This is a genomic window from uncultured Polaribacter sp. (assembly GCF_947501385.1).
Lineage (GTDB): Bacteria > Bacteroidota > Bacteroidia > Flavobacteriales > Flavobacteriaceae > Polaribacter.
This window is the reverse complement of the sequence record NZ_CANMVP010000024.1, coordinates 1-57,671: the sequence shown is the minus strand read 5'-3', so window position 1 is coordinate 57,671 and position 57,671 is coordinate 1. Positions and strand designations below refer to the sequence as shown.

At 33.6% G+C, this 57,671-nt stretch carries 44 protein-coding genes and 1 tRNA gene (1 of these 45 running past the window's edge); 15 read left to right on the top strand and 30 right to left on the bottom strand.

Annotated features, from left to right (window positions below; translation table 11 throughout):
- The 4 genes from tsf to rplM all read right to left on the bottom strand — a co-directional run.
- Positions 1-496 carry the 5' portion of a translation elongation factor Ts gene (gene tsf / locus Q0998_RS15095; RefSeq protein WP_299671254.1) on the bottom strand. Its footprint begins 470 nt before the window's first position, so only the first 496 of its 966 coding nucleotides appear in the window; it begins with the start codon at positions 494-496; its stop codon lies off the left edge, out of view.
- A gap of 50 nt (positions 497-546) precedes the next feature.
- Positions 547-1,434, bottom strand: coding sequence for a 30S ribosomal protein S2 (gene rpsB, locus Q0998_RS15090; RefSeq protein WP_299671251.1), 888 nt, complete (start codon positions 1,432-1,434; stop codon positions 547-549).
- Between the two features lie 185 nt (positions 1,435-1,619).
- Positions 1,620-2,006 carry a 30S ribosomal protein S9 gene (gene rpsI / locus Q0998_RS15085; RefSeq protein ID WP_299671248.1) on the bottom strand — a complete coding sequence of 129 codons (387 nt, stop codon included), beginning with the start codon at positions 2,004-2,006 and terminating at the stop codon, positions 1,620-1,622.
- Positions 2,006-2,461, bottom strand: a complete 456-nt coding sequence (gene rplM, locus Q0998_RS15080; RefSeq protein WP_299671245.1) for a 50S ribosomal protein L13 — start codon at positions 2,459-2,461, stop codon at positions 2,006-2,008. The genes rpsI and rplM overlap by 1 nt, the downstream gene beginning before the upstream one ends.
- 405 nt (positions 2,462-2,866) lie before the next feature.
- On the opposite strand from rplM, the gene Q0998_RS15075 reads away from it, so the two are divergent.
- Positions 2,867-5,506, top strand: a complete 2,640-nt coding sequence (locus Q0998_RS15075; RefSeq protein ID WP_299671243.1) for a DUF5916 domain-containing protein — start codon at positions 2,867-2,869, stop codon at positions 5,504-5,506.
- Between the two features lie 100 nt (positions 5,507-5,606).
- On the opposite strand, the gene Q0998_RS15070 is transcribed toward Q0998_RS15075, so the two are convergent.
- The 7 genes from Q0998_RS15070 to Q0998_RS15040 all read right to left on the bottom strand — a co-directional run bounded on the left by Q0998_RS15070 (position 5,607) and on the right by Q0998_RS15040 (position 15,629).
- Entirely contained in the window at positions 5,607-6,785 is a 1,179-nt protein-coding gene (locus tag Q0998_RS15070; protein ID WP_299671240.1) for a proline dehydrogenase family protein, read from the bottom strand.
- Complete coding sequence (locus Q0998_RS15065; RefSeq protein WP_299671238.1) at positions 6,778-8,064, bottom strand: cytosine permease; 1,287 nt, start codon at positions 8,062-8,064, stop codon at positions 6,778-6,780. The genes Q0998_RS15070 and Q0998_RS15065 overlap by 8 nt, the downstream gene beginning before the upstream one ends.
- A 20-nt stretch (positions 8,065-8,084) precedes the next feature.
- Positions 8,085-8,396: a hypothetical protein gene (locus Q0998_RS15060; RefSeq protein ID WP_299671235.1), complete on the bottom strand. Its 312-nt coding sequence runs from the start codon at positions 8,394-8,396 to the stop codon at positions 8,085-8,087.
- 12 nt (positions 8,397-8,408) lie between these two features.
- On the bottom strand, positions 8,409-10,088 hold the full coding sequence (locus tag Q0998_RS15055) for a hydantoinase B/oxoprolinase family protein (RefSeq protein WP_299671233.1): 1,680 nt from the start codon (positions 10,086-10,088) through the stop codon (positions 8,409-8,411).
- A 2-nt stretch (positions 10,089-10,090) separates the two neighbouring features.
- Positions 10,091-12,151, bottom strand: coding sequence for a hydantoinase/oxoprolinase family protein (locus Q0998_RS15050; RefSeq protein WP_299671230.1), 2,061 nt, complete (start codon positions 12,149-12,151; stop codon positions 10,091-10,093).
- Between the two features lie 13 nt (positions 12,152-12,164).
- Entirely contained in the window at positions 12,165-13,169 is a 1,005-nt protein-coding gene (locus Q0998_RS15045) for a zinc-dependent alcohol dehydrogenase family protein (RefSeq protein ID WP_299671228.1), read from the bottom strand.
- An 87-nt stretch (positions 13,170-13,256) separates the two neighbouring features.
- A complete protein-coding gene (locus Q0998_RS15040) occupies positions 13,257-15,629 on the bottom strand; it encodes a TonB-dependent receptor (protein ID WP_299671226.1) in 2,373 nt (790 codons plus the stop codon).
- 175 nt (positions 15,630-15,804) lie between these two features.
- Here Q0998_RS15040 and Q0998_RS15035 point away from each other — a divergent pair, with 175 nt between their 5' ends.
- Both Q0998_RS15035 and Q0998_RS15030 read left to right on the top strand, forming a co-directional pair.
- On the top strand, positions 15,805-17,106 hold the full coding sequence (locus Q0998_RS15035) for a hypothetical protein (RefSeq protein ID WP_299671224.1): 1,302 nt from the start codon (positions 15,805-15,807) through the stop codon (positions 17,104-17,106).
- 341 nt (positions 17,107-17,447) lie between these two features.
- A complete protein-coding gene (locus tag Q0998_RS15030; protein WP_299671222.1) occupies positions 17,448-17,972 on the top strand; it encodes a hypothetical protein in 525 nt (174 codons plus the stop codon).
- A 54-nt stretch (positions 17,973-18,026) separates the two neighbouring features.
- Here Q0998_RS15030 and Q0998_RS15025 read toward each other — a convergent pair whose 3' ends face one another.
- A complete protein-coding gene (locus tag Q0998_RS15025; protein WP_299671219.1) occupies positions 18,027-18,986 on the bottom strand; it encodes an L-threonylcarbamoyladenylate synthase in 960 nt (319 codons plus the stop codon).
- Between the two features lie 49 nt (positions 18,987-19,035).
- Complete coding sequence (locus Q0998_RS15020; RefSeq protein WP_299671216.1) at positions 19,036-20,664, bottom strand: FAD-dependent oxidoreductase; 1,629 nt, start codon at positions 20,662-20,664, stop codon at positions 19,036-19,038.
- Between the two features lie 197 nt (positions 20,665-20,861).
- On the opposite strand from Q0998_RS15020, the gene Q0998_RS15015 reads away from it, so the two are divergent.
- Complete coding sequence (locus tag Q0998_RS15015) at positions 20,862-21,395, top strand: hypothetical protein (RefSeq protein ID WP_299671214.1); 534 nt, start codon at positions 20,862-20,864, stop codon at positions 21,393-21,395.
- Positions 21,396-21,953: 558 nt separating this feature from the next.
- On the opposite strand, the gene Q0998_RS15010 is transcribed toward Q0998_RS15015, so the two are convergent.
- The 4 genes from Q0998_RS15010 to polA form a co-directional block, all read right to left on the bottom strand.
- Positions 21,954-22,760, bottom strand: coding sequence for an N-acetylmuramoyl-L-alanine amidase (locus Q0998_RS15010; RefSeq protein WP_299671211.1), 807 nt, complete (start codon positions 22,758-22,760; stop codon positions 21,954-21,956).
- A 108-nt stretch (positions 22,761-22,868) separates the two neighbouring features.
- Positions 22,869-23,015: a hypothetical protein gene (locus Q0998_RS15005; RefSeq protein WP_299671209.1), complete on the bottom strand. Its 147-nt coding sequence runs from the start codon at positions 23,013-23,015 to the stop codon at positions 22,869-22,871.
- Positions 23,016-23,041: 26 nt separating this feature from the next.
- Complete coding sequence (locus tag Q0998_RS15000; RefSeq protein ID WP_299671206.1) at positions 23,042-23,257, bottom strand: hypothetical protein; 216 nt, start codon at positions 23,255-23,257, stop codon at positions 23,042-23,044.
- 9 nt (positions 23,258-23,266) lie between these two features.
- Positions 23,267-26,104: a DNA polymerase I gene (gene polA, locus Q0998_RS14995; RefSeq protein ID WP_299671204.1), complete on the bottom strand. Its 2,838-nt coding sequence runs from the start codon at positions 26,102-26,104 to the stop codon at positions 23,267-23,269.
- Positions 26,105-26,436: 332 nt separating this feature from the next.
- Between polA and Q0998_RS14990 the strand changes: the two genes are divergently transcribed.
- Complete coding sequence (locus Q0998_RS14990) at positions 26,437-27,366, top strand: isoaspartyl peptidase/L-asparaginase family protein (protein ID WP_299671201.1); 930 nt, start codon at positions 26,437-26,439, stop codon at positions 27,364-27,366.
- A gap of 139 nt (positions 27,367-27,505) precedes the next feature.
- On the opposite strand, the gene Q0998_RS14985 is transcribed toward Q0998_RS14990, so the two are convergent.
- Positions 27,506-28,366, bottom strand: coding sequence for a cyanophycinase (locus Q0998_RS14985; protein ID WP_299671199.1), 861 nt, complete (start codon positions 28,364-28,366; stop codon positions 27,506-27,508).
- 185 nt (positions 28,367-28,551) lie between these two features.
- On the opposite strand from Q0998_RS14985, the gene cphA reads away from it, so the two are divergent.
- From cphA to Q0998_RS14970, 3 genes are all read left to right on the top strand, one after another.
- Positions 28,552-31,179 carry a cyanophycin synthetase gene (cphA, locus tag Q0998_RS14980; RefSeq protein ID WP_299671196.1) on the top strand — a complete coding sequence of 876 codons (2,628 nt, stop codon included), beginning with the start codon at positions 28,552-28,554 and terminating at the stop codon, positions 31,177-31,179.
- Positions 31,180-31,308: 129 nt separating this feature from the next.
- On the top strand, positions 31,309-32,532 hold the full coding sequence (locus tag Q0998_RS14975) for a metallophosphoesterase (RefSeq protein WP_299671194.1): 1,224 nt from the start codon (positions 31,309-31,311) through the stop codon (positions 32,530-32,532).
- 84 nt (positions 32,533-32,616) lie between these two features.
- A complete protein-coding gene (locus Q0998_RS14970; RefSeq protein ID WP_299671191.1) occupies positions 32,617-32,910 on the top strand; it encodes a thioredoxin family protein in 294 nt (97 codons plus the stop codon).
- A 320-nt stretch (positions 32,911-33,230) separates the two neighbouring features.
- Here the strand turns inward: Q0998_RS14970 and Q0998_RS14965 are convergent, their stop codons facing one another.
- Positions 33,231-33,875 carry a polysaccharide deacetylase family protein gene (locus Q0998_RS14965; protein WP_299671189.1) on the bottom strand — a complete coding sequence of 215 codons (645 nt, stop codon included), beginning with the start codon at positions 33,873-33,875 and terminating at the stop codon, positions 33,231-33,233.
- Positions 33,876-33,881: 6 nt separating this feature from the next.
- A complete protein-coding gene (locus Q0998_RS14960) occupies positions 33,882-37,013 on the bottom strand; it encodes a DUF2723 domain-containing protein (protein ID WP_299671187.1) in 3,132 nt (1,043 codons plus the stop codon).
- Between the two features lie 171 nt (positions 37,014-37,184).
- Between Q0998_RS14960 and Q0998_RS14955 the strand changes: the two genes are divergently transcribed.
- A tRNA-Gln gene (locus Q0998_RS14955) sits at positions 37,185-37,256 on the top strand.
- Positions 37,257-37,364: 108 nt separating this feature from the next.
- Here the strand turns inward: Q0998_RS14955 and Q0998_RS14950 are convergent.
- The 10 genes from Q0998_RS14950 to Q0998_RS14905 all read right to left on the bottom strand — a co-directional run bounded on the left by Q0998_RS14950 (position 37,365) and on the right by Q0998_RS14905 (position 50,210).
- Positions 37,365-37,775 (bottom strand): heavy-metal-associated domain-containing protein, encoded by a 411-nt coding sequence (locus Q0998_RS14950; protein WP_299671185.1) that lies wholly within the window; start codon positions 37,773-37,775, stop codon positions 37,365-37,367.
- A gap of 161 nt (positions 37,776-37,936) precedes the next feature.
- Positions 37,937-39,709: an efflux RND transporter periplasmic adaptor subunit gene (locus Q0998_RS14945; RefSeq protein ID WP_299671182.1), complete on the bottom strand. Its 1,773-nt coding sequence runs from the start codon at positions 39,707-39,709 to the stop codon at positions 37,937-37,939.
- Between the two features lie 179 nt (positions 39,710-39,888).
- On the bottom strand, positions 39,889-40,374 hold the full coding sequence (locus Q0998_RS14940) for a DUF305 domain-containing protein (protein ID WP_299671180.1): 486 nt from the start codon (positions 40,372-40,374) through the stop codon (positions 39,889-39,891).
- A 39-nt stretch (positions 40,375-40,413) separates the two neighbouring features.
- Positions 40,414-41,001, bottom strand: coding sequence for a DUF2911 domain-containing protein (locus tag Q0998_RS14935; RefSeq protein ID WP_299671177.1), 588 nt, complete (start codon positions 40,999-41,001; stop codon positions 40,414-40,416).
- Between the two features lie 13 nt (positions 41,002-41,014).
- On the bottom strand, positions 41,015-43,540 hold the full coding sequence (locus tag Q0998_RS14930) for a heavy metal translocating P-type ATPase (protein WP_299671175.1): 2,526 nt from the start codon (positions 43,538-43,540) through the stop codon (positions 41,015-41,017).
- A gap of 75 nt (positions 43,541-43,615) precedes the next feature.
- The gene (locus Q0998_RS14925) at positions 43,616-44,173 is read right to left on the bottom strand and encodes an AraC family transcriptional regulator (protein ID WP_299671172.1); all 558 of its coding nucleotides are present in this window, start codon (positions 44,171-44,173) and stop codon (positions 43,616-43,618) included.
- A gap of 2 nt (positions 44,174-44,175) precedes the next feature.
- Entirely contained in the window at positions 44,176-45,483 is a 1,308-nt protein-coding gene (locus Q0998_RS14920) for a TolC family protein (protein WP_299671169.1), read from the bottom strand.
- Complete coding sequence (locus Q0998_RS14915) at positions 45,476-45,841, bottom strand: four helix bundle protein (RefSeq protein ID WP_299671167.1); 366 nt, start codon at positions 45,839-45,841, stop codon at positions 45,476-45,478. The genes Q0998_RS14920 and Q0998_RS14915 overlap by 8 nt, the downstream gene beginning before the upstream one ends.
- Positions 45,842-45,887: 46 nt before the next feature.
- Positions 45,888-49,724: an efflux RND transporter permease subunit gene (locus tag Q0998_RS14910; RefSeq protein ID WP_299671165.1), complete on the bottom strand. Its 3,837-nt coding sequence runs from the start codon at positions 49,722-49,724 to the stop codon at positions 45,888-45,890.
- Positions 49,725-49,832: 108 nt separating this feature from the next.
- On the bottom strand, positions 49,833-50,210 hold the full coding sequence (locus Q0998_RS14905) for a hypothetical protein (RefSeq protein WP_299671163.1): 378 nt from the start codon (positions 50,208-50,210) through the stop codon (positions 49,833-49,835).
- A gap of 223 nt (positions 50,211-50,433) precedes the next feature.
- Here Q0998_RS14905 and Q0998_RS14900 point away from each other — a divergent pair, with 223 nt between their 5' ends.
- The 6 genes from Q0998_RS14900 to pdeM all read left to right on the top strand — a co-directional run bounded on the left by Q0998_RS14900 (position 50,434) and on the right by pdeM (position 57,478).
- Entirely contained in the window at positions 50,434-50,955 is a 522-nt protein-coding gene (locus Q0998_RS14900; RefSeq protein ID WP_299671160.1) for a DUF421 domain-containing protein, read from the top strand.
- A 118-nt stretch (positions 50,956-51,073) separates the two neighbouring features.
- Complete coding sequence (locus tag Q0998_RS14895; RefSeq protein WP_299671159.1) at positions 51,074-51,472, top strand: VOC family protein; 399 nt, start codon at positions 51,074-51,076, stop codon at positions 51,470-51,472.
- An 83-nt stretch (positions 51,473-51,555) separates the two neighbouring features.
- Positions 51,556-52,575 carry a ligase-associated DNA damage response exonuclease gene (locus Q0998_RS14890; protein WP_299671157.1) on the top strand — a complete coding sequence of 340 codons (1,020 nt, stop codon included), beginning with the start codon at positions 51,556-51,558 and terminating at the stop codon, positions 52,573-52,575.
- A gap of 2 nt (positions 52,576-52,577) precedes the next feature.
- Positions 52,578-54,164: an ATP-dependent DNA ligase gene (locus tag Q0998_RS14885; protein ID WP_299671155.1), complete on the top strand. Its 1,587-nt coding sequence runs from the start codon at positions 52,578-52,580 to the stop codon at positions 54,162-54,164.
- A 165-nt stretch (positions 54,165-54,329) separates the two neighbouring features.
- Positions 54,330-56,819, top strand: a complete 2,490-nt coding sequence (locus Q0998_RS14880) for a ligase-associated DNA damage response DEXH box helicase (RefSeq protein WP_299671153.1) — start codon at positions 54,330-54,332, stop codon at positions 56,817-56,819.
- Positions 56,816-57,478 carry a ligase-associated DNA damage response endonuclease PdeM gene (gene pdeM, locus Q0998_RS14875; protein WP_299671151.1) on the top strand — a complete coding sequence of 221 codons (663 nt, stop codon included), beginning with the start codon at positions 56,816-56,818 and terminating at the stop codon, positions 57,476-57,478. Before Q0998_RS14880 ends, pdeM begins: the two co-directional genes overlap by 4 nt.
- Positions 57,479-57,671 lie beyond the last annotated feature (193 nt).

The following is a 57,671-nucleotide window of genomic DNA, read 5'->3' as shown; positions in this document are numbered from 1 at the left end:
CAGATAATCCTACTAAAGCAGCAATTTTACCTATGTGAGTATATGCACCAACATACGCAGCTTCCACTTTTTCAAAAGCTGTAATTTCTAACTTTTCACCAATTACACCCGTTTGTTCAACGAGTTTATCAGCAACAGTCATTCCTCCAAAATCTGCCGCTAAGAAAGCTTCTTTACTGTCAAAATTTAAAGCGATGTCTGCAAATTGTCCTCCTAAAGCTACGAAAGATTCATTTTTACCAACAAAATCTGTTTCACAAGCTAAAACAATAGCAACACCTGCAGTTTTATCTGCATTAATTTTTGTGACTGCAACACCTTCTGTAGATTCTCTATCAGCTCTTTTTGCAGCAATTTTTTGACCTTTTTTACGTAAAACATCAATTGCTTGTTCGAAGTTACCTTCTGCTTCTACTAATGCCTTTTTACAGTCCATCATACCAGCACCAGTTGCTTCTCTTAATTTTTTAACATCAGCAGCACTTACTTTTACCATGTCACCTACTATTTTTGTTAGAAACAATTGTTTCTAAATGATTATTAAAATTATTTTTTTTCTTCAGCTTTTTCTTCTGCTTTAGCCTCTGCCGGTGTTGTAGTTCCTTCAGTAGTATTTACTACAGCTTCTTCTAAATTAGGAGTTTCAGCTTTCACTGCTTCCTTTTTAGGAGTTTCTTCTTTTGCAGGAGCTGCCTCTTGTTTAGCTACTTTTTCTTCTTTTGTTTTTTCCTTGTCTGCTTTGTCAGATTTTCTATCAGACAAACCTTCTGCAATTGCATCGGTTACAAAAGACAATACCTTGTCTATAGACTTAGAAGCATCGTCATTTGCTGGAATGATGAAATCTACCTGTCTTGGGTCTGAATTCGTATCTACCATTGCAAAAATTGGAATATTTAATTTTTGAGCTTCTGCTACAGCAATGTGTTCTTTTTTAATATCTACAATAAATAACGCACCAGGTAAACGAGTCATGTCTGAAATAGAACCTAAATTCTTTTCTAATTTTTCTCGTTGTCTATTGATTTGTAATTTTTCTCTTTTAGATAAGGCATCAAAAGAACCATCTGTCTTCATTCTATCTATCTGAGCCATTTTCTTAACAGCTTTTCTAATAGTAACAAAGTTGGTTAACATACCTCCAGGCCATCTTTCTGTAATGTAAGGCATGCTTACCGCTTTCGCTTTTTCAGAAACAATGTCTTTTGCTTGTTTTTTTGTAGCAACAAATAAAATTTTACGTCCAGAGTTCGCAATCTTTTTTAAAGCTTCTGAAGTTTCTTCTATTTTTGCAGCCGTTTTATACAAATCGATGATGTGTACACCATTACGTTCTGTATAAATATATGGAGCCATGTTAGGGTTCCATTTTCTAGTAAGGTGTCCGAAATGTACACCGTTATCTAATAATTCTTGAATATTTATATTTGCCATTTTTCTAAATGTGTTTACGTTCTGTTTTGAAATCAATATATAAGTAGTCTTTATAAGAGTCTTATATATTTAGATGCTAAACTGTTTCCTATTAATTTTGTGTAATAATAACAGTTCTCGATGTGAAATTTGTATAAACCTTTCGACTCCGCTCAAGGAGACATGGAAAGAAGAAACAAAATATATTAACGTTTCGAGAATTGGAATTTTTTACGTGCTTTTTTCTGACCGAATTTCTTACGTTCTACCATTCTTGGATCACGCGTTAATAATCCTTCTGGTTTCAACACTAATCTGTGCTCTTCGTTAATAGATACCAATGCTCTGGTAATTGCTAAACGAATTGCTTCTGCTTGTCCTGTTACACCACCACCATAAACATTTACCTTAATGTCATAAGACTCTAAGTTTTCTGTTAACATTAATGGTTGCTGAACTTTATACTGTAAAGTACCTGTTGTAAAATAACTTTTATAGTCTTTTTTGTTTACTGTAATGTCCCCTTTTCCATCAGTAAGATAAATACGAGCAACAGCAGTTTTTCTTCTACCTATTTTGTGAACTGTATCCATTATATTAAATCGTTAAGGTTAATAGCTTTAGGCGTTTGCCCATCTTGTTTGTGCTCAGTACCTGCATATACATACAAGTTTCTGTACAAAGCCGCTCCTAAAGTGTTTTTAGGTAACATTCCTTTTACTGCTTTTTCGATTAATCTTGTAGGATCTTTCTCAAACATTTCTGTTGCAGTTAACGATCTTTGTCCTCCTGGATACCCTGTGTGACGAATGTAAGATTTGTCTCTCCATTTGTTTCCAGATAAAACAATTTTTTCTGCGTTGATAACAACCACGTTGTCTCCACAATCTACGTGCGGAGTAAAGTTTGGTTTATACTTACCTCTAATTAGCTTTGCTATAATAGAAGATAGACGACCCAACGTTTGCCCGTCCGCATCAACCAAAACCCACTCCTTGTTTACGGTAGCGCTGTTTGCTGATACTGTTTTGTAACTTAATGTGTTCATAATTACACGATTAGTTTTTGTTATACCAATTATACTTTGAAAATGGCTGTAAAATAAAATGATGATTTTTTTCTTTATATGATGAAGAAAAATCAATCATAGCATTTGCTATGGTTTTTTTTATTCTGAAATAGAAAGGAATAAAAGAACGTTTTATTACAGTTATTTTGAAGTTTAAGTGGTATTGATTAATAATTTATATTTTCCTTAAAAAAGGAGTGCAAATGTAATGCTATTTATTTGATTGACAAATAGTGTTTTAGATTTATTTTTTTGAAATTATCAGAATGCTTTTTTGAATGAATAATTAACATAAAGTTAAGAAAAGAGAAAAGTACTTTTGTTGTAATGCTACAGCGCATTTTTAGACGCTGTTTTCAAAAAAAATAAACGACCCAAAATTCAATGAGATTTATACTTTCAATACTAGTTTTTAGTACTTTTTTTTCATTTCATATTACTGCTCAAGAAGCACAATTAAATAAAGTTTTAAAGCGAATTTACACCACAAAAAAATTAGTAAAAACACCTGTAATTGATGGCTTAATTTCTGAAGATGCCTGGGATGTTGTTCCATGGTCCTCAGATTTTACTGAAAAAACACCAGATGAAGGAACACCACCAACGCACCAAACAAAATTTAAGGTAATGTATGATGCGAAGTTCTTATATGTTGCAATTAGAGCATTAGATAAGGATCCCGGCTTAATTCAACAAAGATTAAGTAGAAGAGACGGTTTTGCTGGTGATCGCGTAAATGTAATCATAGATAGTTATCACGATAAAAGAACTGCTTTTGTGTTTACTACCACAGCTGCTGGTGTTAAAGGCGAAGAGATAGCAACCCAAAATGGAAATAACTGGGATGAAAGTTGGAACCCAATTTGGTATACAAATGCCAATGTAGATGAGAAAGGTTGGACCGCAGAAATGAAAATACCCTTTAGTCAATTGCGCTTTGGTGATGATAATGAGCAAATTTGGGGTTTTAATATCAATAGAACTATTTTTAGATTGCAAGAACGTTCTTTATGGCAAAGAATTCCCAATGATCAAGCAGGTTTTATTAGTGAAGCAGGAGAACTACACGGTTTGGTAAATTTAAAATCACAAAAACAATTAGAAATTCAGCCTTTTACAGTATTGCAATATGATAGTTATCCAGCAGAAACTGGAAACCCATATAGAGATGGAAGCGATTTTAAAATCAATGGAGGTCTGGATGCAAAAATTGGGATTACTAATGATTTAACTTTAGACTTAACGATCAATCCAGATTTCGGACAAGTAGAAGCAGATCCTGGAGCGATTGCATTAGACGGTTTTCAAATATTTTTTCAAGAACAACGTCCGTTTTTTGTAGAAAATAAAAATATTTTCGATTTTGAATTTGCCAATGGAAGTGATAATCTTTTTTATAGCAGAAGAATTGGTAGAAACCCGCATAGAAATGCAAATTTAGCAACTGGTGAATTTGCAGAGGTACCACAAAACTCAACTATTTTAGGTGCTGCAAAATTCTCTGGAAAAACCAAAAACGGTTGGTCTATTGGGCTTTTAGAAAGTGTTACTGCCAACGAATTCGCAGAAATAAAACAAACCGATGAAGATACTAGAGAAGAAATTGTAGAACCTTTAACCAATTATTTTGTGGTGAGAGCTCAAAAAGATTTTAATGAAAGAAATTCTTATTTAGGCGGAATTTTTACAGCTACCAATAGAAATTTAGATGGTAATTTTACTGAATTACACAAAGCAGCATATACAGGAGGAATCGATTTTAGACACACTTGGCGCAAAAGAGAATTCTATGTAGAAGGAAATGCAATTATGAGTCGTGTTTCTGGAAGTGAAGAGGCTATAGAAAATACGCAGCGTTCTATCACAAGATTGTTTCAAAGAACAGACGCAAGTCATGTAGCAGTTAACCAAACAAGAACTTCTTTAACAGGAACAGGTGGTAGAATAGAAGCAGGTAAACAAGGTGGTGGAAATTGGCGTTACAACGGTGGTTTTGTCTGGCGTTCTCCAGAATTAGAATTGAATGATGTTGGATTTTTACGTCAAACAGATGAAATGATTCAGTTTGTAGAAGGAAGATATTTATGGCAAGTTCCTAAAGGAATTTATAGAGATATAAGAATAAACTTAGAACAATCTAGTAGATATGATTTTGGTGGAAACTTAAATAGAGTGCGCTACGAATTGGAAGGAAATGTAAACTGGAAAAATAATTGGTGGACAGAAGTAGGAATGGGAGCAAGTAGCCAAATTCATAGAAATGCTTTTTTAAGAGGTGGTCCTCGTTGGCGAGCAGCAGATGATCGCTATATGTATGGGTTTTTCGGTTCAGACAGAAGTAAGAAATTTAGTTTTACATTAGGTTATGTTGCTGTTCGAAGCGATGAAGAAGTTTTTACTAGAAACAGATATGTTTTTAGAATGAATTACCAACCTTTCGATTCTTTTAGCATGTCTTTAGATAATGAATTAGAAAAAACCGAAGATAAAACACAGTATGTAACAACCACAGATTTTGGAAACTTAAAAAGATACATCTTAGGAAATATTAAAAACGATACTTGGTCTACAACGCTAAGGCTAAATTATAGTTTGAACCCTAATTTTTCTGTTCAGTTTTACGGACAACCCTTTATTTCTAGAGGAAGATATTCTGATTTTAATTTTGTAAACAATCCTACCGCAAGTTCAATCAACGATCGTGTAAATGTATATAATGAAAATCAGATTTCCTTTGGTGTAAATGCGAATGGTGATGAAGCTTTTTTAATTGATGAAAATTTAAATAGCAACACAGACTATACTTTCGAAAAACCCGATTTTTCTTTTGTACAATTGCAAACCAATTTAGTGGTAAGATGGGAATATATTCCAGGTTCTGAATTGTTTTTTGTTTGGGCAAGAGGTTCTTCAGGAATACAAAGTTCAGAAAATTCTTTAAGAGAAAGCATCAATAATCAGGTTTTTGATATTCCTGCCCAAGACACTTTTTTAATCAAAGCAACGTATCGATTTGTGCGATAACTTGCAAAAAGTCTTTTCGAAGTTTTTACTTTAGAATCTTCTCTAAATTTGTCATTGCTTTTTAACCTTTCTGTAAAAACTATTTAAAATAAGATTTGAGTTAGTGTACGTTTTTTGATTTTCTTCTTGCTCTTTCGTTTTTAATAATGGATAATTCTCTTGATGTTTGTCCAGCGACAGACGTGTTTTCTTCCGCGCGTCTAATTAAATAAGGCATCACATCTTTTACGGGACCAAACGGAAGATATTTTGCAACATTGTAGCCTAATTCAGATAAATTATAACTAATATTATCACTCATGCCATACAATTGTCCGAACCAAATTCTTTTATCATTTTCAGAAATTCCTTTGGTTTTCATGATGTCCATCAGTAAATAAGAGCTTTCTTCGTTATGTGTTCCTGCGAAGAGTTCTATGTCTTCTAAATTATCTAATATATAATTTAAAACTTCATTGTATAAGTTATCAGTTGTCTTTTTGTCTTTGCAAATTGGGTCTTTGTAATTGTTTTTTAAAGCCCTTTCTCGCTCTTTTTCCATATAAGCTCCTCTAACTAGTTTCATGCCAATTTTAAATCCTTTGGCTTTTGCTCTTTGATGTAAATTTTTTAAATAATCTAATCTGTCCCAACGATATGCTTGTAGTGTATTAAAAATAATAACGTCTTTTGTGTTGTATTTTTCCATCATGTCTTCAATAAGTGCATCTGCAGCAACTTGCATCCAGCTTTCTTCGGCATCAATTAAAACGGGAATATTATACGTATTTGCTGTTTTGCAAACCTTTTCAAAACGTTCTTTTATAGCTTCCCATTCAACTTTTTCGCCCTCACTTAAAGGATCTTTTTTGGTGATTTTTTGATAAATTTTAAATCGTCCAAAACCTGTGGGTTTAAATACAACAAACGGAATGGCTTCATCTTTTTTAGCAAACTCTAGAATTGTTACTATTTTTTGAAGTGTCTCATCAAATTGTTTTTCTTCTTCTTTGCCTTCCACCGAATAATCCAAAACTGTATGCACATTTTTAGTGTGCATTTTTTTAATGATGCCCTGGCAATCTTCTTCATCGATGCCTCCACAGAAATGATCGAAAACGGTAGCTCTAATTAACTTTTTTACGGGTAATTTTGCTTTTAAAGCAAAATTTGTAACTGCTGCTCCAATTTTAACTAATGGCGCTTTCTTTATCATTTCGAATAAAAATAAGGCTCTGTTTAATTCTGAATCAGATTTCAGCGCCAGCGCAATTTCGGTATTATCAAATATTTTATTCACTTAATTTTGTTTTCTTTAAGTTAGTTAAAAGTGCATATAAAGCTCCAGAAATAAGCAACGATTGTACAGCAGGAAAACCTATCTTTATTTCGTATTGTGTAACATAGCCAACCAAAAGACCTACCAAAATGCTTATGGTTGCTAACCAATTCCAAGATTGATTTGTAGTCACTTCCCTTTTATCAACAAAAAAGAAATGTGCCATGATAACGCCTGCGATTACAGGAACGATTAATGCTATTGAATATAAGAAATTTACAAACTGATCCATGATGCCTAATAAGGATAAAATGATTCCAACGATAGCAAAAACGAGTGTCATTATTTTACGACTTTTATCATCATTTAGATTAAACATATTACATAAAACCAAGCCTCCAGTGTAATTACTAACCAATTGACTGGTCCAAGTAGCCACCCAAAGCACTACAAAACCCCAAGCAGGAAAGCCGAGTTCTTGCATCACTTGCACAATATCTGAATTTCCTGTTCCCATAGACATTACTGCTCCGACTAAAAAAAGTGGAAAACCAACGATGATAATTCCCAACGGAATTAAAATATTATCTCTCCAAGTGGGTTTTGCAAATCGGGTGTAATCTGGCGCAATTAACCATTGTGCCACGTTAATGCTAATTACTAAATTAATTGCTTCGATAAAAGACATGGAACCTTCTGGATTCCAGCTTGCTATTTTTTCCCAACCCATATTATTTATGGATAAATAAAGTGCTACCGTAACTAATAATAAACCTGCGGGAATTGCCACATAATCTACCCATTTAATAGAAGCGTAGCCTATGATGGACGGAATAGCAAATAGCAATCCAATACCAGCTGTACTTACAATGTATAAGAATACATCCTCTCTTTTATTGATGCCGACTAATGCGCTAAACGCATCTGCGGCAACAGAGGTTTGTATGGCCCACCAACCTAAAGTTAACGCTAAAATGACGATTCCAACGATAATTCGTGATTGCTCTTTTCCAAAACTCAGCGCTGCTAAACCAGACGATGTTAAACCTGTTTTAGCGCCAATATATCCTTGAACAGCGTTTCCTATCCATTGGAAAAAAACCAATGCAACCATTAAAATGCCAACAATCTCTAACAAGCTAAAATTACCAATTAGAATTCCGCCAATTAGTAATACAGGAATACAGAATTCTAATCCTCCAAAAATGAAAGCTGGAATATGCCAAGCTTGTCTTTCGTTTAACGGAATAGATTTTGAAGCTGAATCTACCGTTTTATTTGTGTTAGTAGTTTGTTCCATTTTGATTGGTTTTTTATGATTTAATCAGTTTTCTTGAACAAGAAGAAAAGAATTTTACTGTCTTCTAATGTTTCTGTTTTTCGGATTTCGTCTTTATTTAAATAGATTAAATCGCCTTGATTCATTATTTTTTCGTTCCCATTATTAGTTAAAACTCTTAATTTACCTAAAACTAAATAAGTGATTTCATGCGAGTCGAGCGTTTTAAACGGGAGTACTTGTCCTTTTTTTAAAACTACCGAACCACAATCTACAGCAACACCTTCTTCTTGTTTTTGAATGAGGTATTTTAAATACTCTTTTTCGGGATACGTTAATGGGAGTACTTCCATAGTTTTTTTGAATTAAGCTTCAATCATTGCAGGATAATGCTCCAACGCTTGCTCTTTGGTAATAAAACCGTTTTTTATGTCATTTTGAATTTTCGCTAACGGTCTGTCTTTAGGATTTCCATAACCACCGCCAGTTGCTGTTACCAATTTTACTTTGTCGCCTTTATTTAGTTTTACATTGGTTACAATGTTATATTCTTCTTCTGTACCATCGGTTCTTATCACGGTAAAATAATTGTAACTCCCTTCTTTACCTTCTTTTAATCCCCAAGTTGGAATGGAATATCCTAAAAATGCTCCTGTTAAAAAGGCTTCCTCAGAGAGAATTTTAAAAGTTAAATATTGTCCGTTTCCACCTTGAAACTCGCCATAACCACCACCTTCATTATGAAAAGCATATTCTTCTACAAGTACACCATATTTGCGTTCTCTGGTTTCTGCTGGAATGTTATAGGATTCGCCATGTGCATACGAGAATTGTCCGCGATTTCCATCATGATAGGCACATGCGCCCCAACCACCGGAAAGTGGTTCTGCTTGTACATAAAACTCTTTTGTAACAGGATGAACTCCAGAAATATAGGTTACACAAACTGATCTAAAATGACCTGCTGGTAATTTTTCTGGCACAATAGGACCTAATGTTTTTAACAATAAATCTATGGCTGCTAAAAACACTTCATAATATACAGAAGTAGGTGCAGGCGAGCTTGCGCTGACCAATGTATTGTCTGGACAAATTAATTTCACATGTTTAAAAGAACCATTATTTGCTGGTAATGTTGGTGTTGTTATCGATTTAAATGCAGCTCTTACAGCGGTTTCTAAACCAGTTCTCGACAAATTTAAAGGGCCTTTTAATTGCTCGTGAGAACCTGTAAAGTCACAAATCATATTTTCGTTAGAAATGATAATTTTTAATTTTAAAGGGAAAGGACCGTTACCAAAACCATCGTTTTCTATCCAGCCTGTATTTTCATATACACCATTCGGAATTTTTTGCAACTCTTTTAAGCTAATACGTTCGCCGTATTCCATGAATTCTTCTGCCGCTTCTTTGTAAGCATCTAAACCATATTTTTCAATCAGTTTTATAATTCTTTCTGCACCAACATCATTTGCAGCTATTCCTGAAAATAAATCGCCTAAAGTACTTTTTGGTAAACGAACGTTGGCTTCAATCATTTGAATAATGGCATTATTTAGTTTGCCTTCATCCTTAATTTTTATAAAAGGAAAATGCATCCCTTCTTGATAAATTTCTGTTGAAACGGTAGATACAGAGCCAGGGTTTGTTCCTCCAATATCTGTCCAATGTGCTTTATTTACTGTAAAAGCAACACGTTCTCCTTTATAAAAAATAGGTGTAATAATCGCAATATCAGATAAATGTGTTCCACCACCTACATAAGGCGTGTTTGCAATAATAACGTCTCCTTCTTTTATAGGATTGTCATCATTAAAACGCTCTAATGTTTCTTCTACTACAAGGCTCATTGCTGCTAAAAACGTAATTACTCCGTTTCCTTGTGCCAACAATCGTCCTTCTCCGTCTGTAATTCCTACAGCGTAGTCCAACGCCTCATAGATTATAGGACTCATGCTGGTACGTTGAATCGTTTCAAACATAGCTTCACCAATGGATATTAATGAATCCTGAATAATATCTGATGTAAATTTATTTAAACTCATGGCTACTTTATTTTATTGATAATAATGTTTGCATAGTCATCAATTTTAAATTGATGCTTTGGGGGCACAACGGTTGATGTGGATTGTTCTACAATAATTGCAGGACCTTCAATCGTCATGCCTGGGTCTAATTTATCTCTATCATAAAACTTACTATCATGAATACCAGACTCATCAAAATCCACTTTTTCAGTGGCAATTAATGCATCTTCTATAGTACTGCCTTTTGACTCAACTTTTCCTATAACGGGCTTATTTACAATAACCTCTGCTACCAAATGATAGTTAACAATTTCAATTTTGGTCTCTTTTAGATTAAATGCGTATCTCTTTTTATGCAGTTGATGAAAATTAGTTTCAATCTCATCCATTTTTAAATGGTTTAAATCAGGCAGCATCAGCTTCACAGAGTGTTCCTGACCATCATAACGGAGATCTAAAAAGTATTCAAATTGAATGTCTTCTTTTTGATACAAATCTATTTCATAGGCTTTTATGGCTTCATTTCTCATGTCATGAAAGACGTCTTTTAAGGTTGAAAAATTAGCAACATTTAAACGCATAACATCTGTACGGATGTAATCTCGCCTTAAATCTGACATTAACATTCCGAAAGCTGAAAATACGCCTGCATTTAAGGGCACAATGATTTCTGGCATTTGCAATTCTTCACCTAAATATGCACCGTGCATTGGACCACCGCCACCAATAACGACTAAAGAAAAATCTCTTGGGTCATAGCCTTTGTTTACGGATACACTTTTTAAAGCGTTTACCATATTCGAATTGGCAACACGAATTACGCCGCGTGCCATTTCTTCCATTGTCATATCCAATTCGTCACAAAGTGGTTTTGCTGCATTTTTTAGACTATTTAAATCTGGTTTTAATTCGCCCCCCAAAAAGTAATCTTTATGAATACGGTTGCAGACTACATTAGCATCTGTTGTGGTAAAACTCGTGCCACCTTTTCCATAGGATGAAGGACCAGGATTTGCAGCTGCACTTTTTGGACCCACACGCATTTTGCCACCATCGTCTAACCAAGCAATACTGCCGCCACCGTTACCAATTTCTACAATATCTATTACGGGTGTAAGTATAGGGAAGCCAGCTTGGGTTTTTGTTTTTTCAATATTATAAGTGGTTATAATTTTTGGGATTCCGTTTTCAATCAGAGAACATTTTGCTGTTGTACCTCCAATGTCAAGTACCAATAAATTTTCTTTCCCAATAGTTCTTCCCAGTACCACCCCTCCAAGCATACCGCTTGCTGGACCCGATTCAATTAAGGTAATTGGATTTGCCTTTACATCTCCAACGGTGGTAATACCACCGTTGGACTGCATTATGTAAAGATTATTTTTATACCCTAATTTTTGTAGGTGATGCGTTAAATTATTTAAATACTTGGTTGCGATTGGTTTTACATAAGCTGATAAAACTGTAGAACTTGTACGTTCATATTCTCGCCATTCTCTAGTAACTTCATGCGAAGTTATGACTTCGAATTGAGGATATTTAGTACGAATGTAGGTTGCCAATTGTTTCTCGTGAACTGGATTTTTATAACCGTGTAAAAAGCAAATAGCAATTGCTTCGACACCTTCTTTTATAAATTTGCCGATATGTTTATCTACTGATGATTCGTCTAACGGTGTGATGATTTCGCCAAGATAATTGATGCGTTCCTTTACCTCTTGTCTTAAATAACGGGCAACAAACGGTTCTTCTTTTTTAAAGTTGAAATTGTACAAATCTGGGCGTGTACCTCTAGCAATCTCTAGAACATCCCGAAATCCTTCGGTTGTGATCAACGCCGTTTTAGAACCCTTCCGTTCTGTGATGGCATTGATGACCACTGTTGTACCGTGAGCAAAAAAATCAATGGTAGTTAAATCTAAATCTATTTTTTCTATAGCGTTTAAGATTCCTTTTTCAAATTCGCCCGGTGTTGTGCTGGATTTAGATACTTCAACCTTTCTAACTTCTTTAGTTACGCTATCGTAATCAAAGAAAACAAGGTCTGTAAAAGTTCCTCCTATATCTGTTGCTACTCTCATGTATTTTAATAATTTATTTATTATTTACCCGAACTACAATTTTTCCTACTTGCTGATTGGAAAGCATATATTCATAGGCTTTTTTGTAATCTTTAAAATCAAAAACTTTACTCACGATTGGTTTTAGCGCTCCTTTTTCAATGCGTTCTAAAACATACCCCTTGCATTCGTTTAGTTTGTCGATGTTTTCTACATGGGTGAATTGAGAATAGGCATCCATTATGGCTTTTTTCCTAATTAATGGCACAAGTGGAAATAGTGTTGGGTTTGGGTCTAATAATCCGTAAATGATTACAACGGCTCCTGTTGATAAGGCTTCTAAATATTCATCACAAAAAGCGCCTGCTACAGGATCGTACACAAAACTTACGCCTTTGCCTTTAGTGATTTCCATCAATCTTTTTTTGACGTTTTCTTCTTTTGTTACGATTAGATGATGTATCCCAAGTTGTTCGAGTTCCTCTTTTTTGACGCTTGTCCTAGTAGAACCTATAACGGTAGCTCCTGCATCTCTTGCTAGTTCAAAACAACCATACCCAGCTGAACTAGAAATGGCTGGAATAAAAACGTAATCTCCTTTTTTTACGCTGCCAATATGAAATAAGGCAAAATAAGCTGTAGAATATTGCATCCAAATAGAGCAAGCTTCTTCTGTGGTTAAATTTTCTGGCGCCTTAGTCAAGTAGTCTTGAGGTACGACCGCATATTCTCCCTGCACCCCATATTTTGAAGTATTAAATGGTATTGAAGTTACCCTATCACCAACTTTAAAATCGGTTACTTTGTCGCCAATTTTTACAACTTCACCTGTCGCTTCTGACCCAATACGTGAAGGGAAATCTGGCAACGTCGTATGGAAACCTTGGTAATGCAGTACATCGGCTCTGTTAAGTGCGAAGGCATCAACCTTGAATAAGACTTCATCATTGATTGGGTCTTCTAGGGTTATGTTTTCTATGTTTAATACGTCTAACTCTCCACATTTGTGGAATCTTATTATGTTACAATTGACTTTCATTTTTTTCAGATTTAGAAATGAGTTAACTACCCTTCCTACCTAAATTCAGGTAGGAGGAAAAATTAAAATCAAATTATTTTATTGTTTTTAAAAGGTATAAGAAAGGTCAATACCTACTGTGGTCGGTGTATTTGGAAATCTTAAATTGCTAAAACCAAATTCTGCCGTTGGAAAAAACTCTGTATTGAATTTGGTGTCAAAAATATTATTGGACCATACCGTTACCCCGAATTTATTTAGCTTTAAATTGACTCTTGCATTTACTAAAGTATATGGATCTTGTTGGTATTCTTCCAACGGATCCCAATATTGTGTCCCTCTGCTATCTACATTAACATGGAAACCCAATGTTGATTTTTCTGCCAATTCAAAATTAGCATTGGCACCAATTTGAAACGTGCTTTCTATAGTAAAAGGAGACGTATTTCCGCTCACGTCTACTTCTTCATGTGTTTCGTAATCGAAGGCTGCCGCATTGGTTAATCTGTTGTATTTTCCTTTTTTTATCTCACCATCATTGAATCCTAAACTTGCAAAGAAATCAAGATTATTGGTGGCTCTGAATTTTAGTTCCGTTTCAAATCCTGAAATTCTAGATTCCTCAAAATTGTAAATTCCTAATACGGCTGGCGTTACCGGAATAAAGGTGTATTGTTGCTGATTTTCAAAATCAATAATGTAAAAAGCATTATTGAAAATAATTCTATTGTTTAAGAAACTTGTCTTTAAGCCAATTTCATAGTTATTTGTGAATTCTGGCTCATAAGTCTTACCAAATTTTACAGTTTCGTCAGAATTAAAACCTCCACTTCTATACCCACGTCCATAGTTAGCATACCCTAAAACTGTTTTAGAAAATTCATACGCCAATGAGAATTTTGGTTGCCATACGGTTATGTCGTTTTCTATTGAAGTATTAGAAATACGAGACTCATTGGTGAGTTTATCATAATCGACACGAACCCCAGCAGATACCGTAAACTTATCTGCTAATTTATAATCCACAAAACCAAAACCGGCTAAGGTCTGTATGGTATTATCATCATCATTCCCTACCAACGGATCAGTGCTGTAATTTGCATTTTCCGCAGATGCATCTACAAAGCCGCCTTCATAATACGTTCTATTGAGAAAAGTAGAGGTATTCAAGTAGCGGTTGCTATTTTGATATAATGTTCCTACCGTGTAATTTAATTTAGTGTCTTCACTAGAATTTGAAGTCAATCTAAACTCTTGACTAAAGGTGTCTGAATCTGATTGTTGCGATACTTTACTAAACGCATATTGTGAATAATCATTTTCACCTATATAATAACGTCTTGTGGCATTAAAGGAGGTAACAGATTGAAATTTTGCTTTTTCCAATGCTCCTTCTAGCTTAAAGCTACTCAACGAATTTGATAATTCCGAATCTCCTAATATATCGCCAAAGGGCTCGCTGGAATAATCATCGTCCGCAAGCACAGGAATTGAAGGGTCAAAAATATCCGTTTTGGTTACGTAATAATTACCACCTGCTTCCACTTTAAAATTATCTTGTACAAAAGTGGCAGACCAACGTGGGTTAAATCTATATTTTAATTTAGCTCTAATATTATACTCATTTGAAAAATCTACTTTCTGATTTAAAAAGGTGTTGTTAATTAAACCATCAAACTTGTTATATCTAGCATTAACACTATAGTATAATTTACTTTTAACAAAAGCTCCAGAAGAAGATATTCCAGCTCCAAATAATCCGCCATTACCAGCATTAAGCATTACTTTCGTTTTGTTTTTATTAGTTGGGTCTTTGGTAACAATATTTATAGCACCTGCAATAGCATTTTTACCGTACAGTGTTCCTTGTGGTCCTTTTACAAATTCTAATAATTCAATATCGTACAAAGACATGTTCATGGCACTGGCATCTGGCAAGGTCATCCCATCGATAACAACGGCCACAGGTGATTCTGCATTTCTAATTTGAGAAATACCACGCACCGTTAAAAAATTTATGCCAGGCTGTTGTGCTTCGGTAAAGGTAACATTTGATATTTGTGAGGTAAAGGATTGAATATTGTCTATACCACTTGCCTCAATTGTAGCTGCATTTACTGCAACTGTAGTTTCTGGTAAACTTTGAATGGCTTGTGCTCTAACACGCGCCTTACTCGATACAGACGAAAAACCTTTAATGGTTACAACATCTAATTGATTTGCTTCGGGCTTTAAAACGATCGTTAAATTATCACTCGTTATTTTAACTGTTTTAGTTTGATAACCTAAATAAGAAACGATAATCTCTGTAGCATCGTTAGCTACCTTAATAATAAAATCACCATTAAAATCAGAAGTAACACCATTAGCCGCATTGCCTTTTTCTACAATACTTGCTCCAGGTAAAGAGTTTCCTGTTTCATCGAAAATTTTACCGCCAATATCTTTTGAATTTTGTCCAAATGCAAGTAAAGTTGTCATGCAAAATAAGGTTAAAATTAGATTTTTCATGTGTATGTATTTTAAATTAGTTAGGCAATTTTACAAATACATACTCATTAATTCCACTATTCCTGTTATTTTAATGTTATTTGTTTATAATAGGAATTTAACTGGAATAAATGTATTTTTGGGAACATACAGATAATTTATAATTATGAATAGTAGAGGAATTCAGGTATCTAATGGTTTAATCCTTGGGCTTCACAAGGAGCTTTTGACTATTTTCTCTAACCATTATTCCATAGAAATAAAAACGCTGACTATATTCCAGTTATATGGATTTGGAGATTATAATGACGAGCATCCAAGTTTAAAAGGATTTATAACGGAGATAACAGGTCAGTGGATAAATGGAAAGTATTTATACAATAAAATAAGAGAAGTAGATAGAGGCAATAGTAAATACACCAAATTAAGGAGAGATTATTTATCGCTTTTACTACTTGCCGCAGGATATAACTCGTATAGTGAATATTTAAATAATTCTACTTTTATTAGCGCAGAAGTAAAAGAAGATGAGAAAGGAAGTAATTTTGAAAATACATCCAGTGATATAGATGTATTGTATTACGTAGGATATTATGTAGAGGATAGACAATATTATATAAAATCGAAGTTTACTATTTATAAAATGAAAACAGCTTCATGGGAAATTTTATATTGGGAAAGAAATTTAGAACCCACATTTTATACGTATTTCGGAAAATGTGTACCCACAGGCGAAAGTGCTTTATCATTTTATTTCAGTAAGGAAAATTCAAGTTTAAATAAAGAATGTTTTGTAAATCTATTTTATGGTAATAATATGCAGTCAAAACCAGTTCTATTGGGGGCTTATTGTGGTTTTAACAGAAGTAATAGCCCAGTAATTGGTAAACTGATTTTTGAGCAAGTACAAGACAAAGAAGAGCAGGATTTAAAGGTGAAATCGAAAGATATAAATCCAATATTTCATCATTACTTATATTCTCAGCGTATGGAGGTAGAAAATATTTTACCGCATAAAGATTCAGATTTATCTGTTTCTGTTAATCGTTTAGAAATTGTTAACTTTTTAGTGGGAGAATATTTTGGCTTTTATCTTAGTGAAAACAACTATCTGATTCCTATATACTTTAAAATACATAACAATCTTGGCGAATTAGAATTAAAAATCAACAACAACAGTTTTAAAGGAATAGGAAGACTTAATAAAACAGAAAACTATTTAATATCTGAGTTTTCAGAAAAAAACAGCTCTTTTTCACAATTTTCCATTAGAGTTAAACCGCTAGAAAAAGATTTATTTATAAGTTATATTCTTGTCTACTCTGGAGCGGATGTTTTAAATGGAAGAGTTTTATTATGGAAAAATAATGAGACGCTTAAATCTATATTAAAGAAAAACACAGGGTTTTATTTAAATTTTAATGATGTTGATTCATTTGTAGAAGAAAAAATAAAACTGCATCTTTAGTCTTGTATTAAATTATCATTTTTTTAGATAACTCCCCAAATAATTTTCGCATTTTCAAGTGTTTGTAACAGACTAACTGTTTTGCAATGTCATCTAAATATGCTCTTAAAGGAAAAATCATGAATAAAATCAGACTGATTTTTTAATCTAAAAAATTTCTCATTGGCGCTGCCTCCTTTAGATTTTTTTGTAAAATACTACCTTAAAAAGAAAAAAAGACAAAGAATTTATTTAAAACTTTTAAAATAGATGATTTTGTTAAGAGTTAATAATAAACCTATCTGAGTCAATTAATTTTTTCAAATTTCTATAATTTTGTACCGAATTTTAAAACAGATATCATGAAAACCATAAAAAAATTTACAACAGTATTGGCAATTGCAAGTTTACTATTTGTTTCTTGTGACAAGGCTAAAGAGAAAAAAACGGATATGAATTCTTCAGATACGAATACGACTGAAATGAGCATTGAAGCGAAAAAAATGAAAGTTAAAATAGCCGATGGTCAATATGGAAGTTATAATGTAGATGTCTACGGAGATTTATCTTTTGATGATTGGGATGGATTTAACATCGCTAATAAAGAATTAAGAGACATTGAAAATTTAGAATTAAATACAACTACACAACGTATCGAAAATTTAAACGGTACCATTGCTAACTTAGGAAATTCTATTCCTGTATGGTTAAGAAATGAAGAGGTAATGGAAGATGTTGATGATGTTCAAGAAGAATATAGAAAATTATTGAAAGAGAAAGATGAGCCAATGAAAAACGTAAAGCAAAACTTAGAAGAGTTAATTGAAAAGTTTGATGATTTACGTGAAGAGTTGAATGAAACAATTGCAAAGTATAAAAAATCATAATTTATATACAATAGACTTCAAAAAGGATAGCTTAAATGTTATCCTTTTTTTTGCTTACAAACTAAAAGTTGCACGTTGCAATCGATCGTTGATAGATTTTCCTAAACCGCTATCAGGAAAACGTTCAGCAATAATTACATCTAAATTTAAAGTGTCTAAAACGTGCAAAGAAGTATATAGTTTCGATGCCGCTTCTTGCATTGAATTGTTTTCAGATAGAATAATTTCTGTTAGATTTTTATTATTCAAAGAGGTCTTAAAAACTAAAACACCAATTTTTTTCTTTGGATGATTTTTCACCTCTAAACTAACATCATCCACCAAAAAGGTTTTTGTTGCAGGCGCATAGTGTCTTGCAAGCATTCCAGGAGCATCGGGGCTATTTTCTTTCTTGTTTTTGATGGAAATTTTTCCAACAACCGCCTCGATATCTTCCAAAGCCAAAGCACCCAATCTGTAAATAACGGGTTCCTCATTTTCAAAACCAATAATGGTAGATTCAATGCCATTTTTACAAGCGCCACCATCTAAAACCATTTGAATGTCATTCTTAAAATAATTTGCTACATGTACTGGTTTTGTAGGGCTGATGCTTCCAAAAGGATTTGCACTTGGTGCTGCCAAAGGAAAAGGCAATTGTTTTAACAATGCTAAAGTTACAGGGTGATTTGGTACACGAACAGCCACCGTATCTTTTCCCGCAGTAATTAAATCAGGAATCTTTGCATTCTTTTTCAATACCAATGTCATAGCACCTGGCCAAAAAGTAGTTGCTAACAATTTCGCTTTTTTAGGAATGTGAGCTACGATAGTAGCTAATACATCTATAGAAGAAATATGTACGATTAACGGATTAAAAAACGGACGTTTCTTTGTAGAGAAAATACTTTTTATTGCTTTTTCGCTATAAATATTTCCTGCCAAACCATAAACCGTTTCAGTAGGAATGGCTACCAATTGCTCGTCAGTTAATAATTGTATTGCTTTTTGTATGTCTTTAGAAATGATGCTCATAAGTTCGATTGCAAAACTACATATAAAATTGATTTCTAATAACTTTAAACTATTCTAATTGAGCTAAATAATGATGCACTTGACTTACTGCCATAGAACCTTCACCAACGGCAGAAGCAACACGTTTTACAGAATTTTTTCTTACATCGCCCACAGCAAAAATACCAGGAATACTCGCTTCTAAAGATTGCGGATCTCTTTGTTTGTAAATTTTACAATCTGTTAAATTTTCTTTCATTAATAATTCTCCTGTACAAACAAAACCTTTTTCATCAGTAACTACCATATCGTCCATCCATGTTGTATTGGGTTGTGCGCCAATAAAAGAGAAAAGATTAGAGGTTTCCATTTCTATGGTTTTATTATTGGTTTGCAAACAGATTTTTTCTAAATGATGATCGCCAAATAATTCACAAACTTCGGTATTTTTATGAACTTTTATTTTAGCAGACGCTTCAATTCGTTTTACTAAATAACTACTCATTTTTGCGCCTAAATCATTACCACGAATTACCATATGAACTTTTTTAGCTGAAATTGATAAAAACATGGCTGCTTGTCCAGCAGAATTTCCTCCACCAATAATAACCACTTCTTGGTCTTTACAATTAGAAACGTCCATTCCTGTAGCAGAATAATAAATACCACAACCTTCAAATTTTTCTACATTGTCTAAAGGCAATTTTCTGTAGGCCGCTCCGGTTGCAATAATGATAGATTTCGATTTGATTATTTTATCATTTGTGGCACAAACCGTAAAATATTCTGGAGAATAACTCAAATTTTTTGCACAGTGCGGAATGGAAATATTACAGCCAAATTTTTGTGCTTGTACATACGCTCTGTTGGCTAAATCTGTTCCAGAAATTCCTGTTGGAAAACCTAAATAGTTTTCTATTTTAGAGCTCTTTCCAGCCTGTCCACCAGGTGCTTCACTGTCAATAGTAACAACGCTTAAACCTTCTGAAGCTGCATACACACTTGCCGCTAAACCAGAAGGTCCTGCACCAATAATTAGAACATCAAAAATTTTGTCTTCAAAATCCATTAAAACACCACTGTATCTTGCCAGTTGCTCTAAAGACGGATTTTTACAAACTTTAGAATCGCTATTAATTAAAAGTGGTAAATCTGTTTTATGTAAACCAAAATGATCTAATAAATCGACTGCTTCTTCTTGTGCATCTACATCAATAAAAGTATACCAAATATGATTTTTCTCTAAAAAATCTCTAATTTTATAGGTTTGATTGGAGTTTCCAGAACCCACCAATTTGATACCACCAGAAATTTCATTTAAAACGGTTTCTTGTCGCAACAAAAATGCATTTAACAGCACATCACTAATGTCACTATTTTGCGTAATCGCTTCTTTGAGTTTGTCTGGTTTTATTCTCAACAATTTGCTGTTTGGTTGTGCCATCGCATTAAATTGTGCAGATCTGTTAGAAAGCATGCCGCTATCGCCTGTGAATTCATACTTTTTATGAGTTACTATAGAGGTGTTGTTGTATGGATCTTCAATGATTATTTCTCCCTCCAAAATAACAAAGAAGTCATAGATATTATCGCCCAAAGCAAATACTTTTGTTTGGGTTTTATAGTTTTCTTGAGTACCAAATTTTTTTAATTTTTTAATTTGGTTGTAGTTTAATTCTGGAAATCTTGGGTCTTTCATAACTTCAAAGATAAAATTGGTAAGGATTCATTTTTAGCAAGCATAAATTTAAGCAGATTTTTTTTATTAAAAAATAATGGCTGATTGATGATTCAATTTATCTATTGAAAATGGAACGATTCAAATAGATGTAAACAAAACTAAAAAAGCGGAATAGTTTTTGGTGCAGGAAAGAGAATTAAAAACAACCTTTCTGAATGAAGAAATTTCTATTCTTTTCCATACTATTTTTAGCATTAGCAACCAATTCTCAAGAAAAAACAGTGAAACCTTTTTTTTCAATAGATGGAAATTTTACTTTGGGAATTAATGAAGATTATGAAGCAAATTCAGAGGATGGTGGCACTTTTATTGAACCATCGGCATTATTTTTTAGAATTGGTTTTGGTTACGAGTTTAAAAAAAGACTTGCAGTTAGTTTGAATGGAGGTTATGATTTGCACTGGAATTATGCAGTAAGCGCTTTTCCAGCATATGGAGCTTTAAAATACAACATCACCGAAAAAGATGATAGTACACACTTTGTAGAAGTGAGGTATGGTAAAATGTGGACGCCTTCTTTGAGCTATCCTGATGGAAATTATTACGGAATAGGAGTGGGATTTCAAATTGCAGGAGAGGAAAGATGGAATACTGTTTTTAGAATAGATTTTCATAGAAAAGGCATCGCTGGTTTTAAGAATGATCGATTGGATAGCGTTTCCTTTGGAATTGGTTTTTCATTTTTTTAATAGGTTCTCAATACAAATTTAGAGGCCAGTAGTTAGTTACTTATTAAAAACAATAAGTAACTAACTATGTCTGGTTGTCCCGAAATTTCGGAAGCAGTCGAAACCTATATAAAGCAGACCAATAGTTCTCGATAGCTTTGCTAGCTACTTTCAATGAAAATACATTTTCATTTTAGTAATGTTACCATTGACGTGTTTGTTTAATTATATGATTTTAAGTAAATTAACAGTTCTCGATTTGCTTCGCAAGCTACCTTCAATCAAAATACATTTTGATTTTGGCAATGCTCGAACAGACATGCTTACAATCATTTATTTAACGTCATTCTAATCGTTTGATAAAAATTTTTCTCGGGTCTCGAACGGACAATAACGAATAATTCAAACATCTAATAAACAGTGTTTTAAAACTTTAATTTAGTATGTATTTAACTACTGACCTCTATAAAAATTATTTATTTCTCATAAATTCACTGAATTGAAATTACGCACTGTCACATCGAGTGATTTTGTTTTTCTACAAAATCGTATCGAGATGTTTTGATTTAAAAAATAATTTCAAATTTCATCCATCAATAAAAACAATATTTTTTTATCTTTTTCTGTGAATTCATGTGAAACTTCTTCGGCATTAAAACGAAGCTTAAAAGAATAGATCGCGTTTTTGAGACTTTTGGTATTGTACCCCATATATTTTAATGCAAAATCTACATTGAAGTCCAATGGAAGTACTACTGTTTTTAGTTTTTCTTCATCGTACCAAATTCCGAGACCGCTTTCTGCCAATGCTTTCCAAGGAAATAATGCGCTAGGATCTACTTTTCTTCCAGGTGCAATGTCTGAATGACCCACGATATTTTGAGCTGGTATTTTATACTTTTCTGTTAGTTTTTGAAGCAAGAAGATTAGGCTGTTAATTTGAGCATAGGAAAAAGGTTCTTTGCCATTATTGTCTAATTCAATTCCTATAGAAGTGCTATTTATATCGGTGTTTTTTCCCCAACTTCCATTACCTGCATGCCAACCTCTTAACAAATCGTTTAGCATTTGTGTCACCGTTCCGTCATCACAAATCACATAATGCGAACTTACTTGTGTGCGTTTTAAAGCAAAGGTTCTATACGTCTGTTGACAACTGTCTTGGGCTGTATGATGAATTACAATTAGGTTTGGTTTTCTTAAATTGAAGTTTTGAGATTTTACAAGATTGGTTAATCTGTTGTTTACAGTGTCTTGCTTAATTCGACTAAGAGATGCTCCTAGAGTTTTAGCTTTTTTGTTATACGCTTTTGTTGATATTTGATATATATTTTTAGAACAAGAACCTAATACAAGAAGAATAATTAGTAGTTTTAAATGTTTCATCATTACGTTTTTAATGCATTATCAGTTAAATTTTGCCAATTCTAACTTCAATTTATAAAAAAAACAACTATCTAAAAACTTTTTCTCTTTTATTTTTATGAAATCTACTTATGATTCAATAAAACTAGCTGTTGGAGAAAACAACAAATCTGTAGGGTTATCAATGTCGTATAAATATTGGTAGCCTTTTGATTCTTTTTGACAAAAAGGCTCTAAAAGTTTTGTCATATTCGTAAAACCTTCTAAAGTTAACACGCAGAAAAAGGTTTGGTTGTCTTTGGTTAGAATTCCTTCATCAGAAGTAAACAACCCAAAATTAAATTGTAATTGCTGGTGTCTATAAAATCTATTTGAGATAAGTCTAATTTTTGTTTTTTAGCAATAATTGTATCGTGTAGTACATCTCTAAATTGAATTGCTTTTGCTTTATCAAAATTGAATAACCTTACAATATTTTCTTTAAGACCATTGTAATTTTCGATGTAATCTAATTTCATATGTTTCTATTAATGCGCCTCTAGCCAGTTCATTCCAGTATCCATTTCTACATCTAAAGGAACAGCCATTTTAAAAGCATTTTCCATTTCGTGCTTAATGATAGGTTTTATAATTTCCAGTTCGTCTTTATGCGCGTCAAAGACCAATTCATCGTGCACTTGTAATAACATCTTCGATTTAAAATTTTCTTTCTCAAATCTATTGTGAATATGAATCATGGCTAACTTGATAATGTCTGCAGCAGAACCTTGTATGGGTGCATTTACTGCATTTCTTTCTGCGCCACTTCTTACCATTGCATTTCTAGAATTGATGTCTTTTAAATACCTACGTCTGTTTAAAACAGTTGCTACATACCCATGTTCTCTAGCAAAATCTACTTGTGAAGACATATATGCTTTTAATTTTGGATAGGTTTCATAATAGGTATCAATGAGTTCTTTGGCTTCGCTTCTGCTTAAATCAGTTTGATTGCTCAATCCGAATGCAGAAACCCCGTAAATGATTCCGAAATTAACTGTTTTTGCATTGCTACGTTGTTCGCGTGTAACTTTATCTAAAGGAACATTAAACACTTTAGAAGCGGTGGAAGCATGAATATCTTCTCCATTTTTAAACGCATTGATCATGGTTTCTTCTGCACTTAAAGCTGCAATAATTCGCAATTCAATTTGAGAATAATCTGCTGCTAACAACACATAATTTTCATCTTTCGGAATAAACGCTTTTCGAACCTCACGTCCACGTTCTGTTCTAATCGGGATGTTTTGTAAATTCGGATTGTTCGAACTCAATCTTCCGGTAGCTGCAACAGCCTGCATATATTGTGTATGAATTCTCCCTGTTTTTGGGTTGATTTCATTCGGCAATGCATCTACATAGGTACTTTGTAATTTTTTATATTGACGATATTCTTGAATGTCTCTAATAATTTGATGGTCTTTTGCCAAATAGGAAAGAATATCTTCTCCGGTTGCATATTGCCCTGTTTTCGTTTTTTTAGGTTTCTCTACCAATTGCATATTTTCAAACAACACAATTCCTAATTGTTTTGGGGAAGCAATATTAAATTCTTCACCGGCTTGCTCGTAAATATTTTTTTCTAATCTGCTGATATCATCCGTTAACGCAACAGAAAGTTCCTTTAAGAAATCTGAATTTATATTGATCCCTTCAATTTCCATCGCTGTTAAAACAGATACCAAAGGCAACTCAATCTCATTAAAAAGTTTGGTTACATTTCCAGCTTCTAATTCGCCCGTAAAAAGTTGTTTTAGTTGAAATGTAATGTCTGCATCTTCCACAGCATATTCTGTTTGATCTGCAATAGGAACAACGCGCATAGAAAGCTGGTTTTTTCCTTTTTTACCAATCAATTCTGTAATAGAAACGGGTTGATAATTTAAATAGGTTTCTGCCAAAATATCCATATTATGGCGCATGTCTGGATTGATCAGGTAATGCGCAATCATCGTGTCAAAAAATTTCCCTTTTACAGGCATTTGATAATTTGACAATACTTTGATATCATATTTTAAGTTATGACCAATCTTTTCAATTTCACTTTCAAAAAAGGGTCTGAATTCTTCTAAAATTTTTGTTGTCTCTTCTTGGTCTTCTGGAAACGACACATAATATCCTTTTCCAACTTCATACGAAAAAGCAATTCCGATCAATTCAACTTCCAACGCTTTTAAACCAGTTGTTTCTGTGTCAAAACAAACCGAAGTTTGTTGCATTAGCTTTCTCATCAATAGTTTTCTAGAGAAAGGCGAATCGATATGTTGATAAAAATGATTTGTATTTTCAATCGTTTTAAATCCTGATGCAACTTCAGCTTCAGTAACGCTTCCTGTTCCTGGTGCTGCGAACAAATCGAATTGACCTTCTACATTTGAAGGTGCTTTTTTTGATTTTATTTTTTGTTCAGATTCTTTGCTTTGCAAGGGACTTAAGTCCCTTGTTTCAGAAAATGTCTTTAAGAAATTTGTTAATAAATTTCTAAATTCCAATTCGTTAAAAAGGGTGGTAACTTTTTCGATATCTGGTTGGTCTAATGTAAAATCTTTCGCGTTAAAAGTCACAGGAACATCTAGCATAATTGTTGCCAACTTCTTAGAAAGTAAGCCCAGTTCTTTGGCAGCTTCTACTTTTTCTTTCATTTTTCCTTTTAGCTCATGGGTATTTGCCAACAAATTTTCCATAGAACCATAGGCTGCTAAAAACTTTTTGGCAGTTTTTTCTCCAACGCCAGGTAAGCCTGGAATGTTATCAGAAGCATCTCCCATCATCCCTAAAAAATCGATGACTTGCAACGGATCTGTCACTTCAAACTTTGCGAGTACTTCAGGAACTCCCCAAATATCATAACCCCCACCAAAACGTGGTTTGTACATAAAAATGTTTTCAGAAACTAACTGTGCAAAATCTTTATCTGGTGTTACCATAAAAGTTTTATATCCTTCCTTTTCTGCTTGTTTGGAAAGTGTTCCAATAACATCATCTGCTTCAAAACCTTCCTTCACCATAATAGGAATGTGCATGGCTTTTAAGATATCTTGAATGTATGGAATGGCTAATTTAATGGCTTCTGGTGTAGCGTCTCTGTTGGCTTTATACGCTTCAAACATTTCTACTCTGTCTGCACTGCCTCCTTTATCAAAACAAACGGCTAAGTGATCTGGTCTTTCACGTTTTATTACATCTAACAATGAATTCATAAACCCCATAATTGCAGAGGTGTCTAAACCTTTAGAATTGATTCTTGGGTTTTTTATAAAAGCGTAATATCCACGGAAAATTAATGCATAAGCATCAACTAAAAAAAGTCTTTTTTGGTCTGACATGTTAAAAATATTGAAGTTATAAAATTACAAAAACTTATGCGTTTTTAAGTTTATATTTAGAAATTTTAAAATACCTCTTACTCTCACTCCGAGACCCGAGAAAAAAATTTTTATCAAGCGATTGGAATGACGTAATGTCTCCTCGAGCGCAGTCGAGAGGTTAAAGAAGGTCTCGACTGCGCTCGACCAGACATATATTAATAATTTGTAAAACAGTAACTTACAAGCTACGTCAATGGTAGTGATTTCGCTTTTTAGCGGAATCGTATCGAGAAGTCTTTTTTATTGCCATATAATTTAATTAAGCCGTATTTTTACTCAAAATTTAGATAATGAATAACTTTTCAATCGCCATTCATGGTGGCGCAGGAACTTTAGTAAAAGGAATGATGACTGCGGAATTAGAAGCCGCATATACATTGGGGTTAAAATTGGCATTAGAAGCTGGGTATTCCGTTTTAGAAAATGGCGGAACTTCCATTAATGCTGTTGAAAAAGCGGTGACTATTTTAGAAGATTCACATTTATTCAATGCAGGAAAAGGAGCTGTCTTTACAGCAGATGAAACCCACGAGATGGACGCTGCTATTATGGATGGAAAAACGCTGAATGCTGGTGCTGTTTCTTTAATCACTGGTATTAAGAATCCTATTTCGTTAGCAAAAGATGTGATGGAAAAAAGCGAACACGTTTTTTTAGCGGGAGAAGGCGCCATGCAATTTGCAAAAATGAACGATTATACAATTGAAGATACCTCTTACTTTTATGACGAATTGCGTCATAAGCAATGGTTAGAAATAAAAGATACAGACAGTTTTCAGCTAGATCACTCCACAAAAAAAGACAGTAAATTTGGAACAGTAGGCGCGGTTGCTTGTGATACAAAAGGAAATATTGCCGCGGCAACTTCAACAGGCGGTATGACTAATAAAAAATTTGGTAGAGTAGGAGATTCACCAATGATTGGCGCAGGAAATTATGCCAATAATAAAACCTGTGCAATTTCTTGTACTGGAAGTGGCGAGTTTTTTATTCGTGGCGTTGTTGCCTATGATGTAGCGTGTTTAATGGAACATAAAGATTTGTCTTTAGAAGTAGCAGCTAACGAAGTAATTCATAAAAGAATTTTAGAAATTGGTGGCGATGGTGGCTTAATTGCGGTTGATAAAAATGGAAATATTGCAATGCCTTTTAATACAGAAGGAATGTATCGTGCTTTTAAAACTTCAAATGGAAAAGAGGAAATTTCTATTTACAAGTAAGGTTCTTTAAAAAAAGTGACACAGATTTCACAGATTTTCACGGATTGAAAAAATCATAACTTAATTAAAATTATCAATAAAAATAATAGTTGTAGGTTCTTTCCCTTTGGGAAAGATGTATGAAAGACAGAATGGGATTTTAAATAAACTCTTTATCTAAAGGTAAAACTTTTACTTTTTTCTTTTTAATATTAAACTGATCACCGTTAGAAAGTACATGTGTTTTTAGATTTGTAAGCGACATTGGTGTCCCTTTTTCTAAGATTCTTTGGTTGTTGTGTGTGAGTTTTCGTCCGTCAAAAACAAGCACCATTCCAGAGCCAATTACATGTAAATTTCCTTTTTTTATGATGATTCCAGTGTCTTCCGCCAATCCAATTCCAATTAACTCTGGAAACATAGCTACAGCTTCTGCGATTCTTCCAAATCTTCCACGTTTGATAAAATGGGTATCAAAAATTAATTGCGGAATCAAGCCCAGTCCTTTAAACATTTTTACAGCTCCTTTTTTAAAGGATTCTGTTGCGCTGCCGCCAGCAATCATTTCATTAGACATTACCATTGCACCAGCACTTGTGCCTGCAATTACAAAGCCTTTTTCATTTCTATAACGATCTATTAGAATTTCATGAATGGTAGAACCTCCAATTTTTTTAGTAATTTTAGATTGATTTCCTCCAGAAAACATCACACAATTTGCTTTTTTAATCAAGTCTATTGCGTGTGCTTCTTCAGCATCTTCTTGCTTTCTAATGTCTAAAACAGTCACATTTTTACAGCCTAATTTTGTAAAAGCCTCCATATAATTATCACCAATTTCAACAGGAATACTCGACGCGGTAGGAATTACAACAATGTTTGCATCAATTCCTCCAGCTTCTTCCACCACACGAAATAAAATACCTTCATCAATAAAGTCTAGTGTATAAAGCTTATCAGCTTGCATTCCCTTGTCCTCATTGCCACCAATAGGAATTAAAGTACCTTTTATTGTATCCATATTTTTAATTTCATGTTCATATTCAAAAACCTAATTGCAAAAGTAAAATTAAAATAGTTGAGACACGGCTAATTTTTATAGGAATATAATCGACAAATATAATTTTAAATTCACGAATAGTATCTTGAATTTTATCTATATTTAGAGTCTTATATTCAAATTCATTAAATAAAAATCAATAATACATGAAAATTGTTAGTATAAATGCAATGAGAGGTCCAAATTATTGGTCAATAAGACGTCATAAATTAATTGTTATGGTGTTAGACTTGGAAAAAATGGAAGAATTTCCAACCAATAAAGTTCCTGGTTTTTCAGAGCGCTTAAAAACAATGTTTCCAAGCATGTTTTCGCACAGATGTTCTGAAGCTTGTGAAGGCGGTTTTTTTATGCGAGTAGACGAAGGCACATGGATGGGACATGTTATTGAACATATTGCTTTAGAAATTCAAACCATTGCAGGTATGGATACGGGTTTTGGGAGAACGAGAGATTATGGTGAAGAAGGCGTCTATAATGTAGTTTTTTCATATATCGAAGAAAATGTAGGGAGATATGCAGCAAAAGCTGCTGTAGAAATTTGTGAAGCGCTCATTGCTGCGGAAGATTATGATCTGAATTACGACATTCAAAGAATGCGTGAATTACGAGAAGAATCGAGATTAGGACCAAGTACAGCTTCTATTATAGCAGAAGCAGAAGCCAGAGGAATTCCTTGGATTCGTTTGAACAAATATTCACTTTGTCAATTAGGATATGGTGCTAATCAGAAAAGAATTCAAGCCACTGTAACGAGTGAGACAAGTAGTATTGGGGTAGAGTTAGCTTGCGATAAAGAAGATACTAAATATTTGTTAGAGCAAGCAGAAATAGAAGTGCCAAGAGGAGATATTATTCGTAGAGAAAGTAGTTTAGAAGATGCCTGTAGCTATGTGGGTTATCCTTTGGTGATAAAACCTGTGGACGGAAATCACGGACGCGGAATTACTGTAGATATTCAAAATTATGAAGATGCTTTAATTGCTTTCAATCAAGCGAAAGAAAGTTCTAAAAACGGAATTATCATTGTTGAGAAACATATTGTCGGAGAAGATTATAGATTGCTAGTAATTAACAATATTTTGGTTGCTGCAGCAAAAAGAACGCCAGCGCATGTTATTGGTGATGGGGAAGCTTCGGTAGAGAGGTTGATTAAAGAAGTTAACAAAGATCCAAGAAGAGGCTATGGTCATGAAAAAGTATTAACGCAAATCGTGATCAATGATTTGACAAAAACCATCATTCAAGATGCGGGTTATACCTTAAATTCCGTCTTAACAAAAGGAGAAAAATTAATTTTAAAAGACACCGCAAATTTAAGTACAGGAGGCACTGCAGAGGATGTTACAGATATTGTGCATCCAGCAAATGTTTCTATGGTAGAAAGAATTTCAAAAATCATCGATTTAGATATTTGTGGTATAGACATTATGACTTCAGATATTTCAAAACCGCTGTCAGAAACCGGAGGTGCAGTTTTAGAAGTAAACGCAGGTCCAGGTTTTAGAATGCATTTAGCACCAACCTCTGGCTTGCCAAGAAATGTTGCTGCGCCCGTAATTGATAAATTATTTCCAAATAATGGCGATACAGGTAGAATTCCGATTATTGCTGTTTCGGGTACCAACGGAAAAACTACCACCACAAGATTGGTTGCGCACATCGCTAAAATGAAGGGATATCGTGTTGGCTATACTACTAGTGATGGTGTGTATGTTCAGAATCGTTTATTAATGACGGGTGATTGTACTGGGCCACAAAGTGCCGAATTTGTATTGAAAGATCCTACCGTAAATTTTGCCGTGTTAGAATGTGCAAGAGGAGGTTTGTTAAGAGCAGGTTTAGGATTTAAAAAGTGTGATATTGCCATTGTAACCAATGTTGCGTCAGACCATTTGGGTTTAAAAGGGATCAATACTATAGAACAGTTAGCACGTGTAAAGGCGGTAGTTCCAGAAACTGTCCTGCCAGAAGGGTATGCAATTTTGAATGCTGATGATGATTTGGTCTATGATATGAGACGCGATTTAAAATGTAATGTTGCTTTATTTTCTTTGGATGAAAATAATCCTCGTATAAAAGCCATGCAACGTTTAAACGGAATTACAGCAATTTACGAAAACGGATATGTAACAATTTGTAGAGGTGAGTGGAAAATGAGATTGATGAAAGCTGAGCATATTCCATTAACCTATGGTGGAAAGGCAACGTTTATGATTCAGAATGTATTGGGAGCAGTTTTGGCAGCACATGTACAAGGAATTAGTATCGAAGATATGAAAGCGGCTTTAGAAACTTTTATTCCGTCTCCTTCTCAAACTCCAGGAAGATTGAATTTATTTCAGTTTAAAAACTTCCAAATATTGTTAGATTATGCGCATAATCCATCAGGAATGAAAGCTTTAAAACAATTTACAGACAATATAGAAGCTTCGGTAAAAGTTGGGATTATTGCAGGAATTGGAGATCGAAGAGTAGAAGATAATAATGAAATGGGTGGTATTGCGGCAGACATGTTCGATGAAATTATTATTCGTCAAGACAAAAATTTACGTGGTAAAACCGAAGAAGAGTTGATTAAAATGCTAAAAGATGGCATTATTAGGAAAAACCCAAATAAGAATATTAAGATCATTCCATCAGAAAGAGAAGCTATTTTGTATGCGATTGAAAATGCCGAAAAAGGCGCTTTAATTGTCTTATGTAGTGATGTAATTCCAGATGCACTCAACCTTGTAAAAGAACTCAAGGAAAAAGAAGCAATTGAAGTTTAAGAATTTTCAAAAGAAAATAACCATAATGCGTAGTGAAAAAACTCCCATTTTGGGAGTTTTTTGTTAAAGTCTTCTAAAAATGAAATCCATACACTTTTAAAAGAGGTAAATTCGCAAAAAAAATATTTTATGCCTCGTTGGTTCATTCCTCTTATCGTTTTCTTAGTTTTAATAGTTGTTGTAGAAATATATACTTTTCAGGCCTTTAGAACCATTTCTAAAAGCAAACTAATGCGTTTTTCTTTTCTAGCAGCTAGTGTTGCTGCTTACGTGTACTTTTTTCTTACCGTTTTAACGTATGATAAAAGTAATGGGCAAACACCCCAATTTCAAATGGCAATGGGTTTAATGTTAACCGTTTCTATTCCGAAGTTGGTGATCATTTTAGTATTGTTTGGAGAAGATATGTATCGATGGGTGTTAAAACTAATTTCTGCAATTTCCTCAGGAGAAACAAAACCTTTGGTAGGAAGAAGAAAATTTATTTCTCAACTTGCATTAGGTTTGGCTGCCATACCATTTGCCTCTTTTATCTACGGAATTATTTACGGAAAGTACAATTACAAAGTTTTAAAATACCAGTTAACTTTTAAAGATTTACCCGAAGCTTTTGATGGTTTTACCATCACACAAATATCAGATATTCATTCAGGTAGTTTTACCAATAAAGAGAAGATTAAATATGGTGTCGATTTAATCAATCAACAAAAATCTGATATTATGTTATTTACTGGAGATATTGTAAACAACAAAGCAGATGAAATGGATAATTGGATTGATGTTTTCGATAAACTAGAAGCCAAAGAAGGAAAATATGCCATTCTTGGAAATCATGATTATGGTGATTATATGGATTGGAAAACACCTGAAGACAAGGTCAAAAATTTTCAACAAGTAAAAGATGTTCATAAAAAAATTGGCTTCGATTTGTTATTGGATGAACACCGTTATTTAGAAAAAGACGGACAAAAAATTGCACTTCTTGGCGTAGAAAATTGGGGGAAAGGATTTAACCAAGCAGGAGATTTGCAGCGCGCTTCGGCAGGTGTAAATCAAAAAGATTTTAAAATTTTAATGTCTCATGACCCAAGTCATTGGGAATATCAAGTAAAACAAGACAACTTTAATTATCACCTAACTTTAAGCGGACATACACATGGTTTGCAAATGGGTATCGAAATTCCAGGGTGGTTAAAATGGAGTCCTTCTAAATATGTGTATAAACAATGGGCAGGTTTGTACGAAGAAGCAGGTAGATATATTAATGTAAACAGAGGCTTTGGTTACCATGCATTTCCTGGTAGAGTTGGTATTTGGCCAGAAATTACAGTGATAGAATTGAAAAAAGGCTGATAATCAGACAATTCAAATAGATTTCTTATATTTGTTAAGTAACGATTGAATAATTTTTACGTTTTTCCTCTAAAACTTTATGTTATGACAAAATTTGGCGAATTAATTAGTGTTGAAAAACCCGTTCTTATAGACTTCTATACAGACTGGGAAGATGCTGAGAATACTGTAGAAACGCTTAGAAGTGTTGCAGCTGCTTTGGGTGATAGCGCTAAAGTTATTAAAATAGACATCAATAAAAACGAAATTCTTGCAGATGCTTTGCGGGTAAAAGGAAACCCAACTTTTATGATCTATAAAAATGGAGAAATGAAGTGGCGCCAAACAGGTTTTCAAGACGCAAATACTTTAATTGGTTTGGTGCAACAATATGTTTAATTTTTTTAGAAACTAGTTCCTTGTAATTTATCTTGGGCATTATTGAAATCAAAATGCTTTTTGGTTGAAATATGAAACAAAGGTTACGAAAGGCTCAAAAAAAGTTCACTGACTGCGGCAGGTAGGTTTCTAAAAGACAGCACTCATTAAAAAAATTATGTTATTCCTGTGAAAACAGGAATCCATAAAAAGAAAATTTTAAACAGTAATTTCACTGTTTACTTGCCTTTAAAATATTCAGCTTTTAAAATATTGTTACTTTCAGTAGAAGAAATTTTAGATTCCTGCCCGCGCAGAAATTACAAACTGCACGAAAATTTTTAATGAATTGCCTTAAATTGAAATCCTTTTTTAGCGTATTCTTCTAACACTTTCGGCAACACAAATCGCAGCTTTTCAGAAGCTTTTACACTGTCATGAAACACGATGATGCTTCCGTTTTTAGTGTTTTTTAAAACATTTTGCAAGCATTTTTCTTTAGAAATACTGGTATCAAAGTCTGCGGATAAAACATCCCACATAATAATTTTATAGCCCTTATTTAACAAAGCTGTTGCTTGCGATTTTTTTATTTTTCCATAAGGAGGTCTAAAAATTTGCTGTTGTATTGTTTTATTGTTGAATCGTGTAATTGTTTTATCACACTTTAAAAAATCATTCATATACCTAGAAGTGTCACTTTTCCAACCGTTTAAGTGATTTTGAGTATGATTGCCAACAGCATGTTCATCCACCAGAATTCTATTAAAAATTGCTGGATTATTTTCTATATTTTTTCCAATACAAAAAAAGGTAGCTTTTGCCTTGTATTTTTGCAATTCGTTTAAAACAAAAGAGGTTATTTCTGGTGTTGGACCATCATCAAAAGTGAGGTAAATTTCTTTTTTATCCATAGAAAAACGCCAAATATATTTTGAGAAAAATCTCATCATAATATCGGGCGTTCCGGGGGAATAGACTTTCATAAAAACTTATTCTTCATCTGGTATTAAATGGTCGAAAAGCTTAATTGTATCCATAAATTCATTCTGAATTTTAGAAACATAATCTTTATTATTACTGCCTCGTTCAACTTGATCTATAAGATTTTTAAACATGTACAAAGAAGTATCAATTTCATCAAAAACAACATCGCTGTTATTTTTATCAAAAGTACTCAACCAAATTAATTTCTCTTTGATTAATCGAACTAGGGTATTTGCTGTTTCTTCTGCTTTTTTATGTTTCCCTAAACTATAATACATTTCAGGATATCCTAAAGACAGGCTGTAATGATCAAATTTCTCTATAGGCATTTTGTCTAAAGATAAATCTAATACTTCTACTGCTTTAATGGTATCTCCTTCTTTGGCAAATGCTTCAGACAAGCGCATTAAACTGTTTCGTAAAGAAATTGCATTTCTTTTGGTTTGTTCATCTAAATAGATGTTGCCGCTATTGATGTTTTTCCATTCTAATTTCTGAATGTTTGTATACATTTTTTCAGCATCTATTCTACCAATATCAAAAAGACTAACCTCACGCTTTTTACCACTTTGGTCTATGTATTTTGAGGGGGTAAGTATGGGCACTAATTTAAAAGCCAAACCATCTAATTGTAAATAGTCTTTTAACCAAATATATTCTTCATCTGCATTTGCACCGCCTGTAAAATAAATAGGTCTTTCCCAATCGTTATTTGCTAAAATATCTAACATCAGAATTCGGTTTTTTGTAATGCCTCTGTCGTCAATTGTAATATCTATATACGGCACAATTTTATCGGCATCTTTTTGTGCAACAATACCGTTTTTTAAAACATTTTCTCTGTTTACAGGAATTCGAATTCTATTGGTTGGGTAAAATTTTTCTTTGATATTATTTTCCTCATCAATATAATATGTAGCCTCATTGTCTGAAGAAATCCAACGCATAAAATCTTTAATTTCTATGATAGAATCTTTAAATCTTGGGTGTTCTATATGATAGGCAATATCTAAACTGCCGTATTTATATTGGTCGTGTGTTAATTGAGAAGGAATTGGAGGTGCATTATAAGTGGCACGCTTCATTTGGTCTATATACCAATCTGTAGCAAATAAACTGGTGTTGACCAATTTTAAATCGGTTCTAATACCTTCTACTTCTTGCATGTACCAAAGTGGGAACGTGTCATTATCTCCAATAGTGAACATAATGGCATTCTGATCCGCACTTTCTAAATATGCCTGTGCATTTAAACGTGTGGTAAATCTGTTAGACCTGTCATGATCGTCCCAGTTTTGAGAAGCCATTAACGTAGGAACCGCTAATAATGAAATGACAGAAACTACAATTGCGACTGTTTTCTTATTAGCGTAATTCTTTAAGAATTCATAGAGTGCTAGCACTCCAAAGCCAATCCAAATGGCAAAAATGTAAAAACTACCCACAATGGCATAATCTCGTTCTCTTGGCTCAAAAGGTTTTGGGTTTGTATAGAATATAATAGCAAAACCTGTAAATGCGAAGAATAAAAAGAGAGTAAAGAAATTCTCTTTGTCCCACTTTATTTGAAAAACTAATCCAATAATCCCCAAAATTAAAGGTAAAAAGTAATATTTATTTCGCCCTTTATTTTCTAAAACTTGTGTTGGTAATTGTTTTTGAGATCCTAATCTTACTTCGTCTATAAAGTCAATTCCGCTAATCCAGTTTCCGTTAAAAATATCTAACCTTCCTTGAATATCATTTTGTCTTCCTGCAAAATTCCACATAAAATAACGTCCGTACATATATCCAAACTGAAAACTAAACATAAACTTTAAATTCTCTGCAAAAGAAGGTCGTCGTTTACTCCCTGATGGAATTCCGGCAATTGCTTTGTACATTTTTTCTGAAGCAGGATCTACCATTCTTGGAATAAATCCTTTGTGTTTATCCGTATAAACAGGAATCGCGTTTTTATATTTATTTACGATGATGTATTTTCCGTTTTTCTTTTCGTATTTAGGTTTTTCGTCTTTAAAAACACCTATACTATTTCCGTATTCATCTTTTTCAGTTTTTTGTGTTCTTTCAAAAGAATTAGAATAATAAGTGTCGTAAAAAACATTGGCATCTCCATACTGTTCACGTTCATAATACGCTAACAATTCACGCGCACTAGAAGGATTGTTTTCGTTAATTGTAGTATTTGCATTGGCTCTAATTGGCAACATCATCCAAGAAGAAAAACCAATCATGATAAATAATACAGATAGAATTAAGGTGTTGGTATGTATTTTGTTTTGTTTTCGCGTGTATTTTAATCCGAAGAAAAACAGTGCTATTAAAATAATTCCGGCAATAATACTTCCAGAATTAAATGGCAAACCAACGGTATTTATAAAAAATAATTCTGAAGCACTAAAGAATTTTAAAGTAAAAGGGAATAAAAACTTAAATACAAAAGCTAAAACAAGTACAGACAAAACTGTTGCGATTGCTGTAGTTTTTAGATTAATTTCTTTATACGTTTTAAAGAAATAGAGCATTACAATGGCGGGTATTACTAGTAATGAAAGTATGTGAACGCCAAAAGACAAGCCCACTACAAAACTGATAAGAATTAACCATTTGTTTCCTCTTGGGGTTGTAATTTCACTTTCCCATTTTAACCCTAACCAAAATAAAATGGCCATTAAAAATGAAGACATGGCGTACACTTCGCCTTCTACAGCGCTAAACCAGAAACTATCTGAAAAGGCGTATGCTAAAGAGCCTACAATACTGCTTCCTAAAATTGCGATATAACTTCCTGCTGTAATTTTAGCTGATTTTAAGGCTAATTTTTCACCCAAATTGGTAATTGTCCAAAACATAAACAAAATGGTAAATGCACTTGCCAAAGCAGACATAAAGTTCACCATTTTTGCAATTTCAGAAACATCTGAAGTAAACATCGCAAAAAATGCGCCTAACATTTGAAAGAGTGGTGCTCCTGGAGGATGCCCAACTTCTAGTTTTACTGCTGTAGAAATGTATTCGCCAACATCCCAAGCACTAACTGTTGGCTCAATTGTTAAAGAATAGGTTATTAAAGCAATTGCAAATGTGATCCATCCTAAAATGATGTTCCATTTCTTAAAGTTTGCTAATGTCATAAAATTACATAATAATATCTGAGCGAATTTAACAATAATTATGAATAAATAGCTTGTTAAGTCTTTTATTGCGTAAGGAAATGTTCATAAAAATTTGTTAAAGTAAAATTTTATTTAAAAATGTTTGTGGAATTGAAAGATTGCATTAAATTTGCATCCGCTAAGAAGCATTGGCCTATGGTGTAATTGGTAACACACCGGTTTTTGGTACCGACATTCAAGGTTCGAGTCCTTGTAGGCCAACAAAAAACTCCTAACAAAATTTAATTTGCTAGGAGTTTTTACTTTTTTAGTTATTTGTGTTGACTTTTTCTCAATTAGAAATTGTAAATGATAACATATACATTCACTTTAGTTCATTTCTCCAGACTGATTCATCATCATTTCATGATCATATTTACAACAAGCAGGTAAGTTTTTATAGGCTTCCTCATTTCCTGCAACTTTTTCGGTATCATAGCCAGATGCCGCAATTGCTGTATGAATTTCCATGGCATTTGTTTTATGAGCATCATAAGAAATAGCGATGTTCTTTTGATCAACATCCCAAGTTGCATTGGTGACTCCTTCAACAGTATTTGCAGCTTTTTCGATGGTATTTTTACACATTCCACAGTTACCTCTTACACCAAAAGAAGTATCTGTTATCTCCATTTTTTTAGATACTTCAGTTGTAGATTCTTTTTCTTTTTTTGTTTCGTTTTTACAGCTTGTAAAAGTTGCCGCTACGATGACAGCGATACTTAAAATTATTTTCTTCATTTTTTATGATTTAGTTAAAGGTTAAAAATTTTGTAATTCCGTTTTAATTTCTATAAGTGTTAAGAGCATGTTGTTATTTCTGACATGCAATTCTCTAAAAAAAATTATTTTCTTGTTCAAACTATGGAGTTCAAATCCAAAATGGTTTACCAATTTAGTGATTATTTTATGACTTGTTTTACTTCTCCACAGGTAAGCATAGCTTCACCATAATAGGGGTTGATTACCTTTTCTTCTTTACTCAACCAATACGCGCCTTTGTTATTATCTGCCATTGGACAAAATTCTACAAAAACTGTTTCATTGATTCCGAATACTTGAAGTGTTTCAATAAAATTGGAGGAAAGATTTTTAAAATGATCTCTTTGTGTAGCTATAGCTGAAGTATTTGAAATGGCTGTTGCTGCTGTTTTTATTCCTTTTTCGAATGGCATCCAATGGTTGTGTGCTTTATCATCAGATAACAACTTCATATCAACTTTAGATAAAGTATTCAAGAGTTTTTTTGCTGCTGTTATTCCTTTTACGGAGTCATCTTTTACCAGAGCATCTTTTAATTGGATATACTCATTAAAAACTAATTTCAATTGATTTTGAAAATCGCTCGATACTTCAATTCTTTTATTGGTTTTTAAGTTATTTTCATTGGCATTTGGTGATTTTGTTTCCATACCTAAATGACCTTCGTGCCCCGTCATAACTTTACCACCCTCTTTGTTCATCATCGATTTCTTACCTTGTAATTGTGCTGCGGCATCTACCGTGAAAGTTCCATTGGTTACAATTTCAGCGCCATTATTTAGACCTTCTAAAACTTCATAATAGTCGCCAATTTGATTGCCTAAGGTAATTTCGCGCATTTCAAAAGTAGGTTGTGTAGAATTTGTTTTGATGTATACAACAGAACGTTTCCCTGTCCATAAAACCGCTGATGAAGGAACGCTTAAGAATTGCTCTTTACTTGAAGAGATTCCTTTAATTTTACCTTCAACAAACATTCCTGGTTTAAAAGTATCATTTTTATTATTCAATACAACTCTTAATTTTACGGTTCTTGTGCTGCTGTCTAATATTGGGTCAATAAAATCTACCGTTCCTTCAAATTTTGTATTCGGATATGCGTTTGTTGTGACCGTTACTTCTTGTCCTTTTTTAAATAAGTTGATTTGATTTTCATACACGTCGAAATTTGCCCAAACCGTATTTAGATTTGCAATTTTAAGCAAGGGTTGCCCTTGTTTGATAGCTTGGCCTTGTGCTACTAATTTTTCTGAAACGGTACCTGAAACTGTTGCATATATAGGGAAGTTTTCTTTTACTTTTCCTGATGTTTCGATCTGATTGATTTGATTTTCAGAGAGCTTCCATAATTTTAATTTATTACGAATTGCTTTGTATAGTGCAGGTTGCGATTCTTTTAAAGAAGCTGCTGTAATTAATTCTTGTTGAGCAGCATATAACTCTGGCGAATAAACGGTTGCCAATACTTGTCCTTTTCTTACTTTTTCACCTGTAAAATTAATATAAAGACGTTCGATTCTTCCAGAAAAATAACTGACTTGAACTGTATTGGCTTCTTCATTTTCTACAATTTTACCAGATAATTTAATAGCGTTATTTGCTATTTGACCATTCCCGATAATAGATGTTTGAATGTTTGCCAATGCCATCGCATTTTTACTAAGCTTGAATTGATCTGCTAATAAGCCTTCAGCACTGCTTGCTGCTGGTATTAAGTCCATTCCACAAATAGGGCAATCACCAGGTTCTGGTTGCATAATCTGAGGATGCATAGAGCAGGTCCACATTTGATTTGTTTTAGAAATTTCAGTATGGCTATGTTCATCATCACTTGTAGAAGAACCTCCAAAAATCATCCATCCAAAGAATAGTCCGACAGCTAATAGTACTGCAAAAATAATATATTTTTTCATCTTACTTAATTTTATTTGAAACTTACAAGGCAACTTTTTTCGTCAGCGATACCTTGCAGGTTAACTTGTACTTTTGCGCTAGGGATAGTAGTGAAAATCCTTTTGTGAGGTACGAGCAAAAGATTGTAACAGCCTACCTTACCGTCAGGCAGGCCCGCTCGAGCGCCCAAAAACTACTTTTAATTTTCTAAACGCTTGATCATTGCTTTCATTTCTTCAATTTCTTTACGTTGTGCTTTAATGATATCGTTTGCTAGTTTTTTAACTTCTGGGTCTTTGATATCTGCACGTTCACTAGTTAAAATGGCGATAGAGTGGTGCGGAATCATTGCTTCCATCCATAAAACATCTCCTACTGTAGATTTCTGATCACGTACTAAACCTAAAGCAGCTATAAAAAGTACAAAGCTGCCTATTAATATAGCTATGTTTTTCTTTTTATCTTGGTACATATTCAACATAAATAGTAACATAATTACCGCCATAGCTGAAATACCTAAGCATACCATATAAAATCGTGTTAAACTAAAGTAGACATGATCAAAGGCATAGGTATTTAAATACATGGTAATGTACATCGCTATAAAGGATGTGCCTAGCATTAAAAAGAATTTTGTGTAATTGCTCATTCCTTCTTTGTTGTTTGTGTGTTCTTTTGCATTCATAATTTTGATTGTTCTCGAGTTAATATTATTTTTTTTTAATTAATTTACAGTAAACGGAAATTCAATATGTACTTTTTCCCAAGTCATACTTATGGTACCTGAATTTTCACTAGTTTTAGTTACTTTATAAGCTAAATGTTCTTGAATATTTTCTGAAATTTTGGGGGTAACTTTAAAGCGAATCACATCGTCTTTTTCATCATATTCATCTTTACCGTGTTGTTCCCAATTTTTGTTTATCATCACCGTCCAATCTTCTTTTGATGGGATGGTAAAAAAACCATATTTCCCAGCGGGTAATACTTCTCCCGCAATAGTTAGCTCTTTGTTGGTTTCTATCCAAGTAGCATTATGCGCTCCAGCTTGCCATACCTTGCTATAGCCAACCAATCCACCAAAAATGATACGATCTCTTACACCTGGTGACGAATAATCGATATGAATATGTGCATCACCAATCATAGCCATGGTTGAGGAATGTGGACTTAAGGGCTTCTTTTTACCTGTTATTGGGCTTGTTGTTTTTTGTTCAATTTCTGTTTGTTGTGTTTTGTCTTGAACTTCTTTTTTAGCGTCTTTGCAAGACATTAAAATGAGAATACATAAAAATAATATGCTTTGTTTCATTTGTTTTTATTGATTAGTTAATAGATTGTGTTCTTAATCGTAATGCATTGGCAATCACAGAGACTGAGCTAAAACTCATTGCTAATGCAGCAATCATCGGTGATAGTAAAATTCCGAAAAAAGGAAATAGTAAGCCAGCTGCTATTGGAACGCCAAGGGTGTTATAAATCAATGCAAAAAACAGGTTTTGCTTGATATTTTTCATTACTTTTTTACTCAAATTATGCGCCTTTACAATACCGTGTAAATCACCTTTTACTAAGGTAATCATAGCACTTTCTATGGCAACATCAGTTCCTGTTCCCATGGCAATACCAATATCACTTTTTGCTAATGCTGGTGCATCATTTATTCCGTCTCCAGCCATGGCGACTACATTTCCTTTTGCTTGCAGTTTTTCTACTTCTTTAAGCTTGTCTTGAGGTAACATGCTCGCTTTAAAATCAGCAAGGTTTAGTGCTGATGCTACTGCTTGTGCTGTGTTTTTATTATCGCCAGTTAACATGATTACTGCAATGCCTCTGTCTTGCAATTCTTTGATGGCTTTTGCACTTGTTTCTTTAATTTTATCACCGATTACGACATAACCAACAACAGATTTGTCAATGGCTAAAAAAGAGACAGTTTTGCCTTGTTTTTGAAAAGACAATGCTGTTTCTTCCATTTCTGAAGAAATCTTCGCATTTGCATATTCCATCATTTTAGGGTTTCCTAAGGCTATTTCTTTGTTGTGAATTGTAGCTTCTACACCTTTACCTGTAACTGCTGAAAAAGAATCAGATTTTATAATTTCTGCATTTTGTTCTTTTCCATACTTTACAGTCGCCTCTGCTAATGGATGTTCACTATTTGTATTTAGTGATACGATGTATTGCAATATGGTACTTTCATTAAAAAGAGCATTGAAAGAACCTACCTTTTCAACAGTTGGTTTTCCTTCAGTAATGGTACCAGTTTTATCAATAATTAAGGTATCTACCTTGTTCATTTTTTCAAGTGCTTCGGCGTTTTTGATCAATACACCATTTTGTGCTCCTTTACCAACACCTACCATTACAGACATTGGTGTTGCCAAGCCTAATGCACAAGGACAGGCAATAATTAACACTGCAATAGCATTTACCAACGCATATACATAAGCGGGTTCTGGCCCCCAAATTGCCCAAACAATAAATGTTATGATAGAAATTAAAACCACAACTGGTACAAAATAACCTGATACTTCGTCTGCTAATTTCTGAATGGGTGCGCGACTTCTACTTGCATCATTTACCATGTGAATAATTTGAGAAAGTAGTGTATCTGAACCTACTTTTTCAGCTTTCATTAAGAAAGATTGATTTCCATTGATGGTGCCACTACTTACTTTATCATCTACTGCTTTATTTACAGGAATAGGTTCTCCAGTAATCATAGATTCATCGATGGTGGTTTCACCTTCTGTGATACTACCGTCTACAGGAATTTTATCACCTGGTTTTACTTTTAGAATGTCGTTCAACTCTATAGCGTCAATACTCACTTCAATTTCTTCACCGTTAACTACTTTGATAGCTTTGTTAGGTGCCAGTTTTAATAACTCTTTTACAGCAGAATTTGTTTTACTATGTGCACGTGCTTCTAAAAGTTGCCCCATTAAAACAAGCGTTAGAATAACGGTTGCTGCTTCAAAATAAACATGTACAGCACCAGTTTCAGTTTTAAATTGAATTGGGAAAACATCAGGGAAAAGCATTCCGAAAACACTAAACAACCAAGCAACTCCTGCACCAATCCCTATCAAGGTAAACATATTTAGATTCCATGTTTTGATGCTTTTATAAGCACGTTCGAAAAACATCCAAGTGGCATAAAATACCACAGGAATAGACAATACAAACTGAATCCAGTTCCACTGTTTTTGTTCTAGGAGATCGTATAATGGGTTATTGGAAATCATTTCACTCATAGCTATTATGAAAATAGGCAAAGTGAAAGCAACGGCTATCCAAAATTTTTTCGATAATTTTTTATAGGTTTTTTCTTCGGCAGAACTATCTGCTTCCATAGGTACTAAATCCATACCGCAAATAGGACAAGATCCAGATTCATCTTTTATAACTTCCGGATGCATTGGGCAGGTCCATTGTTCTACAGTAGTGGTCGATAGGTTTTGTTCTTCCACTAAATCCATTCCACAAACTGGGCAGTCCCCAGCTTTATCGTAGGTTTTTTCGCCTTCACAATGCATTGGGCAATAGAAAGAAGCCCCCAACCCCCCAAGGGGGCTTTTCTTACTCGTATGTTTTTTAACATCCTGACTTCTCCTCTTTGGGGAGGCTGGGTGGGGATTTTTGTGAATACTATATCGTCCACCATCATTTTTTAAAGCTTCTTGAAAGGTTTCAATAGGAATATGGGATTCCATTTCAATGGTTGCTGTTGCTTTTTCTAAATTGACAGACGATTTAGAAACCCCTGCTACTTCTGATAGCGTTTTTTCTACATGACTGCGACAGCCATTGCAAGTCATTCCGTGTATGTGAAAGGTGTGTTTCATTTTTATAAATTTTAATATCAACCCACTAAATTACATTAGCTTCATAAAATTTGTTTTTCTAATTGGGTTCAATTTTTATACAATTTTATCTAAGGGTATTCTATTCCCATCTTGGGAGTTCTTGTATTGGGTCATTGACATTCCTGTAACAATTTTAAACTGTTTTGCCAAATGACTACTGTTCTTATAATTAAGACTATACGCTATTTCTGAAAAATTCAATTGATTTAACTCAATCTGTTCTTTTACTTTTTCAATTTTTAAATTGATACAATATTTTTCAAGAGTGACACCTTCATATTTACTAAAAAGCTTACTTAATACTGAATCTGTTTTTCCTAAATTTTTAGCTAGTTTTGGAAATAAATTGTTTGTGTTGCCTTTCTCAATTTCTTGAATTAAAAATATTTTAATTCTTTCGACCAATACATCAGATGAATTAGTAATTAATTCAAATCCTTGTGCATTTAAAGATTTTTCGAGCTTTATTATATCTATGTTAGAATCTTCTTTAATTTCAACCTTTCCTAGTTGAATAGTTTGAACTTCAATCCCTTCGTTATTAAATAACTGTTTAACAATTGTAGTACAACGATTGCAAACCATATTTTTGATAAGTAATGTATTTACCATAGCTAATTGGTTAAATAGTTAATTCTTAAAGTTTGTACATAGTAAGATTTTACTGCCTCAATTTGATTCATTTGAAACTTTAATTGTAACTCTTGAATATCTAAGACATCATTAAAATCAATGGTTCCTGTTTCATAACTTTTTAGTAAGATTTCCTCCGCGTTTTCAGCTTGCTTTAAATTTTTAGTTTGAATTTTGTAACTTATTCTTGCAGAAATTCGATCGTTTATTGCTTTGTAAAGACGTGTCTCTAGTGTGTTGAAACGTTCTTGTTTCTGTGCTTCAATCTCTTCTTGTTGCAATTTATTTTGTTTTGTTTGAGATTTGTATTTGTTATTAAAAATAGGAATGGAAAGAGAAACCATTGGCATTACAATATCTTTTCCGTTGTCGCTAAAATCCATATTTGGTCGCTGTGCAACATTGATGTAATCTAATCCAAAACCAATCATCGGACTGCTTTCTTTTTGATTCAACAATTCAGATTGTGTTACAGATTGATACAGTTTGTCGTACTTCAGTAATTCAGGGTGCAATGCTAGGTTTTTAGTATTAATTTCAAAGTCTTCTGAAGGAATTGTTAACTCTCTAACAACAGCAACTTGTAAATCTTTATCGCGATTTAATAATTTATTAAAGTTGGTTTGTTCTGCCAAATACTGCTGTATTAAAACTTGTTTTAACTGTTCTAGTTCATTCTGACGCATTTGCAATCGCAATACATCAACCGCTGATGCTTTTCCCACTTCCAGCGAGGTTAATGCCAATGTTTCATAAGTTTCAAGTAGTTGAATATTGTCAATTAAAACCTCTTGTTTTGCTTTATTAGCATATAGATTATAGTACGATTGCGATAGAGAAGCCATTAATTTTCGTTTCGCAATTACGATGTCTTCATATGTAGCATCAGCCAATGAAGCGATATAGTTTTCTCTAGCAGTAATATTACCAAACCAAGGCAACATCTGTTTTACAGATACTTTAAAGCGCTGCGCTCCTGTTCGGGTTTCGGGTTCGCTAACAAAATAACCAACACCAAATTCGGTATTCGGAATCGTATTCGCTTCGTTTACTTTTTCAAAAGCTCTCTTATATTGTAATTCGAATTTTTGAATTTCTGGACTGTTTTTTATAGATGTTTCTATATAATCATTTAGGTTTTGGGAAACTGTAGAAGTTGCAGCAATCAAAATGATGAAGGTCAATAGAAATTGGAAGCTAGAAGCTGGAAGATTGAACATCCCCGACCACTTTTGCTTCTTAAATATTATTGAAATATTTACATACTTTACTTGATTAAAACTACTCATAACTTTTCCAATTTTGATATAATTTGGTCAGCATTTTTCCTATTTTGTCATTTTTTTTAGAAAAATCCACATACTCTTTCTTATCTATATATTTGCATTCCAGTGCATAATCTAACCAATCTTGAGTTTCTGAATTAGAGCCTAATGCAGTAACAAGTTGCTGTTTAAAAACAGCTTCATACATCCGTTTTTCCCAACCTTCACTCATGTTAGCAGAAACAAAGCGTGATGAACGCACAATTTGTGAAGTGAGCGAATACACTTCTTCCTCTGGGAATTTTCTGGTGCGCCAGAAAATATCCATAGCTAAAGAGAAAGCCTCTTTATGTACTGTTAAATCTTTATATGATTTTATCATAATTTTTCTTTTAAACTTCCAACTTCCAACTTCCAATTTCTAACATCTAACTTCTAACCGCCATCTCTGCTTTCCAACTATACAATACAGGAACCACAAATAAAGTAATTAATGCGATTAACATTCCACCAAAACTAGGGATTGCCATCGGAATCATAATGTCACTTCCGCGTCCTGTGGAGGTTAATATGGGTAGCAATGCCAATATGGTAGTAGCTGTTGTCATTAAACAGGGCCTAATACGTTTTTCCCCAGCTTCAACAATCGATGCTCTAATTTCTTTCTTGTTTTCTGGCATGTTTCTATCAAACGTTTGGGTTAGATAGGTTGCCATTACCACACCATCGTCTGTTGCAATTCCGAAAAGAGCAATAAACCCAACCCAAACTGCCACACTCAAATTAATTGGGTGCATTTGGAACAAGTTTCGAAGGTTTTCGCCAAAGAAGTTAAAGTTCAAAAACCAATCTTGACCATACAACCAGATCATTATAAAACCACCAGCAAAGGCTACGGCGATTCCTGTAAATACCATTAAAGACGTGGCTACCGAGCGAAATTGGAAATACAGAATTAAAAAGATAATTGCTAAAGCCAATGGCACAACAACAGACAATGTTTTTTCTGCCCTTAATTGGTTTTCGTAGGTTCCTGTAAACTTGTAATTGATTCCTTTTGGTACAATTAATTCGCCATTGTCTATTTTTCCTTGAATCAGTGCTTGTGCGTTTTCAACAACACTTACTTCTGCAAAGCCATCTAATTTGTCAAAGAGTACATAACCTACTAAAAAAGTATCTTCACTTTTTATGACTTGTGGACCTTGTTCATAACGAATGGTTGCCAATTCACTTAATGGAATAGGACTGCCTTTTGCTACAGGAATATAGATTTGTTTTAAATCTGATGGATTTCCTCGTAATTCTCTTGGATAACGAACACGAATGCCATAGCGTTCACGCCCTTCAACGGTTTGCGTTAAAACCATTCCGCCAACAGCCACTTTTAAGACATCTTGTACCTCTTGTATAGAAATGGCATAACGTGCAATTTTCTCCCTATCAATATCAATTAGTAAATAAGGTTTCCCAACAATACGGTCTGCAAAAACGGCCTCTTGTTTCACACCTTCCACTTGTTTTAAAATAGTTTCTAATTGTACTCCAAAATCTTCAATTTGTTTTAAGTCTTGGCCTTTTACCTTAATTCCCATAGGCGCTCGCATGCCTGTTTGAAGCATTACCAACCTGGTTTCAATAGGTTGTAACTTTGGTGCAGAGGTAACTCCTGGGAGTTTGGTAACTCTTATGATTTCATTCCAAATGTCATCTGGCGATTTAATTTCGGGTCGCCAATTGCGATAGAATTCGCCGTCGTTGTCTTCAATTAATTGATTGTTTGTCACATCGAGCCTTTCGACTGTGCTCAAGACAGGCTCAGTCGAGATGCTAGCCGTTTTGTTCTCGACTGCGCTCGAACCGACAACTATATTTTCATTTTGCACCAAACGACCATCTTTCAATTCAAACAAACCATCTTCATTCACTTTATAACGTTGTCGTTCTCCATGTTCATTCAACATATATTCTGGTTTGTACAGAATGATATTTTCATACATCGACAATGGCGCAGGATCTAGAGCAGATTCTGTTCTACCTGCTTTACCCACAACGGTTTTAATTTCTGGAATACTGGCAACTGCCATATCTAATTGTTGTAAAATTCTTTTGTTTTCTTCTACACCAGAATGGGGCATCGAAGTTGGCATCAATAGAAAAGAACCTTCATTTAAGGAGGGCATAAATTCTTTGCCTGTATTTTTCATAACGAAAAAACCAGCAATAACAATTGCTGTTGGAAGAGATAAGAACAACAGCTTATTGTCTAAACACCATCTTAAAATACGAGTATAATAGGTTCTGAATAATGTAAAGACACCTAACAATCCGAAACAAATAATGCTTACAAAAATAAGATTCCAAAAAATGCTTTTGTCTATACCCAAAGGTCTCCAATATGCTGCCAGAAGAAATACAATTGCCAATACTGAAATGATCCCATCTGCCTTCGGCATCTTCCCAAAGGGAAGAAAATTTAAAGATCTATGAAGATTTATAATTCCAAAAGCAATTAACATAATCCCTAACCAATAACCATATATGATTGCTAGTATTCCAGCTAAAATTAAAGCTGCATTTAAAATGTAACTAAAACTCTTTTTAATGCTTTTTCTTCTGAATAAAAAGGCTGCAAACGGCGGAATTAAGAAAAGTGCAACAATCAAAGATGCTGTTAAGGCAAATGTTTTTGTAAATGCTAAGGGACGGAATAGTTTTCCTTCTGCGCCAATCATTGTAAAGACTGGAATGAAACTAATAATCGTTGTCATTACTGCGGTTACAATAGCACCAGAAACTTCTATAGTTGCATTGTAAACGATTTCGTTTATAGAACGTTTTTCATTCTGAACGGAAGGAAGAATCTCATGGTGAGATTCCTCGTCACTCGTTCCTCGTTCTGTCGGAACGACAACTTGCTTTTCCTTTTCTTCATCGAGATGTCTGATGATGTTTTCTGATAGTATGACGCCTACATCGACCATGGTACCAATAGCAATAGCAATTCCAGATAAGGCAACAATATTCGCATCAACGCCAAAGAGTTTCATTGCAATAAAAACCATTAAAACAGCTACGGGCAATAATCCTGAGATTAGTACTGAGACGCGTAAATTAAATACCATTACAATGATAACTAAAATGGTAATTAAAATTTCTAATGTTAAGGCTTCATTTAAAGTGCCTAATGTTTCTTTAATAAGGGTTGTTCTGTCATAAAAAGGGACTATGGTTACTTGTGAAGTTCTGCCATCTTTTAATACTTTTGTAGGCAAGCCTGCACTTAATTCCTTGATTTTTTCTTTCACATTGTTGATGACTTCCATCGGGTTTGCACCATAACGTGCAACAACTACAGCACCAACAACTTCTGCACCTTCTTTGTCTAATATGCCTCTACGAGTTGCAGGACCTAAAGATACCTTTCCAATATCTTTAATTCTTATGGATGTATAATCTTCAGAAGTGACAACTGCATTTTCGATGTCCTCAATCGATTTTACATAGCCTAAACCACGTACTAGATATTCAACTTGGTTAATTTCTAAAGTTTGTGCGCCTATGTCTTTGTTGCTTTCCTTGACTGCTTTAACAACTTGACTTAAATTAATGTTGTACTGTCGCATCAGCTCTGGATTCACATCAACTTGATATTCCTGAACATAACCGCCAATGGACGCCACTTCAGATACACCACTTGCAGAAGACACCGCATATTTTACATAATAATCTTGAATGCTTCGCAATTCTTGCAAGTCCCAACCACCTGTAATATTTCCTTTTTCATCACGACCTTCTAAAGTGTACCAAAAGATTTGTCCTAAACCCGTGGCATCGGGTCCTAAAGCAGGATTGACGCCTTCTGGTAACAATCCGTTTGGTAAGGAGTTCAGTTTTTCGAGAATACGACTACGACTCCAGTAAAACTCAATATCCTCTTCAAAGATAATATAGATGCTTGAAAAGCCAAACATAGAAGAACTACGAATGGTTTTTACTCCTGGAATTCCCAATAGGGAAGTGGTTAGAGGATACGTAATTTGGTCTTCAATATCTTGTGGTGAACGCCCCTCCCATTTGGTAAATACAATTTGTTGGTTTTCACCAATATCTGGAATGGCATCTACGGCTACAGGATCGCTTGGTAAAAATCCGGTATCCCAATTAAAAGGTGCATTTACGATTCCCCAACCCACAAATAGAACTAATAGCAAAACCGCTACAAGTTTATTTTCTATTAAAAATTTGATGCTTTTATTGAGCATTAGCTTTGATAATTAAACAATTAGACAATGGTGCTAGAAAAACACCGAATACAGAGAATTATCCTTATAACATCACAGTCATAGGATAACACAGTCTATTGTTTAAAATCAAATTAAATAATTCTCGTCAATCTTGTAGATGTCCCTTATGACGAGTGGTGGTTTGTATGCTTCGTAAGAAGAAACATTTTTGTCTAAATTTTCAAAAAGATTAATGTAGGTATAAACAAATGAAGCAATAAATACGTGTTGTTCAAAAGAAATCTTATCAATTTGTAATTGTAATTCGTCTTGACCATCAACTACTAACTGCTTATCATTACAACAGTTCTTTTTAGTAATAGCGCAATCTTCACTTGTAGGAATCCGCATTTCCATTCCACAACCTTTAGCTTTTTTGAAAACAGCCGTTTCTACTAAAGTATCTCCACAATAATGCATATCTATTGTAAATGACATCGTAGAGCATAATACTACAAATGCCATAAATATTGATGTTATTTTATGGAATACTTTTTTCATATCTACCTACAAAGATATAAAATTTTAATTACTCCTAATTTTGTTTCACAGCATTTTAAAGTTAAGTGGTCAATTTCTCTTACATTTCTACTTTTTTAAAATAAAATAAGCACTTTTTGTACGCATTATAATATGTATTTTTATATTTATAAAATTGATATACTTTGTATCAAAAAAACAAGAAATTATGAAAGAATGGATATTCACCAATTTAGAAACACTCAAATTTATATTTGTATCTACTTTAGGTATTTATACTACCGTCATTTTACTGACTAAAATTTTTGGAAAACGTAGCTTCTCTAAAATGTCTAGTTTCGATTTCGCTTGTACAATCGCCATTGGTTCAATCATAGCTTCTACATTGCTTTCTAAATCTGTTTCTTTGTTAGAAGGTGTTTTTGGTTTAACTTTCATTTATATCCTACAAGGAATAACAGCTTATTTTAGAAAATATCAGTTTTTTAGAAATGCAGTAGACAATGATCCTTTATTTTTAATGATTGGTGAAGAAATCCTATGGAATAATTTAAAAAAAGCCAAGGTGACTGAAGGAGATTTGAGAGCAAAATTAAGAGAAGCAAATGTGATAAAACTTTCTGAAGTAAAAGCGGTAATTTTTGAAGCCACAGGAGATATTTCTGTTTTACATTCTTCTAAAAAAGAAACCATTGAAAGTTGGATTGTAGAAGATGTTTCAAAAAAATAAAAAATTAATGTAAACTTTTATCGATAGCGTCATCATAAATTGTAAATAAGCAAAAGAATACTTTTTTCAAGGGCTATTTTTGTAGACAAACAGAATATAAACTTAAAAAATTTAAAAAATGAAATTACAAGCTTATTTAGCATTTAATGGAAACTGTCAAGAAGCACTAAACTTTTACGGGGAATTATTTAATGCAGATGTAAAAAATAGAGTGACGTATAAAGATAAAAAAATGGATGTACCTTCTTCTTTTAGAGATAAGTTGCAACATGCAGAGCTAAAAGGTAAAGGAGTTCATTTTATGGCTTATGATGCTACTCCAGACACTCCTATAAATAATGGAAACCAAATACACATGAGTGCCGATTTTAATGATAAAGAAGAAGCAGAAGATGTTTTTAAAAATTTATCTGAAAGCGGAATTGTGCATCATGAATTTAGAGAGAGAGAATGGGGCTTTTTTGGAAGATGCTCAGATAAATACGGAATTAGTTGGATGGTGAATTCAAAAAACTAATCACTCACATACTTAAAGTTAATTTGATATAATGGATTGCAATAAACTTGTAATCCATTATTTTTGCAAAATCATTCCATGCTATGAAACTCATAAAATTTACAAAAAAAGGAATTTATTGTATTCCTGGAAACTTTTATTTAGACCCCTGGTATCCTGTAGATTATGCAGTTATTTCTCATGGACATGCAGATCATTCAAGACCTGGCAATAAACATTATCTATGTCATAATGATTCAAAAGCAATTATAAAACATAGAATTGGGCAAGATATTTCAATAGAAAGTTTGGGATACAATGAACCAAAAAATATCAACGGTGTGCAAGTGCGTTTTTTTCCTGCAGGTCATGTAATTGGTTCCGCTCAAATTCGATTAGAATACAAAGGTTTTGTGGTTGTTTTTTCGGGTGATTATAAAACACAACCCGATTTTATTTCTACACCTTATGAACCTGTAAAATGCCACGAATTTATTACAGAAAGTACCTTTGGCTTACCCATTTACAAATGGAAAGAAGAAAAAGAACTGCAGACTGAACTGCAAAATTGGGTGTTGCAAAATCAAAAAAACAATAGAACCAGTGTTTTTTTAGGGTATAGCTTAGGGAAAGCACAACGAATTATGAAGTTAATTGAAGGTGTAGATGATGTTTATGTGCATACTGCGATACATAATTTGAACACTGCAATTTCAGGTTCAGGAATTGAACTTCCAGAGACCACATTGTTAAAATATGATTTTAAAAAAGCAGACCTTCAAAATAAAATAGTCATCATGCCTCCAGGGTTATTAGGTTCTAAACTGTTGAAGAAAATTCCAAATGCGGCAACCGCTATTTGTTCTGGTTGGATGCACATTCGTGGAAATAGACGTTGGAAAGGAGTTGATGCAGGTTTTGCCATTAGCGATCACGCAGATTGGGATGGTTTGTTAGCCGCTGTAAAAGCTACAGAAGCAGAAAAAGTATATGTAACTCATGGTTCTCAAGCCGTATTTTCTAAATATTTGAATGAAATTGGAATCGAGGCGCATGAATTAAAAACGGAGTTTGGTGAAGATGAATTGGCACAAAGCGAAGAAGTTAAAACCGAAACTGCATAATTATGAAAGACTTCTCAAATTTAATCAGCGCAATTGAAATCACCAATAAAACCAATGCAAAAATCGATGCCTTGGTCGATTATTTTAAAATCGCCCCAGACAAAGATAAATTGTGGTTAATCGCTCTATTTACGGGAAAAAGACCATCACGACCTGTAAAATCTAATTTAATGAAGAGTTGGGTTATGGAAATTACCAAACTACCAGAATGGTTATTTTTAGAAAGCTATAGTTCCGTTGGCGATTTGGGAGAAACTTTGGCATTGTTATTACCAAACCCAGAACATACGATAGAAAAACCCTTGCATATTTGGATCGATGAACTTAGCGATTTAAAACCAAAATCAGACGAAGAAAAAAAGGAATATGTGCTTGAATCTTGGAATGGATTAGAAGCGCAAGAAAGATTAATTTTTAATAAGTTAATCGGCGGAAGTTTTCGAATCGGGGTTTCTAAAAAAACCTTGGTAAATGCACTTGCAAAATTATCAGGCATTGATGCAAACCAATTAATGCACAGTATTATTGGAAACTGGACGCCAAATACCATTTCGTTTGATGATTTGTTAAATGGAGAACATATTAATTATGACAATTCGAAACCCTATCCTTTTTGTTTGGCATATTCATTAGAAAAAGAATTGGAAGATTTAGGCGAAACAAACGAATGGCAAGTAGAGTATAAATGGGATGGAATTCGTGGGCAAATCATTAAAAGAAAAGAGGAGGTTTTTATTTGGTCTCGAGGAGAAGAACTGGTTACTGAACAATTTCCAGAATTGGTAGCTGCGGTTTCTCAATTAGTAGGTAGTTTTGTAATTGATGGAGAGATTTTAGCGATAAAAGATAGTACAGTACTACTTTTTAACGATTTACAAAAAAGATTGAATCGTAAAAATGTTACTAAAAAATTATTAGAAGACGTTCCTGTAGGTTTGTATATTTACGATATTTTAGAAGTAGATGATGTAGATTTACGTAGATCTTCAATGGAAGAAAGACGTTCTAAATTAGAAAATTTATTCGAACAAAATACCAGCGATATTTTAAAATTATCAGAAGTCATCAACTTTAATAATTGGGACGAATTAGATGCATTGAGAAACGCCGCAAGAAGTTTTAATAGTGAAGGTTTAATGTTGAAGAAAAAATCATCCATTTATCATGTTGGAAGAAAAAAAGGCGATTGGTGGAAATGGAAAGTAGATCCGTTAACAATTGATGCCGTAATGATTTATGCACAAAAAGGAAGTGGAAGAAGAAGTTCTAAATACACAGATTATACGTTTGCTGTTAGAAAAGAAGATAAATTAGTAACGGTTGCAAAAGCATATTCAGGTTTAACAGATGTAGAAATTACAGAGATTTCAAAATGGGTAAATAAAAATGCGATTGAAAAATTTGGTCCTGTTAGAACCGTTAAAGCAGAACTAGTTTTCGAAATTGCATTTGAAGGAATTGCCTACAGCAAGAGACATAAAAGCGGAGTTGCTTTGCGTTTTCCAAGAATGAAACGTTGGCGAAGAGATAAAACCGTTAAAGATATTGATACGATAGAGTCCGTTAAAGCATTAATTGATGCGAGTTAAATTAAACAAAATTTTCAATAGCAATGGGTTTCAACCCATTGTAAAATATTAAAAATCAAAATTGACTTTAGCCAAAACATCAAAATAATTTAAAAAATAATGAATATAAATTTTGGCTAAAGCCATTAATATATTGTACAAAAATTAACATCCTGCTGAAGCAGGATGCAATTAAAGACAAGAATAAACCAACAACAAATAGCTATTTTATTGAGCAACTTTAAACAATCACAAGGTTATAAAATCATAGAAAACTGGATGGCGGATAAAGACCAAATGCCTTTTAGTTTTCAGTCTCAAACTTGGGAACGTTACCATAACAATTTTAGCGGAATGGTCGTCGCACCAACAGGTTTTGGGAAGACTTTTTCTGTCTTTTTAGCAGTTGTGATCGATTATTTTAACAATCAGCAACATTATAAAAAAGGACTCAAGCTCATTTGGGTAAGTCCGTTGCGTTCTTTGGCAAAAGATTTAGCAAAAGCCATGAATACGGCGGTCGAAGAAATTGGATTAGATTGGACGGTTGAGGTTAGAAATGGAGACACACCAACCAAAGATAGAAGGCGTCAAGAACGTTCAATGCCAGATGTGATTTTAACAACACCAGAAACACTTCATTTATTATTTTCGCAAAAAAAGAATTCACGTTGGTTTAAAAATGTAAACTGTATTGCTGTCGATGAATGGCACGAATTGTTAGGCTCAAAACGTGGCGTAATTACAGAAATTGCGATTGCGAGAATCAGAAATCTATCACCAAAAACTAGAATTTGGGGAATTTCTGCAACCATCGGAAATTTGGAAGAAGCCAAAAATGTCTTAATTCCTTATGATGTAAAAACCACGATGATTCGGGCAAAAGAGAAAAAGAAAATCGATATTATTTCTTTGTTGCCAGATGAGGTTGAAGAATTGTCTTGGGCTGGTCATTTAGGGAAGAAAATGAGTTCAAAAATAATTCCGATTATTTACGAAAATACCACTACGTTAATTTTTACAAACACGAGAAATCAGAGTGAACTGTGGTATCAAATTATTATCGATTCAGCACCAGATTTAATTGGGCAAATTGCCATTCATCATGGTTCTATTGATAAAGTACAACGGAATTGGATTGAAGAAGCAATTTCTAAAGGACAATTAAAAGCAGTTGTTTGTACCTCTTCTTTAGATTTAGGTGTCGATTTTAAGCCTGTAGATTGTGTAATTCAAATTGGATCTGCCAAAGGAATTGCACGTTTTATGCAGCGTGCAGGAAGAAGTGGACATTCGCCTTTTGAGCGCTCTAAAATTTATGCAGTTCCCACACATTCGTTGCAATTAATAGAAGTTGCAGCCGTAAAAGAAGCCGTAAAACAAAACGAAATAGAAGCTAGAACTCCCTATGTTTTAACCTACGATGTTTTGGTTCAGTTTTTAGTAACATTGGCAGTTGGAGAAGGTTTTAAAGCGGAAGAGACCTTTGAGTTTATCAAAGAAATTCATGCGTTTCACTATTTAACAAAAGAAGAATTTAATTGGTGCATTCATTTTATCACACAAGGTGGAAATACGCTAAAAGCGTACGAAGAATTTCATAAAGTGGTGTTAGAAGAAGATGGTTTTTACCGTGTGAAAAGCAGAAGAATTGCCATGATGCACAGAATGAATATTGGCGTTATTGTAAGTGAAGTAATGCTATTTGTAAAATTCTTTTCTGGCGGATATATTGGAATGGTAGAAGAGTATTTTATTTCAAAATTAAAAAAAGGTGATGCTTTTATTTTAGGCGGAAAAGTGCTGGAGATGAAACAAATAAAAGACATGACGGTTTTGGTAAAACGTAGCAAAGCCAAAAAAGCCATTACACCCAGTTGGAATGGAGGGAGATTGCCATTGACTTCTTATTTAACGCATTTTTTACGACTAAAACTAAGTGATGCTTTAACGCCGAACAATAGAGAAAGAGAGTTGAAGTTTTTACATCCGTTATTAAAAAGGCAGGAAGCGAATTCTCACATTCCAAGACATGATGAGTTTTTGGTAGAAATGATCGAAACCAAAGAAGGTTTTCATTTGTTTGCCTATCCTTTTGAAGGGAGATTGGTGCACGAAATTATGGCGTCTTTAATCGCCTATAGAATTAGCCAGATTGAAAAAAGAACCTTTACCATTGCGATGAACGATTATGGTTTTGAGTTATTAAGCGATCAAGAAATTCCATTGAATGAAGAGAATATTGCTGAAATTTTCTCGAAAGAAAATTTAATTCAAGATGTAACAGCAAGTATCAATGCAAGTGAAATGGCTTCTCGAAAATTTAGAGATATTGCCGTAGTTGCAGGTTTGGTGATACAAACACAACCTGGAAATCGGAAAACAAATAAAAGTTTACAATCTTCTTCTGGATTAATTTTTAGAGTTTTAAGTGATTTTGAACCAAATAATTTATTATTGAAACAAGCCTATAATGAAGTTTTTGATTATGAATTGGAAAAAGTACGTTTACAAGCTGCTTTTCAAAGAATTTCTGAAAGTAAAATTATTTTGAAAAGAGCAAAGAATTTTACACCTTTGAGCTTTCCTTTAAAAGTAGATAGTTTGCGCGGAACCATGAGTAATGAAGATTTAGGCAAACGAATAGAACGCATTCAAAAGCAAGCCTTGAGATGATAAAACCGATGGTGATTATTTCTAAAAAGATTCATTACAAAGGTGAAATTTTAGAGCTTACAAATCAGCGAGTTATTTTTTGGGAAACTCAAAAAAGCTTAATTTTAAGTGATTTGCATATTGGGAAATCTGCGCATTTTCAAAAAAGCGGCATTCCGATTCCGAAAAATGTGTTAACCACAGATTTAGAGCGACTAAAACAGTTAATTCTTCATTTTAAACCCGTCAATTTAATTATTGTTGGCGATTTATTTCACGCAGAATACAATACAGATTTAGACGAATTTAAAGACTGGCTTTTACAATTCAAAAACTTAAAATTACAGCTGATCAAGGGAAACCACGATCGATTAAGTAATCGTATCTACGAGCAATTTAATATTGAAGTTTTTACTTCTGAACTAAATCTAAATTCTCTAAAATTTGTGCACGATGCCGTTGTACCAACCGATGCATTTTTTACGATTTCAGGACATATTCATCCAGGAGTTTTTATCAAAGGAAAGGGCAGACAACGTATTAAATTACCTTGTTTTCAGGTCACAGAAAATCAATTGATTTTACCAGCGTTTAGTTTATTTACGGGTTTAAATACCAGGCAAAGTTTAAAAAAATGTAAAAACTTTTGTTTTACGGATGATGGGATTTTTGAAATGTAAATATTTTAACCCCAAAAGGGTTTCAAACCCTGAAGGGTCTGATTTAAATTGTTAATTTTGGTTTGTCATTCCTGCGAAGGCAGGAATCCATAGAAAGCCAAGTATAGATTCCTGCCTTCGCAGGAATGAACTGTGCTTAAAAACAAATATTTGGTTGATAATTTTCTATATATTTTTGTTTTGATGTAGCTAC

Excerpts from the sequence above, each read along its gene's own strand:
- Q0998_RS14990 (WP_299671201.1), top strand. The coding sequence starts at position 26,437 with ATGAATAACTTTTCAATCGCCATTCATGGTGGCGCAGGAACTTTAGTA.
- Q0998_RS14950 (WP_299671185.1), bottom strand. The coding sequence starts at position 37,775 with ATGAAGAAAATAATTTTAAGTATCGCTGTCATCGTAGCGGCAACTTTT.
- Q0998_RS15040 (WP_299671226.1), bottom strand. The coding sequence starts at position 15,629 with ATGACAACTTTACTTGCATTTGGACAAAATTCAAAAGATATTGGCGGT.
- Q0998_RS14890 (WP_299671157.1), top strand. The coding sequence starts at position 51,556 with ATGAAACTCATAAAATTTACAAAAAAAGGAATTTATTGTATTCCTGGA.
- Q0998_RS14985 (WP_299671199.1), bottom strand. The coding sequence starts at position 28,366 with ATGGATACAATAAAAGGTACTTTAATTCCTATTGGTGGCAATGAGGAC.
- Q0998_RS15055 (WP_299671233.1), bottom strand. The coding sequence starts at position 10,088 with ATGAGTTTAAATAAATTTACATCAGATATTATTCAGGATTCATTAATA.
- cphA (WP_299671196.1), top strand. The coding sequence starts at position 28,552 with ATGAAAATTGTTAGTATAAATGCAATGAGAGGTCCAAATTATTGGTCA.
- Q0998_RS15060 (WP_299671235.1), bottom strand. The coding sequence starts at position 8,396 with ATGGAAGTACTCCCATTAACGTATCCCGAAAAAGAGTATTTAAAATAC.
- Q0998_RS14960 (WP_299671187.1), bottom strand. The coding sequence starts at position 37,013 with ATGACATTAGCAAACTTTAAGAAATGGAACATCATTTTAGGATGGATC.
- Q0998_RS15050 (WP_299671230.1), bottom strand. The coding sequence starts at position 12,151 with ATGAGAGTAGCAACAGATATAGGAGGAACTTTTACAGACCTTGTTTTC.
- Q0998_RS14930 (WP_299671175.1), bottom strand. The coding sequence starts at position 43,540 with ATGAAACACACCTTTCACATACACGGAATGACTTGCAATGGCTGTCGC.
- pdeM (WP_299671151.1), top strand. The coding sequence starts at position 56,816 with ATGATAAAACCGATGGTGATTATTTCTAAAAAGATTCATTACAAAGGT.
- Q0998_RS15035 (WP_299671224.1), top strand. The coding sequence starts at position 15,805 with ATGAATAGTAGAGGAATTCAGGTATCTAATGGTTTAATCCTTGGGCTT.
- Q0998_RS14935 (WP_299671177.1), bottom strand. The coding sequence starts at position 41,001 with ATGAAACAAAGCATATTATTTTTATGTATTCTCATTTTAATGTCTTGC.
- rpsI (WP_299671248.1), bottom strand. The coding sequence starts at position 2,006 with ATGGATACAGTTCACAAAATAGGTAGAAGAAAAACTGCTGTTGCTCGT.
- Q0998_RS15020 (WP_299671216.1), bottom strand. The coding sequence starts at position 20,664 with ATGAAAGACCCAAGATTTCCAGAATTAAACTACAACCAAATTAAAAAA.
- rpsB (WP_299671251.1), bottom strand. The coding sequence starts at position 1,434 with ATGGCAAATATAAATATTCAAGAATTATTAGATAACGGTGTACATTTC.
- Q0998_RS15075 (WP_299671243.1), top strand. The coding sequence starts at position 2,867 with ATGAGATTTATACTTTCAATACTAGTTTTTAGTACTTTTTTTTCATTT.
- Q0998_RS14895 (WP_299671159.1), top strand. The coding sequence starts at position 51,074 with ATGAAATTACAAGCTTATTTAGCATTTAATGGAAACTGTCAAGAAGCA.
- Q0998_RS14945 (WP_299671182.1), bottom strand. The coding sequence starts at position 39,709 with ATGAAAAAATATATTATTTTTGCAGTACTATTAGCTGTCGGACTATTC.
- Q0998_RS14925 (WP_299671172.1), bottom strand. The coding sequence starts at position 44,173 with ATGGTAAATACATTACTTATCAAAAATATGGTTTGCAATCGTTGTACT.
- Q0998_RS15010 (WP_299671211.1), bottom strand. The coding sequence starts at position 22,760 with ATGAAACATTTAAAACTACTAATTATTCTTCTTGTATTAGGTTCTTGT.
- Q0998_RS14920 (WP_299671169.1), bottom strand. The coding sequence starts at position 45,483 with ATGAGTAGTTTTAATCAAGTAAAGTATGTAAATATTTCAATAATATTT.
- Q0998_RS14940 (WP_299671180.1), bottom strand. The coding sequence starts at position 40,374 with ATGAATGCAAAAGAACACACAAACAACAAAGAAGGAATGAGCAATTAC.
- Q0998_RS14885 (WP_299671155.1), top strand. The coding sequence starts at position 52,578 with ATGAAAGACTTCTCAAATTTAATCAGCGCAATTGAAATCACCAATAAA.
- Q0998_RS14915 (WP_299671167.1), bottom strand. The coding sequence starts at position 45,841 with ATGATAAAATCATATAAAGATTTAACAGTACATAAAGAGGCTTTCTCT.
- Q0998_RS14905 (WP_299671163.1), bottom strand. The coding sequence starts at position 50,210 with ATGGCATTTGTAGTATTATGCTCTACGATGTCATTTACAATAGATATG.
- Q0998_RS14880 (WP_299671153.1), top strand. The coding sequence starts at position 54,330 with ATGCAATTAAAGACAAGAATAAACCAACAACAAATAGCTATTTTATTG.
- Q0998_RS14975 (WP_299671194.1), top strand. The coding sequence starts at position 31,309 with ATGCCTCGTTGGTTCATTCCTCTTATCGTTTTCTTAGTTTTAATAGTT.
- Q0998_RS14965 (WP_299671189.1), bottom strand. The coding sequence starts at position 33,875 with ATGAAAGTCTATTCCCCCGGAACGCCCGATATTATGATGAGATTTTTC.
- Q0998_RS15045 (WP_299671228.1), bottom strand. The coding sequence starts at position 13,169 with ATGAAAGTCAATTGTAACATAATAAGATTCCACAAATGTGGAGAGTTA.
- Q0998_RS15030 (WP_299671222.1), top strand. The coding sequence starts at position 17,448 with ATGAAAACCATAAAAAAATTTACAACAGTATTGGCAATTGCAAGTTTA.
- rplM (WP_299671245.1), bottom strand. The coding sequence starts at position 2,461 with ATGAACACATTAAGTTACAAAACAGTATCAGCAAACAGCGCTACCGTA.
- Q0998_RS15015 (WP_299671214.1), top strand. The coding sequence starts at position 20,862 with ATGAAGAAATTTCTATTCTTTTCCATACTATTTTTAGCATTAGCAACC.
- Q0998_RS14900 (WP_299671160.1), top strand. The coding sequence starts at position 50,434 with ATGAAAGAATGGATATTCACCAATTTAGAAACACTCAAATTTATATTT.
- polA (WP_299671204.1), bottom strand. The coding sequence starts at position 26,104 with ATGTCAGACCAAAAAAGACTTTTTTTAGTTGATGCTTATGCATTAATT.
- Q0998_RS15065 (WP_299671238.1), bottom strand. The coding sequence starts at position 8,064 with ATGGAACAAACTACTAACACAAATAAAACGGTAGATTCAGCTTCAAAA.
- Q0998_RS15000 (WP_299671206.1), bottom strand. The coding sequence starts at position 23,257 with ATGAAATTAGATTACATCGAAAATTACAATGGTCTTAAAGAAAATATT.
- Q0998_RS14970 (WP_299671191.1), top strand. The coding sequence starts at position 32,617 with ATGACAAAATTTGGCGAATTAATTAGTGTTGAAAAACCCGTTCTTATA.
- Q0998_RS14910 (WP_299671165.1), bottom strand. The coding sequence starts at position 49,724 with ATGCTCAATAAAAGCATCAAATTTTTAATAGAAAATAAACTTGTAGCG.
- Q0998_RS15025 (WP_299671219.1), bottom strand. The coding sequence starts at position 18,986 with ATGAGCATCATTTCTAAAGACATACAAAAAGCAATACAATTATTAACT.